Source organism: Brachybacterium sp. AOP25-B2-12 (assembly GCF_052378625.1).
In the GTDB taxonomy this organism is placed as follows: Bacteria; Actinomycetota; Actinomycetes; order Actinomycetales; family Dermabacteraceae; genus Brachybacterium.
Genome location: NZ_JBQSXW010000017.1, coordinates 1 through 57671 on the forward strand (window position 1 = coordinate 1; position 57671 = coordinate 57671).

The 57671-nt window shown below is 72.5% G+C and carries 46 protein-coding genes, 1 tRNA gene and 1 pseudogene (1 of these 48 running past the window's edge); 26 read left to right on the plus strand and 22 right to left on the minus strand.

Annotation, left to right across the window (positions count from 1 at the left end):
- Positions 1 to 38: 38 nt before the first annotated feature.
- Positions 39 to 368, minus strand: a complete 330-nt coding sequence (locus ACT3TZ_RS12025) for a hypothetical protein (protein ID WP_444583665.1) — start codon at positions 366 to 368, stop codon at positions 39 to 41.
- An 89-nt stretch (positions 369 to 457) separates the two neighbouring features.
- Here ACT3TZ_RS12025 and ACT3TZ_RS12030 point away from each other — a divergent pair, with 89 nt between their 5' ends.
- Positions 458 to 1411: a LysR family transcriptional regulator gene (locus ACT3TZ_RS12030; RefSeq protein ID WP_444583666.1), complete on the plus strand. Its 954-nt coding sequence runs from the start codon at positions 458 to 460 to the stop codon at positions 1409 to 1411.
- 136 nt (positions 1412 to 1547) lie between these two features.
- The gene (locus ACT3TZ_RS12035) at positions 1548 to 3032 is read left to right on the plus strand and encodes a gluconokinase (protein WP_444583667.1); all 1485 of its coding nucleotides are present in this window, start codon (positions 1548 to 1550) and stop codon (positions 3030 to 3032) included.
- Positions 3033 to 3377: 345 nt separating this feature from the next.
- Here ACT3TZ_RS12035 and ACT3TZ_RS12040 read toward each other — a convergent pair.
- Positions 3378 to 3945: pseudogene (locus ACT3TZ_RS12040) on the minus strand (MerR family transcriptional regulator).
- A 300-nt stretch (positions 3946 to 4245) separates the two neighbouring features.
- Positions 4246 to 4701: a VOC family protein gene (locus ACT3TZ_RS12045; RefSeq protein WP_444583668.1), complete on the minus strand. Its 456-nt coding sequence runs from the start codon at positions 4699 to 4701 to the stop codon at positions 4246 to 4248.
- A gap of 668 nt (positions 4702 to 5369) precedes the next feature.
- Between ACT3TZ_RS12045 and ACT3TZ_RS12050 the strand changes: the two genes are divergently transcribed.
- On the plus strand, positions 5370 to 6170 hold the full coding sequence (locus ACT3TZ_RS12050; protein ID WP_444583669.1) for a helix-turn-helix domain-containing protein: 801 nt from the start codon (positions 5370 to 5372) through the stop codon (positions 6168 to 6170).
- Here the strand turns inward: ACT3TZ_RS12050 and ACT3TZ_RS12055 are convergent.
- Complete coding sequence (locus ACT3TZ_RS12055) at positions 6142 to 6750, minus strand: ClpP family protease (protein ID WP_444583670.1); 609 nt, start codon at positions 6748 to 6750, stop codon at positions 6142 to 6144. The genes ACT3TZ_RS12050 and ACT3TZ_RS12055 overlap by 29 nt on opposite strands.
- Entirely contained in the window at positions 6747 to 7547 is an 801-nt protein-coding gene (locus tag ACT3TZ_RS12060; RefSeq protein ID WP_444583671.1) for an ATP-dependent Clp protease proteolytic subunit, read from the minus strand. Before ACT3TZ_RS12060 ends, ACT3TZ_RS12055 begins: the two co-directional genes overlap by 4 nt.
- Positions 7548 to 8068: 521 nt before the next feature.
- On the opposite strand from ACT3TZ_RS12060, the gene ACT3TZ_RS12065 reads away from it, so the two are divergent.
- Both ACT3TZ_RS12065 and ACT3TZ_RS12070 read left to right on the plus strand, forming a co-directional pair.
- Positions 8069 to 9997, plus strand: a complete 1929-nt coding sequence (locus tag ACT3TZ_RS12065) for a GDSL-type esterase/lipase family protein (protein ID WP_444583672.1) — start codon at positions 8069 to 8071, stop codon at positions 9995 to 9997.
- A 151-nt stretch (positions 9998 to 10148) separates the two neighbouring features.
- A complete protein-coding gene (locus ACT3TZ_RS12070; protein WP_444583673.1) occupies positions 10149 to 11405 on the plus strand; it encodes a Gfo/Idh/MocA family protein in 1257 nt (418 codons plus the stop codon).
- 33 nt (positions 11406 to 11438) lie between these two features.
- Here ACT3TZ_RS12070 and ACT3TZ_RS12075 read toward each other — a convergent pair whose 3' ends face one another.
- The 3 genes from ACT3TZ_RS12075 to ACT3TZ_RS12085 form a co-directional block, all read right to left on the minus strand.
- Positions 11439 to 12689 (minus strand): mannitol dehydrogenase family protein, encoded by a 1251-nt coding sequence (locus ACT3TZ_RS12075; protein WP_444583674.1) that lies wholly within the window; start codon positions 12687 to 12689, stop codon positions 11439 to 11441.
- Entirely contained in the window at positions 12686 to 14116 is a 1431-nt protein-coding gene (gene uxaC / locus ACT3TZ_RS12080) for a glucuronate isomerase (RefSeq protein ID WP_444583675.1), read from the minus strand. Before uxaC ends, ACT3TZ_RS12075 begins: the two co-directional genes overlap by 4 nt.
- 131 nt (positions 14117 to 14247) lie before the next feature.
- Positions 14248 to 15252: a LacI family DNA-binding transcriptional regulator gene (locus ACT3TZ_RS12085; RefSeq protein WP_444583676.1), complete on the minus strand. Its 1005-nt coding sequence runs from the start codon at positions 15250 to 15252 to the stop codon at positions 14248 to 14250.
- A gap of 196 nt (positions 15253 to 15448) precedes the next feature.
- Between ACT3TZ_RS12085 and manD the strand changes: the two genes are divergently transcribed.
- Positions 15449 to 16759, plus strand: a complete 1311-nt coding sequence (manD, locus tag ACT3TZ_RS12090; RefSeq protein ID WP_444583677.1) for a D-mannonate dehydratase ManD — start codon at positions 15449 to 15451, stop codon at positions 16757 to 16759.
- A gap of 252 nt (positions 16760 to 17011) precedes the next feature.
- Entirely contained in the window at positions 17012 to 17677 is a 666-nt protein-coding gene (locus ACT3TZ_RS12095) for a hypothetical protein (protein ID WP_444583678.1), read from the plus strand.
- Positions 17678 to 17687: 10 nt separating this feature from the next.
- On the opposite strand, the gene ACT3TZ_RS12100 is transcribed toward ACT3TZ_RS12095, so the two are convergent.
- Positions 17688 to 18365: a hypothetical protein gene (locus ACT3TZ_RS12100; RefSeq protein ID WP_444583679.1), complete on the minus strand. Its 678-nt coding sequence runs from the start codon at positions 18363 to 18365 to the stop codon at positions 17688 to 17690.
- A 76-nt stretch (positions 18366 to 18441) separates the two neighbouring features.
- Positions 18442 to 18999, minus strand: coding sequence for a hypothetical protein (locus tag ACT3TZ_RS12105; protein WP_444583680.1), 558 nt, complete (start codon positions 18997 to 18999; stop codon positions 18442 to 18444).
- A 175-nt stretch (positions 19000 to 19174) separates the two neighbouring features.
- On the opposite strand from ACT3TZ_RS12105, the gene ACT3TZ_RS12110 reads away from it, so the two are divergent.
- The 9 genes from ACT3TZ_RS12110 (at position 19175) to ACT3TZ_RS12150 (ending at position 27329) form a co-directional block, all read left to right on the plus strand.
- Positions 19175 to 20305: a Gfo/Idh/MocA family protein gene (locus ACT3TZ_RS12110; protein ID WP_444583681.1), complete on the plus strand. Its 1131-nt coding sequence runs from the start codon at positions 19175 to 19177 to the stop codon at positions 20303 to 20305.
- Entirely contained in the window at positions 20302 to 21033 is a 732-nt protein-coding gene (locus ACT3TZ_RS12115; protein ID WP_444583682.1) for a ThuA domain-containing protein, read from the plus strand. The genes ACT3TZ_RS12110 and ACT3TZ_RS12115 overlap by 4 nt, the downstream gene beginning before the upstream one ends.
- A 92-nt stretch (positions 21034 to 21125) precedes the next feature.
- Positions 21126 to 21968, plus strand: a complete 843-nt coding sequence (locus ACT3TZ_RS12120; protein WP_444583683.1) for a helix-turn-helix domain-containing protein — start codon at positions 21126 to 21128, stop codon at positions 21966 to 21968.
- A gap of 277 nt (positions 21969 to 22245) precedes the next feature.
- Positions 22246 to 23280, plus strand: coding sequence for an ABC transporter substrate-binding protein (locus ACT3TZ_RS12125; protein WP_444583684.1), 1035 nt, complete (start codon positions 22246 to 22248; stop codon positions 23278 to 23280).
- A gap of 57 nt (positions 23281 to 23337) precedes the next feature.
- Positions 23338 to 24294, plus strand: a complete 957-nt coding sequence (locus ACT3TZ_RS12130) for a FecCD family ABC transporter permease (RefSeq protein WP_444583685.1) — start codon at positions 23338 to 23340, stop codon at positions 24292 to 24294.
- Positions 24291 to 25358 (plus strand): FecCD family ABC transporter permease, encoded by a 1068-nt coding sequence (locus tag ACT3TZ_RS12135; RefSeq protein ID WP_444583686.1) that lies wholly within the window; start codon positions 24291 to 24293, stop codon positions 25356 to 25358. The genes ACT3TZ_RS12130 and ACT3TZ_RS12135 overlap by 4 nt, the downstream gene beginning before the upstream one ends.
- Positions 25355 to 26176: an ABC transporter ATP-binding protein gene (locus tag ACT3TZ_RS12140; protein ID WP_444583687.1), complete on the plus strand. Its 822-nt coding sequence runs from the start codon at positions 25355 to 25357 to the stop codon at positions 26174 to 26176. Before ACT3TZ_RS12135 ends, ACT3TZ_RS12140 begins: the two co-directional genes overlap by 4 nt.
- 58 nt (positions 26177 to 26234) lie before the next feature.
- On the plus strand, positions 26235 to 26684 hold the full coding sequence (locus ACT3TZ_RS12145) for an SRPBCC family protein (protein ID WP_444583688.1): 450 nt from the start codon (positions 26235 to 26237) through the stop codon (positions 26682 to 26684).
- Between the two features lie 210 nt (positions 26685 to 26894).
- Entirely contained in the window at positions 26895 to 27329 is a 435-nt protein-coding gene (locus ACT3TZ_RS12150; RefSeq protein WP_444583689.1) for a cupin domain-containing protein, read from the plus strand.
- Positions 27330 to 27349: 20 nt separating this feature from the next.
- On the opposite strand, the gene budA is transcribed toward ACT3TZ_RS12150, so the two are convergent.
- Complete coding sequence (gene budA, locus ACT3TZ_RS12155; RefSeq protein ID WP_444583690.1) at positions 27350 to 28105, minus strand: acetolactate decarboxylase; 756 nt, start codon at positions 28103 to 28105, stop codon at positions 27350 to 27352.
- A 90-nt stretch (positions 28106 to 28195) separates the two neighbouring features.
- On the opposite strand from budA, the gene ACT3TZ_RS12160 reads away from it, so the two are divergent.
- Positions 28196 to 28879, plus strand: a complete 684-nt coding sequence (locus ACT3TZ_RS12160; RefSeq protein WP_444583691.1) for a hypothetical protein — start codon at positions 28196 to 28198, stop codon at positions 28877 to 28879.
- A gap of 266 nt (positions 28880 to 29145) precedes the next feature.
- Here ACT3TZ_RS12160 and ACT3TZ_RS12165 read toward each other — a convergent pair.
- From ACT3TZ_RS12165 to ACT3TZ_RS12175, 3 genes are all read right to left on the minus strand, one after another.
- Positions 29146 to 29229: transfer RNA gene (locus tag ACT3TZ_RS12165), tRNA-Leu, on the minus strand.
- Between the two features lie 135 nt (positions 29230 to 29364).
- Positions 29365 to 30228: a hypothetical protein gene (locus ACT3TZ_RS12170; RefSeq protein WP_444583692.1), complete on the minus strand. Its 864-nt coding sequence runs from the start codon at positions 30226 to 30228 to the stop codon at positions 29365 to 29367.
- Between the two features lie 269 nt (positions 30229 to 30497).
- Complete coding sequence (locus ACT3TZ_RS12175; RefSeq protein WP_444583693.1) at positions 30498 to 31994, minus strand: amino acid permease; 1497 nt, start codon at positions 31992 to 31994, stop codon at positions 30498 to 30500.
- 21 nt (positions 31995 to 32015) lie between these two features.
- On the opposite strand from ACT3TZ_RS12175, the gene ACT3TZ_RS12180 reads away from it, so the two are divergent.
- The 3 genes from ACT3TZ_RS12180 to ACT3TZ_RS12190 all read left to right on the plus strand — a co-directional run bounded on the left by ACT3TZ_RS12180 (position 32016) and on the right by ACT3TZ_RS12190 (position 35095).
- Positions 32016 to 32492, plus strand: coding sequence for a MarR family winged helix-turn-helix transcriptional regulator (locus ACT3TZ_RS12180; RefSeq protein ID WP_444583694.1), 477 nt, complete (start codon positions 32016 to 32018; stop codon positions 32490 to 32492).
- A 99-nt stretch (positions 32493 to 32591) separates the two neighbouring features.
- Positions 32592 to 33902: an MFS transporter gene (locus tag ACT3TZ_RS12185; protein ID WP_444583695.1), complete on the plus strand. Its 1311-nt coding sequence runs from the start codon at positions 32592 to 32594 to the stop codon at positions 33900 to 33902.
- A 680-nt stretch (positions 33903 to 34582) separates the two neighbouring features.
- Positions 34583 to 35095 (plus strand): endonuclease domain-containing protein, encoded by a 513-nt coding sequence (locus ACT3TZ_RS12190; RefSeq protein WP_444583696.1) that lies wholly within the window; start codon positions 34583 to 34585, stop codon positions 35093 to 35095.
- Positions 35096 to 35431: 336 nt separating this feature from the next.
- On the opposite strand, the gene rplI is transcribed toward ACT3TZ_RS12190, so the two are convergent.
- From rplI to ACT3TZ_RS12220, 6 genes are all read right to left on the minus strand, one after another.
- Positions 35432 to 35899: a 50S ribosomal protein L9 gene (rplI, locus tag ACT3TZ_RS12195; protein ID WP_444583697.1), complete on the minus strand. Its 468-nt coding sequence runs from the start codon at positions 35897 to 35899 to the stop codon at positions 35432 to 35434.
- A gap of 24 nt (positions 35900 to 35923) precedes the next feature.
- On the minus strand, positions 35924 to 36160 hold the full coding sequence (gene rpsR / locus ACT3TZ_RS12200; protein ID WP_444583698.1) for a 30S ribosomal protein S18: 237 nt from the start codon (positions 36158 to 36160) through the stop codon (positions 35924 to 35926).
- Between the two features lie 154 nt (positions 36161 to 36314).
- Entirely contained in the window at positions 36315 to 36902 is a 588-nt protein-coding gene (locus tag ACT3TZ_RS12205) for a single-stranded DNA-binding protein (RefSeq protein WP_444583699.1), read from the minus strand.
- Between the two features lie 116 nt (positions 36903 to 37018).
- Positions 37019 to 37309: a 30S ribosomal protein S6 gene (gene rpsF, locus ACT3TZ_RS12210; protein WP_444583700.1), complete on the minus strand. Its 291-nt coding sequence runs from the start codon at positions 37307 to 37309 to the stop codon at positions 37019 to 37021.
- Positions 37310 to 37796: 487 nt separating this feature from the next.
- Positions 37797 to 40481, minus strand: coding sequence for a transglycosylase domain-containing protein (locus ACT3TZ_RS12215; protein WP_444583701.1), 2685 nt, complete (start codon positions 40479 to 40481; stop codon positions 37797 to 37799).
- A 327-nt stretch (positions 40482 to 40808) separates the two neighbouring features.
- Positions 40809 to 42224, minus strand: a complete 1416-nt coding sequence (locus tag ACT3TZ_RS12220; RefSeq protein ID WP_444583725.1) for a CCA tRNA nucleotidyltransferase — start codon at positions 42222 to 42224, stop codon at positions 40809 to 40811.
- Positions 42225 to 42363: 139 nt separating this feature from the next.
- Here ACT3TZ_RS12220 and ACT3TZ_RS12225 point away from each other — a divergent pair, with 139 nt between their 5' ends.
- The 6 genes from ACT3TZ_RS12225 to ACT3TZ_RS12250 all read left to right on the plus strand — a co-directional run bounded on the left by ACT3TZ_RS12225 (position 42364) and on the right by ACT3TZ_RS12250 (position 55323).
- Entirely contained in the window at positions 42364 to 44880 is a 2517-nt protein-coding gene (locus ACT3TZ_RS12225) for a DUF6049 family protein (protein WP_444583702.1), read from the plus strand.
- Positions 44881 to 44887: 7 nt separating this feature from the next.
- A complete protein-coding gene (locus ACT3TZ_RS12230; protein ID WP_444583703.1) occupies positions 44888 to 49240 on the plus strand; it encodes a lipid II flippase MurJ in 4353 nt (1450 codons plus the stop codon).
- On the plus strand, positions 49237 to 49902 hold the full coding sequence (locus ACT3TZ_RS12235; protein ID WP_444583704.1) for a hypothetical protein: 666 nt from the start codon (positions 49237 to 49239) through the stop codon (positions 49900 to 49902). Before ACT3TZ_RS12230 ends, ACT3TZ_RS12235 begins: the two co-directional genes overlap by 4 nt.
- 118 nt (positions 49903 to 50020) lie before the next feature.
- Positions 50021 to 51097 (plus strand): thioredoxin-disulfide reductase, encoded by a 1077-nt coding sequence (gene trxB / locus ACT3TZ_RS12240; protein WP_444583705.1) that lies wholly within the window; start codon positions 50021 to 50023, stop codon positions 51095 to 51097.
- Between the two features lie 34 nt (positions 51098 to 51131).
- A complete protein-coding gene (locus tag ACT3TZ_RS12245) occupies positions 51132 to 51725 on the plus strand; it encodes a hypothetical protein (protein WP_444583706.1) in 594 nt (197 codons plus the stop codon).
- 3064 nt (positions 51726 to 54789) lie between these two features.
- Positions 54790 to 55323 (plus strand): GNAT family N-acetyltransferase, encoded by a 534-nt coding sequence (locus ACT3TZ_RS12250; protein ID WP_444583707.1) that lies wholly within the window; start codon positions 54790 to 54792, stop codon positions 55321 to 55323.
- A gap of 26 nt (positions 55324 to 55349) precedes the next feature.
- On the opposite strand, the gene ACT3TZ_RS12255 is transcribed toward ACT3TZ_RS12250, so the two are convergent.
- Together ACT3TZ_RS12255 and ACT3TZ_RS12260 are read right to left on the minus strand one after the other, a co-directional pair.
- Positions 55350 to 57086, minus strand: coding sequence for a ParB/RepB/Spo0J family partition protein (locus ACT3TZ_RS12255; RefSeq protein WP_444583708.1), 1737 nt, complete (start codon positions 57084 to 57086; stop codon positions 55350 to 55352).
- Between the two features lie 93 nt (positions 57087 to 57179).
- On the minus strand, positions 57180 to 57671 hold the 3' portion of the coding sequence (locus ACT3TZ_RS12260; protein ID WP_444583709.1) for a ParA family protein. It continues 426 nt past the right edge of the window; 492 of the gene's 918 nt are visible here — the last part of the coding sequence; the start codon falls outside the window, past its right edge; its stop codon occupies positions 57180 to 57182.

The window sequence follows — 57671 nt, forward strand, 5'->3', positions numbered from 1 at the left end:
CCCGCCCCCCCCCCCCGCAACGCTGCGATCCGCTCCCGTCACCGGGCCACGGTGAAGGCGGCGTTCGGCGGCAGCTCCGACGGAGCGCGTCGCCGGTCGTCGTCGGCCCCGCGGTGCTCCCACCGCTCGGGCAGGACGCTCTGGGCCAGGGGCACCGAGGGATCCGCCCAGACCTGCTCGGCGGCCCGGCTCGGGTGCGGCGCGCGCCGTGCGAGTTCGCGCCGGCGGCTCTCGGCGGTGGGGATCTCACGCAGACCGGCGCGGCGGAGGTTCGCCTGCGCCACCAGGGTGCCGGTGGCGGAGGCGATGGCCACGGCGAGCGCGGCGATGAGCAGGATGAGGACGATGGCGATGGCGATGGCGTTCATGAGACGAGCCTCGCCCCACACACCCGGAAGGACAAGCGAACGTTTCTGCTCGACTGTTCAGTACCGCTGTCGTGTCGTACGATCCGGTCATGCTCGATCCCGTGAAGCTCCGCGTCCTGCGCTCCGTCGTCGAGACGGGGTCCGTCCGCGCGAGCGCCGAGGCCCTGGGGTACACCCCGTCGGCCGTGAGCCAGCACCTCGGTGCGCTGCGTCGGGAGACGGGGGTCGAGCTCGTGGAGCGCTCGGGCCGCGGCATCGTCGTGACACCCGCCGGGCGCGCCCTCGCCGCGGAGTCCTGCGAGGTGCTCGACGCCCTCGACCGTCTCGACCGTTTCGCCCGTGACCTGCGCCAGGGCCGCACCGGCGTCATCACCTTCTCCTACGCCAGCTCGGTCGCCGCGACCTGGGTGCCCCGCATCGCACAGGAGGTGCGGGAGGCCTTCCCGGAGCTCGGGCTGACCCTGCGGCTGCGCCACTGCAGCCTCGAGGAATCCCCCCACGAACTGGGCGACGTCCTCATCACCGACTCCGTGTCCGAGCACTTCGGCGCCGGGTGGCGGACCCTGGACGTCCTCGAGGAGAAGTACGTCGCCATCGTCGCGACAGATCATCCGCTCGCGGTCGCCGCCCGGGCGGACGCGGGCCCCGACGGCCGCCCGGCGCCGATCCGTCTGCGGGACCTCGCCGGCCTCCCCTGGGCGCACGACGACCCCGTGGGCACCGTGTGGTTCGAGCACATCGCCTCGGCCTGCCGCGCCGCCGGCTTCACGCCGCAGGTCACGATGGATCCGCCGGACTTCCAGGCCATCCTGGGCTTCGTCGCGACCGGCGAGTTCGTGACCGTCCAGCCGTCCCTCATCTCGCAGTCGATGCGCGCCGACGTCACCGCGCTGCGTCTCGTCGACGAGAACCCGCGACGTCGCCTGCAGGTGCGGCTGCGCGAGAACATCGCCGACAACCCCGCGGTGCGCCTTCTGGTCGACAGGGTCCGGGCGCACGCGCGCACCTCCGCGGAGGCACTGACGGACGTGACGGTGTTCTGAGGGGCGCCTCCGGACCAGCTTCCCGGCACGTCCCGGCGGGTGCGCCCGGTCCCATCCGGCCCACCGGGGACCCTTCGGCCCCGCAACCTCCCGAAACCCCTCCCGACCACGGCCGACGCGCCCGTAGGGTGGCGTCATGTCCCCTCGCTTCTGGACCGCCTCCGACCGCGCCCGCGCGCCGTACGTCATCGGCCTCGACGTCGGTTCCGGCGGGTCGCGCGCCGCGCTGTACGACGCCACGGGCCGGGAGGTGGGCAAGCGCCACCACAAGGTCGAGCACGCCTTCACCACCGCGGACGACGGCGCCTCGACGATCGACGCCGATCAGGTGGTCGAGGAGCTGCGCGAGGCGCTGCACGTGATCCTCGACGGCTTCGACGGCGAGGTCTCCGCGATCGGCGTGGACACCTTCGCGTCCTCCCTCGTCGCGGTCGACGCCGCGGGCGACGCGATCACCCCGTGCATCACCTACGCTGACACCCGCTGCCGTGCGCAGTCCGCGGCGCTGCGGGACCTGGTGGACCCCGTCGGCCTCCACGACCGGACGGGGGCGCGCATCCACTCCAGCTACCTCACTCCGCGCCTCCTCTGGCTGCGCGCGGAGCAGCCGGACGTCTTCGCCCGCAGCGCGCACTTCATGGCCCTCGGCGAGTACGTCGCGCACCGCCTGCTCGGCCAGGCCGCGATCGGCACCGCGGGCGCCGCCTGGGGCGGCATGCTCGACCGCCGCGAGGGCACCTACGTGCCGCAGCTCCTCGAGATCGCCCAGATCGACGCCGAGAAGCTCGGCAGGCCCCGCGATCCGTCCGACGGCGTGCCCCTCGCGGGCACCCCGCTCGCCGCGGAGCTGCCTCAGCTCGCCGGCGCCATCTGGGTGCCGGTCGTCGGGGACGGCCTCACCGCGAACCTCGGCATCGGCGCCCAGGGCGCGCGCACCTGGGGCATCTCCACGGCGACCTCGGGCGCGATCCGGGTGCTCGTGGACACCGAGGTCCCTGCGCTGCCCTCGGGCCTCTGGGCCTATCGCGTCGATGCGCACCGCACCCTCGTCGGCTCCGCGATGAGCGACTGCGGCCGTGTGCTGGACTACGTCCGGTCCACCTTCGCGCTCCCGGAGGACCTCGCGGACCTCGACCTCGAGTCGCTGCTGACCGCCGCCCCGGAGGACGCGACCCCGCTGGTGGTGCCGTTCCTGTCCGGGGAGCGGGGAACCGGCTGGCGTGACGGCGCCCGCGCGATCTTCGCCCATGTCAGCGCCTCGACCACCCCCGAGCAGATCCTGCGGGGGGCCGTCGAGGGCATCGCGCTCTCGTTCCTCCGCATCGCCGACGTGCTGCGTGAGGTCAGTGGGACGCCGGAGCGGATCGTGCTCTCCGGCGGGATGACCGGCGCGGTGCCGTCCTGGCTGCAGATCCTGGCCGACGCCTTCCAGGCCCCCATCGACCACATCGCGATCTCACGGTCCACCATGCGCGGCGCGGCGCTGCTCGCGCTCGAACAGCTCGACGGGGCGGACATCGCCGAGGCCCCGCTCGTGCGCCGGGTCGAGCCCGTGCCCGATCGAGGCGCCTACTACCGCGCCCGCCTCGAGGCCTTCGAGAAGCTGGCCGATCTGGCCTGACGGCAGGGGAGGCCGCACCGGTTGACCCGTGCCCGGGCACGGCGCCTGCTCCCGCGCCCGCGCCCGCCTCGAGACCTTCGGGAAGCCGGCAGAGTTGGCCCGACAGCGGGGCCGGCCGCCCGGGTCGGGGTCGATCCACAAGATCCCGGGGCGTCGAGGACCGGCGCGGGCCACGGCGCCGTTCGAGGTCACTGGACATCGCGGACCGGGGCGGGCGACGGCGCCATTCGACGTGCCTGGACGTTGTCGCTGGCGTACGTCGACGGGCTCGGTCGGTGCCGCGAGACGCGCCGCGGCACCGCGACACGGCATCGTGACGCGGCATCGTGACGCGGCACCGTCCCGTCAGATCCCGTCGACGTGCACCCGCAGCGCGTCCCGCACGAAGGCGGCGCCGATCGGCCCGCCGTAGGTCGCGGAGAATCGCTCGTCGGCGACGTACAGCTCCGCCACGCCCCGGACGTAGCGGGCCACGGCGTCCTCTTCGGCCGGGGCGTGGACCGGCGTCCCGGGGATCGACCCCAACCAGGCCACGTGGCGCGCCGCGAGCTCCTGGGCGATTGTCCCGGCAGGGTCCGCCCCGGGTGCCCGTGCCGCCTCGATCCACTCTCTGACCAAAGCGCCGCTGCTGCGCGAGTCGCTCCTGCTCCTGTCGCAGGAGCGCCAGGTGGCCGGAGAGGGCCGACGCCGTGTCGCCCTCGTGCGCGAGCACCTGGGCGATGGGCGTCAGCCCCAGTCCGAGACCGCGCAGCAGCAGCACCCGCTGCAGGCGGACGAGCGCCTGCTCGTCGTAGTAGCGGTAGCCGTTGCCGCCCACCCGGCTCGGCGGCACGAGCCCCACCTCGTCGTAGTGACGGAGGGTGCGGCTGGTGGTGCCGACGAGCCGAGCGACCTGCTGTATCGACCGTTCCATGGGAGCGACGTTAGAGGTTGACGTCGCGTCAGGGTCAAGGGCAGGTCGCCGCGTCACCCGAGGATTGGCTCCCGGTCGGCCATGGCCGGGGGTCGCGTGATCCGGTGAGGCCACGCCGGGCCCGGCCCGGCGTCGCTTGGCCCGACCTGGCCAGGCTTGGCCGGAGGTCGCATGATCCGGTTTGACCTGGCCGGGCTTGGCCAAGTGTCGCGTGGTCCGGTTTGGCCTCGCCGGGCTTGGTTGGGCGTCGCGTGGTCCGGCTTGGCCTGACCGGCCGCAGCGGGGCGTGGCCCGGACCCGTCAATCGATCGCTTCGGGACCGTCGTCCTCGCCCGCCGGGGTGGAGATGTTGACCTGCCACTCGATGCCGAAGCGGTCCCGGACCTGGCCGTAGACGTCTCCCCACACCTGCTTCTGGAGCGGCATCCCGATCTCCCCGCCCTCGGCGAGCTTCTCGAAGGCGCCGCGCAGCAGCTCCTCGTCGTCGCCCATGAGCGCCAGGGACACGTTGGTCCCCACGATGAAGGGTCCCGGGCTCATCCCCTCGAGGATGTCCGCCGAGTACACCTTGATGAGGTCGGTGACCTCGAGGGCGCCGTGCATCACGCGGCCCGCGTCCGGGTGATCGGCGGGCAGGGCGCCGAACTCGCCGTACGTCGAGAAGGAGGGCGTTCCGCCCAGCGCCGCGCCGTAGAACTCGAGCGCCTCCCGGGTCGAGCCGTCGAAGTTGAGGTAGGGGTGCAGACCTGCAGGCATGACGAGCTCCTCGTGGTGCTTCGGGATGGTCGCCCGGCGCGGACGGCCCTGCCGGTGAGCATAGGGGCCTCGCCCGAAGTGCGTGGTCGGTCCGGCGAAGTGCCCGCCCGGGGCTGTCGCGATCGAACGCACGACTCGGCGGGATCGTCTCGGCCGCACGCATGCCGGGGCACGGTCATCGCGACCCGATGCGCGCCGTCCCGGGGACTTCCGTACACTCACCGGCGTCCAGTGACCTCACCCCTGCACCGGTGCAGAGGTGACCTCACAGGGCTCCGCTTCGTGTACACGGTCCCTCGGGAAGGCGTGCTTCGCACCGTGCGGGAGCCCCTACCGCTCCGGACACCCGCGCCCGCCCGGATCCCGCCGCCGCGCCTCGGCTCGCTGAGGCCCGTGCACGAGTGCCGTGGTCGCTCGGGGTGATGCACCGTCACGTCGAGCGGTCACGGGCGACACGCGGCGGAGCGACGCCAGATCATGTGGTCACGGTTCCGCTCACGGTGATGCGCTCGGAGAACAAGTGGTCACGGTTCCGATCGCGGAGATGCGCTGCAGGAGCATGCGGTCCCGGCGCGGCTCACGGCGATGGGCCGCGTGATCGTGCCCTCGCTGTTCCGCTCACGGCAGAGCGCCGTGCCGTCGGAGCACGTCACCCCTAGGCTCGCCGCATGGATGCCGTGCAGCCCCTCCTCCGCGAACTGCTGGGCCACGCGGTGCGGCGCGAGCGGCATGCGCAGGGCCTGACCCTCGCGCAGGTCGCAGCCAGGAGCGGCGTGAGCATCCAGCATCTCTCCGATGTCGAGCGCGGCCGGAAGGACCCGTCCTCGGAGGTCCTGGCCGCGATCACGGGCGCCCTGGGCCTCGAGGTCACCGATCTCGCAGCTCGGATCGCCCGGTCGGCGGCTCATCGGGACGAGGCCGCACGACACGGGGTCGCACAGCCCGAGACCTTCCGACCTGCGGGCATCCGGAAGCAAACCGGCCTGGGCCCGGGTCCCGGCCCCTTCGCCTCATCGCGGGACCTCACCACCACCCACTCCACGTCACGCGATCTCGCCGGCGTCCACGCCACGTCGCGCGAGATCACCGCGGTCCACCTCGAAGCCTCCGAACTCGCCGCGACGGGCCCCGCGACCCTCGTCCCCGCCTCGGTGCACTCCGCGATGGCCGACCCCGCGACGGTGCCCGGGACCTCGGTCGCGCCGGCCGAGCCTGGCGAGCCGGCCCAGCCCGTCGAGTCGGCCGACCCTGACGTGCCCGTCGTGCCCGTCGTGCCGGTCGTGCACCTAGAGCACCTGGAGCACCTGGAGCACCTGGAGCACCTGGAGCACCTGGAAGCCTGCCGGTCCGAGACGGTCCTCGACCTCACCCGGACACGACCGCTGGATCCGACTCCGGCCAACGCCCACGGCATCACCCGCGCCTACACGCCCGACGGCCTCACCGGACCCGTCCTCGTGGCCGCGTGAGCAGGACCTCGTCGGCGATCCCGTAGTCCACGGCCGCCGGCGCGTCGAGCACCCGTTCCCGTTCGAGGTCAACGGCGATCGCCTCGACCTCGCGTCCCGTGGACTCGGCGAGCAGGGTCTCGAACTCCCGGCGCAGCCGGCCGACCTCCTCCGCGGCCAAGATCAGGTCCGGCACCGCCCCGCGCCCGCTCGCCTGCAGGGGGTGCAGCACCACCCGGGAGTGCGGGAGCACGGCGCGTCGGCCCGGGGTGCCTCCCGCGAGCAGCAGCACCGGAGCCCCCACGGCCTGGCCCACGCAGGTCACCGCCACGTCGCACCGCACGTAGGCGAGGGCGTCGTACACGGCGAGGACCGCCTGGAGGTCGCCGCCCTCGGCATTGAGGTACACCTGGATGGGGTTGTCCGGCGAGGCGTTCTCGAGGTGCAGGACCTGGGCGATCACCGTGTTGGCCACCCCGTCGTCGACGGGAGTGCCGAGGTAGATGATCCGGTCGCTGAGCAGACGCGAGAACACGTCGGCGGAGCGCTCGGCGCCCGTGGAGGTGCGTTCGAGCACCGAGGGGATCGTGTACGTGCTCATCGCCCCCACCTGCTCCCCGTTGCGCCACGGTCAGAGCGCGCGTCTGGCCCCAGCCCCAGTTCCGGCTCCAGCCCCAGTTCCGGCTCCGGCTCCGGCTCCAGCCCCAGTTCCGGCCCCAGCTTCAGTTCCGGCCCCGGCCCCGGCCCCGGCCCCGGCCCACCATCCCGCCTCGTGCGGACATCGAAACCCGTCGTCCCCGCGCGCCGACCCGCCTGCCCGAACGGCAGGAGCTCGTCGAGCGAGCCGACCACCCGGTCGCAGAACCCGTAGTCGACCGCGTCCTGCGCCGTCCAGATCCGGTCTCGCTCGGAATCCCGGGCGATGGTCTCCTCGCTCTGCCCGGTGCGCTGCGCCGTCAGGGCGATCAGCAGGTCACGGTTGCGGCGGAGGTCCTGCGCCTGGATCTGGATGTCGGGGGCGCTGCCGCCGAAGCCCGCGGACCCCTGGTGCATGAGCACCTGGCCATGCGGGAGGATCATCCGCTTGCCGGGGGTGCCGTGGGTGAGCAGGAACTGCCCGGCGCTATAGGCCATCCCGAGCGCGACGGTGCGCACGTCGCACGGGACGGCGTCCATGAGGTCGCCGATCGCGAGCATCGCGGGGACCAGGCCGCCGGGCGAGTTGATGAGCAGGGTGATGTCGCGGGAGGGGTCCTCGGCCGCGAGGAGGACGAGGTCGGCGCACAGGCGGGCGCCGTTGACCTGGTCGAGCTCGCGGTCGAGCAGCAGCACCCGGTGGTGGGCGAGGCGGTCGGCCGTCGGGTCGGGGGGCGGGGTGGGCTTCTCGTCACTGGTCATGCCCCGATCCTGGGTCGAGCTCGGCGACGGCGGAGGAGAATCCGCCGGTGGTGGATCCGCGCCCGGCAGAATCCTTCCCCGTGGCATCCGCGAGGCCGGGCGACCCCGGCAGCCTGCTTCCGTTGAGGCCCGTCCCCGAGAAGGCCTGCATTCAGGAAGGACCGCTCCCTGGAACGACCGCGCCCGGCCCACGGTCCGCGGGAGGATCGGCGGTCCCGCACACCGATCACCCCTCCTCAGCTCCGCGACGTGCGTCATGTCCGGGAAGGTTCCGGGCCGTCGGGCTCGCATCGGACCCCGTGGATACGGAAGCATGCGAGCGGTAGCGGTCCGCCCAGCCCACGTCGGACCGTCCGCCGCCACAGGCCGACACCGCGCACCGAGAAGGGGGTCCCGTGTTCCGCCGCTCGACGCCGAAGCCCCCCGACACCGTGACCGACCCCCTGCCCCCCAGCGGATCGCGCCGCGGCCTCTCAGCCGCGCGCGCCGCGACGCTCGGGATTCTCGGGACGGTCGGCGTGATGGCCCTCCCCCCGGTCGCGCCCCTGCCCACGGGGCCGATCGCGGTCGTCGGCGAGATCGGCGCGTACTACCGGGCGCACGCCGCCGTCCGCGAGGAGCTCGGGGGCGCCACGGACCTGGAGGTGTGCGGCCACCCCGATGACGGGTGCGTCCAGACCTTCGAGCGCGGGCGCATGTACTGGTCCCCCGCGAGCGGAGCGGTGAACGTGCGGGCCGGCGGGATCTCCCAGGCATACCTCGATGCCGGCGGCCCGGACAGCACGCTCGGCTATCCGATCGGCCCAGTCGAGCCCGCGGTGCCCGGGGCCGGCACATGGTCGATGCCCACCCGGGACGACCACACCGGCCAGACCTTCCGGCTCCAGTGGTCCGATGCGGCCGGTGCCGTCCCCGTCCACGTCTCCGGTGCGATCGGCGGCACCTGGGACCAGGACCCTGCCCGCTACGGCGCCCCGCAGTCTCCCGAGCGGTGCGGCGCGAGCGGCGCCTGCGAGCAGTCCTTCGAGCACGCCACGCTCCTGTGGTCGGCGGAGACCGGGATCCACCTGGTCGACGGCGTGTTCCGCACCGACCACGCCGAATCCGGTGGCGTCGACGGTCCCTGGGGCGCGGCCTCCGACGAGCAGGCACCGCTCGCCGGCGGTGGCGCGGCCCAGCACTTCTGGAACCCGCGCTCCGACGCGCGGACGGTGCTCGTGCACGCCCCGGGGGCCCCGCACACCGTCCCGATGCTCGAGGGCGGACCTGTGCACGAACGCTGGCTCGCCGACGGCGCCGAGCGCGGTGCCCTGGGCTTCCCGACCGCTTCCGAGGCCACCGACCTGGTCCGCGGAGGCAGTGCGCAGGAGTTCGAGTCGGGGCGGATCGCGTGGTCGCCGGACACGGGTGCCTGGCCGATCCCCGCGGGGCCGATCCTGGCGGCCTGGGATGAGGCGGAAGGTGTCAACGGCGCCTGGGGCTATCCCGCCTCGGCATCCTCGACCGCCGGGAAGGGACGCCAGCAGACCTTCGAGAACGGGCTGGCGACCGCGGGGGCCGACGGCTCGGTGCGGTTCGTGACATTCCGCCTGGCCGAGCTCGACGAGGCCGCGGTGGCGATGTCCCTCGGTGCACCGGAGGGCACACCCTGGCTGCTGTCCGACGGCTCGCAGGCGCGACGCTACGCCCAGGGGATCGTCGTGTTGACCGAGGCACGGGGCGCCGTGGCGATGGCCTCCCAGGTCTACGACCTGTGGAGCACCCAGCGGGCCGCCCACGGCCTCCCCGTCAGCGCCGCACTGCACGGCCAGACCATCAGCACCCGCTTCGAGAAGGACTCCCTGGGGTTCGACCACGGTCAGCAGGAGGTCGTGCAGACGGACATCACCCTGGGCGCGGACTCCGTTCTGACCATCGGTGATTCCCAGGTGTACGACACGTCCTGGGTGGGTCGTGGGCTGTCCATGTCCGGATTGGAGCCGGTGTTCTTCCACATGGGAGGCATCGGCTACGCGAACGCCGCGGGCAATCCGTATGGCTCGTACCACGATGGCGTGGTCGAGGATCGCTGGATCCTCCCCCAGGGCAGCCCCGGGTACATCTTCATCGGCGGTTCGGGCAACGACACGTACCTGAGCGACGACGCCCGGGTGCGCCGCGAGGCCCACGAGGTGATCCGGGAGCTGCACCGCCGGTACCCGGAGGCGCGGATCATCGTGGGCGGAGTGCTCTCGAGTGATGGTCCTGCGGCCGCACGCCGATGGGCGATGGACGACCTCCTGGGGCAGGTGGCCCGCGAGGAGGGCGTCACGTTCATGTCCATGAAGGGGTGGATCAGCCGGTACGGCACCGAGAGCTACCTCGTGGACGGTCTGCACTTCTCCGACGCCGGGCAGGAGCGCATGGCTCCGGCCTTCCGCGACAACTTCCAGCGGGTCACCGGGCGCTGAGCGCCCCCGGCAACCCTCGGGAAGCCCGTCCGATCCACCGCCGACCTGACTAGCCCGAACCGCGCGACATTCCGGCCCCAGGGCCCCTCGCCGATGCATTCCCGGCGCCGGCCCTGCGCGCCGCTGGCACCACGACCCAGGAGGCACCCCTGTGACCGACCGGACGACCGACCCGCGGACCCCCGCCGCACGACCCACGGACCCCGCCACCGGGCCGACCTCCGACGGGCCCCCGACCCCGGTCCGGAAACCGGCCCCGGACCGGAGCCCGGCCGCTGCCCCCCTGGGCGTCGCGGTGGTCGGCGCCGGGGTGATCGGCGAGCTGCACTGCCGTGCGGTCGGCCTGGCCGACGGCCTCGCGCTGCGCGCGGTGGTCGACGTCGCCGAGGACCGCGCGCGCGGCATGGGCGCGGCGTTCGGCGTCCCCTGGGCCACGTCCGTCCCCGCCGCCCTCGCCGAGGTCCCCGGGATCGACGTCGTCGCGATCTGCACGCCCAGCGGGCTGCACGCGGACCTCGCGGTGCAGGCCCTGGAGCTCGGGCGCCACGTCATGATCGAGAAGCCGATCGACGTCACCGACGCCTCTGCGGAGAGGATCGCGGCCGCGCAGGCCGCGAGCGGGACGATCGCCGCCGTCATCAGCCAGCACCGCTTCGACCCGGCGACCGAGGAGGTCCGCGAGGCCGTCGACGCGGGCGCGCTCGGCCGTCTGACCAGCGGCGTCGCCACCGTCCCGTGGTGGCGCGGCCAGGAGTACTACGACTCCGGTGCGTGGCGCGGGACCTGGGCGCTCGACGGCGGCGGCTCTCTCATGAACCAGTCCGTGCACGCCATCGACCTGCTGATCTCCTTCCTCGGCACGCCCACGGAGGTGTTCGGGTACACCGCGACGCTCTCCCATGAGCGGATCGAGGTCGAGGACACCGCCGTGGGCTGCGTGCGCTTCGACTCCGGGGCGCTCGGCGTGATCCACGGGACGACGGCCGCGTGGCCAGGGCTGTCCGTGCGGGTGCAGGTCCACGGCGACCGCGGCAGCGCGATCATCGAGGGCGACGAGCTGGTGACCCTGCGGCGCGACCGGGCACCGCGGGCCGTGGTCACGCCGGCCGACGGGGTCGACGCGCGGCCGGGAGCCTCCGCGGCACAGGACGACGGCCACGGACACCCGGCCGCCTCAGAGACGGGAAGCCCCGGCCCGGACGGCGCGGTGACCACGGCCCCGACCGACGCAGCCGAGCCGGAGCCCACCCACGTGCGCCAGTACGAGGACCTCGCCCGCGCGATCCGCACCGGGTCCTCCGTGCGCGTCGGGATCCCCGAGGCCCGCACCGCGCTCGCGGTCATCACGGGCCTGTACGCCTCGGCGCGCACGCACGCGCCCGTCTCCCTGCCGCGCTTCTCGCGCTGAGGCCGGGCGTGCACCCCTGACGACCCCGCCGCCTCAGTCGGCCGCGAGCACCGCCGCGGCGAGGGCGTCGCGATCCACGAGCGATCCCCCGATCAGCCCCACGAGGGCACGCGTCCGCTCGGCGTCGTCGTCGATCCGTGCGGCCTCGGCGATCTCGGCGGTGCGCGGATCGGCCACCTCCCGGCCCGCTCGCACCTGCTGTGTGACCCATCGCGTCCAGGCCGCGACGGAGGCGACCTCGCCGGGCGCCTGCTCGGGGCCGCCGAGCTCATCGATCACGGGCAGGGTCCGCACGGCGAGCTTCTCGGTGCCGTCGGCCGCGATCCGGCGCAGGCTGTCGGCCAGGCGCACGTTCTCGAAGCGCCGCAGGAGGGCGTCCTGGTAGCGATCCAGCTCCTCGGCGGGCAGCGGCACCGTGCGGGACGCCTCGGCCCACAGGGCGCGCACGGCCCCCAGCACGGCGGGATCCGCGACGGCCTCGGGCACGGTGGTGTGCCCGGCGAGCTGTCCCGCGGTGGCCAGGAGCGTGTGGGCGCCGTTGAGCAGGCGCAGCTTGCGGGCCTCGTGGACGGCGACGTCGGCGGCGAGCACCGCGCCCGTGCCCTCCCAGGCGGGTCGCCGCCCCCGGAAGGCGTCGGCGATCACCCACTCCCAGAACGGCTCGGTGACCACGGTGGCCCGGTCCTCGAAGCCCAGCTCGGCGCTCGCGAGGCGCTGCTCGGCCACGCCCGCCGCCGGGGTGATCCGGTCGACCATGGTGGAGACGACGTCGACGTGGCCCGGGAACCACGCGGCCGTCGCCTCGTCGCCGGCCGCCGCGATCGCGGCGATCACCGCCTCGCCGAGCACGCGGCCGTTGTCGACCAGGTTGTCGCAGCTGACCAGCGCGATCGGCGCCCCGGTCCCGGCCTCACGACGGGCCCTCAGGGCGCGCGCGAGGCGCGCGGGGGCGGCGTCGGGGTCGGCGGGGTCCGCGCCGTAGCCCTTCTCGGTGATGGTCAGCGTCACGACGTGGGTCTCGGGGTCCGCCAGGAGCGCGTCGAGGGCCGTCGCGTCGTCCGCGGGCAGCGCCCGTGAGATGACGTCGACCAGCTCCACGGCGTCGGTCTCGGGGCCGCGCACCACCAGGCCGTAGCGGCCGTCCTGGGCGGTGAGCACCTCGGCGATCCGCGGGGAGCGTCCGGTGAACGCGACGACCTCCCAGCCACCGGCGGCCTGGGTGAGCGGGACCGTGAAGGCCCGGGAGAACGCGCCGATGCCCAGGTGGACCAGGCGCGCGGTCATGCGGAGGCCCCGTCGAGACGGAAGACGTGGGAGGGCTGCTCGGTGGGCAGGGTGCGGGCGATCCGCGCGGCATCGCCGATGCTCATGCGGTGCTCGGCGACCAGGCAGGCGAGGTGGTGGGCATCGAGGCGGCGGGCCATGTCGTGGCGGGCCGGGATGGAGCAGAAGGCGCGGGTGTCGTCGATGAACCCGCTGGTCCGGGAGTACCCGACGGTCTCGGAGACGGCGCGGCGGAACCGCAGGATCGCATCAGGCGCGTCGATGAACCACCAGGGCGCGCCCACGTAGACGCTCGGGTAGAAGCCCGCGAGCGGGGCCAGCTCCCGGGAGAAGGCCGTCTCGTCGATCGTGAACAGGACGATCCGGAACCGCGGGTCGGTGCCGAAGGCCGCCAGCAGCGGCGCGAGGTCGTCGACGTAGCTGATGGGCCGCGGGATGTCGGCGCCGATGTCGTGGCCGAAGCGCTCGCGGGAGGCGGGGTGGTGGTCGCGGTGCACCCCCGGGTGCAGCGTCATCACCAGACCGTCCTCGCTCGACATGCGGGCCATCTCGAAGAGCATGTGGCGGCGCAGCGCGGTCGCATCGGCCTCGCGGACCGCGCCCTCGCGTGCCTCGCGGTAGATGCGGCGGGCCTCGTCCAGAGCCAGCGGCGTGCTGCCGACGTCGGCGTGCGAGTGGTCGGCGGAGACCGCGCCGTGCTCGACGAAGTGACGCCGGCGGGCCTCGAGCGCCCGGATGTACCCGTCGTAGTCGCCGGTGTCCTCCCCGGCGGCCGCGCCGAGGGCGTCGGTGAGCGAGACGAAGTCCGGGCGCAGCGGCTCGAGGTACCTGTCGGGACGGAAGGTGGGCAGCACCCGACCCGGCAGCGTCGAGTCGGCGGCGAGCGCAGCGTGCGCTGAGAGGTCGTCGCAGGGGTCGTCGGTGGTCGCGAGCACCTGGATCCCGAAGCTCTCGAACAGGGCGCGGGGCCGCAGGGCCGGGGTGGGCAGCGCGGTCGCGATCGTGTCGTAGACGGCGTCGGCGGTGCCCGGGGTCAGGGGATGGTCGATCCCGAACACCCGCGAGAACTCGTCCTCGAGCCAGAACCGCACGGGGGTCCCCGCGAAGGCGTGCCAGTTCTCGGCGAGGATCCGCCAGGCCGCCCGGGCATCGCCCTCGTCGAGGGGGCCGCGACCCACGCCGAGGTCGGCGAGGTCGGCGCCGCGCGCGTGCAGCAGGCGCGTCACGTAGTGGTCCGGGGTGAGGAACATCGACGTCGGGTCGCGGAACGGCTCGTCGTCGAGCAGCAGGCGGGGGTCGACGTGACCGTGCGGGGAGACGATCCCCTGCCCGCTCATCTCGCCGTAGAGCTCACGGGCGATGGCGCGGACGGATGGGTCCGCCGGCAGCAGGCGGTCGGGATGCACGGTGACGTCGTCGGCGCTCATCGGCACATCGTCCGACCCCCGTCGGGACGCCCGGGGCCTGTTGCCGATGATTGCCGGTCAGCGCGCCGCCGGTCCCGCCGCCACGGATCGGGGATGGCCCGGCACGGTCATGGGACGAGGTCGACGCGGGGTCAGGCCGAGGTGCGCCGCGGCCCGCTCGAGCCGCGGACGATGAGCTTGACCGGGAGGGTCACCTCGGCCGGCGCCGCCGAGCGTGAGGGCCGCTCGACGAGGCCGATGAGGTGCTCGACGGCCGCTCGTCCCTGATGGCGCTTGGGGGTGGCCACCGTGCTGAGCCCGGGCCCCACGAGGCGCGCGAGCGGGATGTCGTCGTGGGCCACGACGCTGAACTCGCCCGGCACCGAGATCCCGTCGCGCAGCGCCGCCACGAGCAGGCCGGTGCCGATGAGGTCGTTGTAGGCCACGACCGCGTCGGGCAGCGCGCCGCGCAGCTCCGCGTAGGCGGCCTCCCCGCCCGCCGCGGTGGGCGGGAAGGGGCCGATCCGCTGGGCGACGATGCCGCAGACATCGGCCATCGTGCGGGCGCTGCGCCACCGCTCGGAGTCCGACCAGGAGTGCACGGGGCCGGCGACGTAGGTCATCCGTCGCACGCCGCTGTCCCGCAGGTGGTCCATGACCTGCACCATCGCCTGCTCGAAGTCCGGGGTCAGGGAGTCGATGCCCGCGATCCGACGGTTCAGCACGACGACGGGGCGCTGCTTGCGCAGCTGGGTGATCGCGGCGTCGGTGAGGCGGGTCCCGCACAGCAGGATCCCGTCCACCGCCGCGAGAGCGCGCTCCAGGCCGTTGCGCTCACGGTCGTGGGACTCGACGGCGTCGACGATCATGAGCAGGTAGTCGGCGGCGTGGGCCGCCTCCTGCATCCCGCTGATGACCTCGGCGAAGTAGGGGTTGGTGATGTCCGGGAGCTCGACGGCCAGGCGGCGGGCCCGCTCGGTGCGCGACTGCGAGGCCGGCGTCTGGGTGCGGTAGCCGAGGTGGCGGGCGGTGTCCATGACCTTCTCGTAGGTCTCGGCGCTCACGCGGCCAGGGCGCGAGAAGGCGCGGGAGACCGTGCTCGCGGCGACCCCGCACTCCCGTGCCACGTCGTAGATCGTGACCTTCTCGTCGCCCACCGGACCTCGCTCACCGCGCGACCGCCGCGCAGCCCCCAGTTTCCCACGCGCAACCCATGGCAATCGGTGGTCCACGCCGGGAGGGAGACCGCAGGATCGGCCAGGACCTCGGAACCGACCGTGACCTCGCCAGATCCCTGGCCCGGCCGGGACCGCCGGGGCACCAGCAGCCGAGAATTCCTGCGAGGGGACGACGATGACGACCGACCAGCACGCCGACGAGAGCGCACCCGTGGGTGCCCGGGCCCAGGGGGACCTCGTCTCCTCCGCGGCCGGGACCACCATCGAGCGCGTCGAGGTGCTCGTCACCAATCCCACCCGCAACTTCGTGACCCTGCGGATCACGACCTCGGACGGGGTCACCGGCCTCGGGGACGCGACGGTCAACGGCCGTGAGCTCGCCGTCGTCTCCTACCTCCGCGACCACGTCGCCCACCTGCTCGAGGGGCGCGACCCGTGGCGCATCGAGGACACGTGGCAGTACCTGTACCGGGGCGCGTACTGGCGTCGCGGCCCGATCACGATGTCCGCCATCGCCGCCGTCGACATGGCCCTGTGCGACATCAAGGGCAAGGTCACCGGCCAGCCCGTCTACCAGCTGCTGGGCGGTGCGACCCGCGCCGGGCTGCTCGCCTACGGGCACGCCTCCGGAGCGGAGATCCCGCAGATCTTCGAGTCCGTCCACGAGCACCTCGAGGAGGGCTACCGCGCGGTGCGCGTGCAGACCGCCGTGCCGGGCCTGGGCCAGGTCTACGGGGTCGCCGCCGCGGGAGCCTCCGGCGCAGGCCGCTACGACTACGAGCCCGCCCGTCGGGGGCTGCGCCCCACGGAGGAGCAGTGGGACACCCGCGCCTACATGCGCCACCTGCCCACCGTGTTCGAGGCGGTACGCGCCGAGTTCGGTCCCGAGCTGCCGCTGCTGCACGACGGCCACCACCGCATGACCCCCAACCAGGCCGGTCAGCTGGGGCGTTCCCTCGAGCCGTACGACCTGTTCTGGCTCGAGGACTGCACGCCCGCCGAGAACCAGGAGGGTCTGCGCCGCGTGCGCGCCCTGACCAGTCAGCCGCTGGCCATCGGCGAGATCTTCAACTCCATCTGGGACTACCAGACGCTGATCACCGAGCAGCTCATCGACTACGTGCGCTCGGCAGTCACCCACACCGGCGGCATCACGCACCTCAAGAAGATCATGGACTTCGCGTCGCTGTACCAGATCAGGTCCGGATTCCACGGCCCCACCGACATCTCCCCCGTGGGCCAGGCGGCGGCGCTGCACCTGGGCCTGGCGATCCACAACTTCGGCATCCAGGAGTACATGCGCCACTCCGACGAGACCCTGTCGGTGTTCCGCACCTCGTACACCTTCACCGATGGCCTGCTCCACCCGGGGGACACCCCCGGGCTGGGCGTGGAGTACGACGACGAGGCGGGCGCCGCCTTCGAGTACTCCCCCGCATACCTCCCGGTCAACCGTCTCACCGACGGGACCATGCACGACTGGTGAGGCCCGTGGCCCGATCGGTGCGGGGGCGCCGAGCGGGAACACGTGGTGGGGTGCTCGGCGACCGGCGGTCCCTTCGGGTCGACCGCCCTCGCCGGGTATCCGCTGAAGCGTCGGGGCACTCCGGCGCACGGGCATCGACGCCCGATGCCCTGAACCGCGACCATCGGAGGATCCGCCGCTGCGGACGACCGTCCATCCTGGAACCCGTGCCGATCCCGTCCTGACGGTACGACACCGACCAGGAGGCCCCCGATGTTCGACGAGCACCGCCGCCGACGCGCCCGACGCCGCATCGCGCCCGGGACGGGCAGGCCGCTGACGCCGTTCCGGTGGTGGCAGAACCTCAACCGCGCGCTGTTCTACCTGCCGATCCCGGCGGGTGCCGACGGGACACCCGGGAAGCTCTACGCGATCGACGTCCCCTACTCCGAGCGCTGGAGCACCGACGACGGCAAGGGCAGGGCCCACCTCTACCTCGACGGGTACCACCAGGCCGCATCGACGTTCCCGGCGGCGTTCCCCGTCGAGGGCGGGGTGATCGAGGTGGTGCCCTCGACGTTCGGCCTCAAGCGCTGCCATTTCGTCCCGGACCGCGGCCCCGAGCGCCAGCTGCTGCCCGATCGTCGCTCCGCCGAGGGCCGACGGGCGCGCCTGGCCCGCGACCTGCCGCTGCTGAGCCGCACCATCGGCCTGATCTCGTGGCTGGTCGTCGTGGCGTGTGCGCTGCTCGCACTGCCGCAGCTCGCGGAGGTCATCACGCAGATCCCGCCGGTGGCCGAGCGCGTGGGCACCTTCTCCTCCCCGATCCACCTGGGCGTCGGGGAGAACATCGCGCTCGCGGTCGTCGCCGCCGTGGCGAGCACCGAGCGTGCGACGCGCCTGCGCTACAGCTGGCTGGACACGCTCGCGCAGGAGTGAGCGGACCGGGTCATCCGGGCGCGATCCGTTCCGTCTCCTCACGGAGCCACTCGCGTCCTGCCCGGATGCTCTCGGACTCGAAGGAGCGCAGCGCGCGGACGACGCGCGGAGCCAGGGGGTAGCCGACGAGGTCCTCGGCCTCGGTCCAGTCCCCGCAGCCGTGGATGTCGCGGACCCGCTCGTACCGCTGCCCCGCGAGCTCGACGAACAGCGCGTCGAAGGGGCGCACGGTGAACAGGGTGCGCAGGACGTCGTCGGAGAGCTGGTCGATGCAGAACTCGACGTCGGTGAGGTCCAGGGCGGCGGGCTCCGGCTCCGGCTCGAGGTCCGGATCCGACACCTCGGCGAGGAGCTCGTGCAGGGGACGGACGTCGTGCTCGCGCATCCAGGCCAGGACGTCCGCGCCGTCGACCGCGAACGGCCCCTCGGTGATGTCGACGACCTCGGGCTCCTCCCCCTCGAGCACCAGGTTGAAGCGGTCGCTGAGGCGGGCCAGGACCGCCAGGCGCAGGCGGGCGTCCACCGCGCCGTCGCCCCAGGCCGGGACGTCGGGCGGGACCTCCCCGAGCACGGCCAGGGTCTGCCAGGCGTGGCGGAGCCAGCGCGCATCGCCGCGGCCCGTCCACACGCGCGCGTAGTGCGTGCTGAGGGCGTCGAGCACGGGGGTCTGGACGGCGGCGGTGACCATGCTCCGATTCTCCTCCCGGGGGCGGGGTGATCGCTGGGTCCGGTGCGCGGTGCGCGATGCCAGGCAGGCGGTGGCGTCAGCGGTCCGCGGGATCGGCGTTGTCCCCGGCGGGTCCCGCAGCGGCGGATCGTGCCTCGGGGGATCCGGTCGAGGCAGGTCCTGTCGAGACGGGTCCTGTCGAGGCGGGTCCCGTCCCGGCAGGGCTCGTTCCGGTGGTCCTCGTCCCGGGCTCTCGCAGGTCGGGGCTCTCGGGCGCACCGGATCCGCCTCCCTGCCGCCCGCTCAGAAGATCGAGGATCGGCACGCCGAAGAAGGCGCCGTTGATCCCATGGCTGCCCACCGAGAGGATGCAGCCCGAGGAGGCGATCGAGGCGATGGATCCCGCGGAGGCGATGGACGCGATCGAGCCGACGGAGCCGATCGCGGCGAGGGAGCCGGAGCTGCCGATCGAGGCGATGGAGCCGAGGGAGCCCAGCGAGGCGATGGACCCCGCGCTGCCCCGGGAGGAGATGGAGCCGATGCTCCCGACGGAGCGCAGGCTCGCGATCGAGCCCCCATGCCGCGCGGACGGACGCGGCGCCGGGACGAGCTGGAGGAGGCGGTGCAGGGCGGCGGGACGGCGGCGTGCGGTCATGGCGGGCTCTCCTCGGTCGCGGCTGTGGGGCGAGCATAGAGGGCGGGGGCGACGGACGTGCTCCCGCGCCGGTTCGCCCCGTTCGCCCGAAACTCGTCGGCCCTGGGTCGCCCAAATCTATAGACAGTAAATAAACTAGACGCGGACACGACCCCACGCCCGAAGGAGAGCACCCGTGACCACTCCCGCAGCATCCGGCACCACCCCCGCCCCGATCCGTGCCGGCGTCGTCGGCATCGGCTGGGCCGGCCAGCAGCACATGGCGGCCTTCCACGCCGCCCCCGGCGTCGAGCTCGTGGCCATCGCCGGCCAGGAGGACGACGTCCGCACCGAGCTCGCCGAGACCTACGGCCCGATCGACACCTACCGCGACTGGCAGGACCTCGTGGCCCGCGGCGACCTCGACGTCGTCAGCGTCGCCGTGCCGACCTTCCTGCACGCCCCGATCGCGATCGCAGCCCTGGAGGCCGGCGCCCACGTGCTCAGCGAGAAGCCGATCGCCCGCACCGGCGACGAGGGCCAGGCCATGGTCGACGCCGCCCGCGCGTCGGGCCGCGTGCTCGACGTCGTCTTCAACCATCGCCGCCGCGGCGACATGGAGGCGATCCGCGCCGCCGTCGAGGACGGCACCATCGGCCGCCCGTACCACGCACGCGCCCTGTGGCTGCGTCGTGCCGGCATCCCGGCACTGGGCAGCTGGTTCACCAACGCCGCGGCCTCCGGCGGCGGTCCCCTCGTGGACCTGGGCGTGCACGTCCTGGACTGGACCCTGCACATCATGGGCGAGCCCCGCGTCACCGCGGTCTCGGCCGTCACCCACGCGGAGCTCGGGCCCCGGGGCCTGGGCGGCTCGACCGGCACCAAGAGCGGCACCGGCTCGGCCTACGAGGTCGAGGACCTCGCGGCCGTGCTGCTGCGCCTCGAGGGCGGCGGCTCGATCGTCCTGGAGACCAGCTGGGCCACCCACCGGGCGACCCCGGACCAGTTCGGCCTGACCCTGTACGGCACCGAGGGCGGCGCGGACCTGAACGTGGTCGACTACGCGCCCGCCGGCGACCTCACCATCTACACCGGCGACGGCGAGGAGGCGAAGGACACCGTGATCGAGGCCGTCGAGGGCCGCGCCCACGAGGCCGTCGTCGAGAGCTTCCTGGCCACCGTCGCGGATCCCTCCACCTGGGCCGCGCACGACGGCAGCGTGGGGCTCTCCCGCGCCCGGATCGTCGACGCGGCGTACGCCTCGGCGGCCGCCGGCCGCGAGGTCCGCCTGGACGCGGACCAGAGGATCATCGAGGAGCAGGCATGAGCCTCCGCGCGCTCGTCTGGAACGAGAACATCCACGAGACCACCCAGGAGGAGATCCGCGCGATCTACCCCCAGGGCATCCACGGCGCGATCGCCGAGGGACTCGCCGAGCAGCTGGGCGAGGACGTCGAGGTCGCCACCGCGACCCTCGCCGATCCCGAGCACGGCCTGACCGAGGAGGTGCTCGCCGGAACCGACGTGCTCCTGTGGTGGGGCCACATCGGCCACGACCAGGTGCACGACGCCGTGGTCGAGCGCGTGCAGCGTCACGTGCTCGGCGGCATGGGGCTGCTGGTGCTGCACTCGGGGCACTTCTCGAAGATCTTCACCCGGTTGCTGGGCACGACGTGCTCGCTCGCGTGGCGCAACGCCGCCGAGCGGGAGATCGTCTGGACCACCGCGCCCGGGCACCCGATCGCCGACGGCATCGAGCAGCCCTTCGTCATCGACCACCAGGAGACGTACGGGGAGCACTTCGACATCCCCAATCCGGACGACCAGGTGTTCATCAGCTCCTTCGAGGGCGGCGAGGTGTTCCGCTCCGGCGTCACCTTCACCCGCGGGCGGGGCCGGATCTTCTACTTCAGCCCCGGCGACCAGGAGTACCCCGTGTACTTCCACCCGCAGGTGCGCCGGGTGCTCGCCAACGGCGTGCGCTGGGCGGCGCCCGTCGCGCGCGAGCACGTGACGCCCGACGTCACGAACCCGGCGCGGCGCGACTGGAGCTGAGCCCGACGGGGTGAGGGCCGTGGCCACGGACGATCACCCGGGGATCCTCCGGCGGCTCCGCCGGGGAGTGCCCACGGGATAGATTCACCGACATGCCGACGGCCCCCGCCCACGCCGAGCGACGGCGTCTGCCCCGATATGCGGCAGGCGCCGTCGAGGTGCCGTACACGATCCTCGGCGGCCAGGAGCTCATGGCCCGCGACACGTACTGGGCCGAGCACTCCCACCCCACGCACGAGCTGCTGTGGATCGCGCGCGGGGCATCGACCGCCACGATCGGCGTTCGCACCTGGACGATCACCCCGATCGTGGGCCTGTGGATCCCGGCAGGTGTGCCCCACAGCGGACTGACGCCCGCCGGGGTGTGGCACCGCGCCGCCCAGTTCTCCACCACCCGCGTCGCACCGCCGGCGCGCGAACCGGTCGCGGTGGACATCACGCCGCTCCTCCGGCTGCTGCTGGACCGGGCCATCACCGCGCCGCTGACGCCCGCCTCGCGCCGGATCACCGACGCGATGATCCTCGACGTCATCGAGCCCTCGGACCACGTGCTGCCGCTGCCCCACCCCGATGATCCGCTCCTGGCCCCGATCTTCGAGGCGGTGACCTCGGACCCGTCCGACGGCAGCTCGCTGGAGACCTGGGCCGGGAGGCTGGGCGTCAGCCCCCGGACGCTCACCCGAGCGTTCGTGGCCCGCACGGGTCTCACGTTCCGTCTGTGGACCGCGACCGCCCGCGCGCACCGTGCGGTCGCCCTGCTCGCGGCGGGAGAGGCGGTCGAGGACGTGGCGCACGAGGTCGGGTACGCCTCGGCGAGCGCGTTCTCCTCGGCGTTCCGTCGGGTGACCGGCCTCACCCCGGGCAGTTTCCGCCGTGGCGAGCACGCGGCGCAGGACCCGGACCCCGACGCGAGCTGGCCCTCTTCCCACGCCTGACCTGCACAGGGACGGCGCCCGAGCTGGTCCTTCCTCCTCCGCGGGCTCTTCGCCTGCGTGTCCGTTCGGAGCACACAGTGTCCTCATCCCGCTCTTGCGGACACGGTGCCCGCTCCCTAGTTTGGTGAGGCATACCTGAGCACCTGACGGCGTCCTGGTCCGCGAGCCCGCTCCCCCGAGCGCGCACCGGACCTCCACGGGCCGGTCCCGCTCCGCTCGACGCTCCTCGTTCCCCCTGCGCGACGGCATGGTGCCCGCGCGCCCACGAAAGGCCCCCATGTCGCACATCTCCCGCCGTGTGTTCGCCGGTTCCGCCCTCGCCCTGCTCGCCGGGCTGACCGCCTGCTCCTCCGAGGAGTCCACCGGAGGCTCCGGCGCCTCGGACGGCGGGACGGACGGCGGGGAGATCACCATCGACCACGCCTACGGGACCACCACCATCCCGGGAAAGCCCGCGGTCATCACGACCGTCCAGTGGGCCAACCATGAGGTCCCGCTCGCGCTCGGCGTCGTGCCCGCCGGGATGGCCGCCGCCAACTTCGGGGACGACGACGGCGACGGACTCCTCCCCTGGGTCGCCCAGAAGCTCGAGGAGCTGGGCGGGAAGACCCCCGTGCTGTTCGACGAGTCCGACGGCGTCGACTTCGAGGCCGTCGGCGACACCGCGCCCGACGTCATCCTCGCCGCGTACTCCGGGCTCAGCCAGGAGGACTACGACACCCTCTTCGAGATCGCGCCCACCGTCCCCTTCCCCGAGACCGCCTGGGGCACGCCCTGGCGCGAGATGATCTCGACCAACGCGACGGCGATGGGCATGCAGGCCGAGGGTGAGGAGCTCATCGCCTCGCTCGAGGCCGAGATCGAGATGGCCGCTGCGGCGCACCCCGCGATCGCCGGCAAGAACGCGATGTTCCTGACCCACGTGGACACGACCGACCTGTCCGAGGTCAGCTTCTACACCGCCCACGACACCCGCACGCAGTTCTTCACCGACCTCGGCATGACGATCGCGCCCAGCGTCCAGACCGCGTCCGATGCCACCGAGGAGTTCTCCTCGACCGTCAGCGCCGAGCAGGCCGACACCTTCGGCGACGTGGAGATCATCGTGACCTACGGCGACGAGGCGCTGCTCGCGGCCCTCAAGGCCGATCCCCTGCTCTCGCAGATGCCCGCCGTGCGCAACGGCGCGGTCGTGAACCTCCCGAGCGACAGCCCGCTGGGAACGGCCGCGAACCCGACGCCGCTGTCGATCTCGTACATCCTCGAGGACTACCTGAAGGAGCTCGATCGCGCCGCGACGGCCACCGCCTGAGCGACGACCTCGCCGGACCGTGACCACCACCATCGCGCCCTGTGGCTGCTGGCGTGCGTGGCCGTGCTGCTGGGGACGACGGCGCTGTCGGTGACCATCGGCTCCCGGGACGTCGGTCTCGACGACATCCTCGCGGCGGTCGGGGGGTCCACGGACGGCTTCGGGCCCGCCGCCGTCGCCAAGCGGATCCCGCGCACCGTGCTGGCCGTCGTCGCCGGTGCCGCGCTCGGAATGTCCGGGGCCGTCATGCAGGGGGTCACCCGCAATCCCCTCGCCGACCCGGGGATCCTGGGCATCAACATCGGGGCCTCGCTCGCCGTGGTGATCGGCATCGCGCACTTCCAGCTCACTGCGGCGTCCAGCTACATCTGGGTCGCGATCCTCGGGGCCGCGCTCACGGCGGTGCTCGTCTACACCCTGGGATCCCTCGGTCAGGGCGGCGCGACGCCTCTGAAGCTCGCCCTGGCGGGTGCGGCGACCGGCGCGGCCCTGACGTCCTTCATCAGCGCCGTGGTGCTCCCCCGCTCGGACATCGGCGACCGCGTCCGGTCCTGGCAGATCGGCGGGGTGGGCGGCGCGACCCCGGCGGCGCTCGAGCAGGTCGCGCCGTTCCTGGTCGCAGGTCTGATCGGCTCGCTGCTGTGCGCGCGCGGCCTGAACACCCTGGCCCTGGGCGACGACCTCGCCGCCGGCCTCGGCGAGCGCGTGGCCATCACCCGGGGCATCGCGGCCCTGGGTGCCGTGGTGCTGTGCGGTGCGGCGACGGCGGTCACGGGACCGATCGGCTTCGTGGGGCTGGTGGTGCCCCATGCCTGCCGGCTCCTGATCGGCGTGGACCACCGCTGGCTGCTGCCGTTCAGCGCCGTCACGGGTGCCACGCTGCTCACCCTCGGGGACGTGGCCGGCCGCGTGGTCGCCCGGCCGGCCGAGCTCGACGTCGGCATCGTCACCGCCCTGCTCGGCGCGCCGGTCTTCATCGCGATCGTGCGCCGCAAGAAGGTGTCCGCGCTGTGAGCCCTGCCGCCGCCTCGACCATCGGTCGTCCCGACTCGCCGACGCTGCGGCGCGTCGCCGCGGCCCGGCGCCGTCGTGCCCGTCGCGCCCTGGTCACGATCGGGACGCTCGCCGTGCTCATCGTGGCCGTGTTCTGCCTGTCCCTCATGGTGGGCCGCACCATGTACCCGCCCGGGGACGTGCTGCGGGTGGTCCTGGGCCAGGAGGTTCCCGGTGCGAGCTTCACCGTCGGCCGCCTTCGCCTGCCGCGCGCGGTGCTCGCGGTGCTCGCCGGAGCATGCTTCGGCCTCGGCGGCGTCACCTTCCAGACGATGCTGCGCAACCCGCTCGCGAGCCCCGACATCATCGGGATCTCCTCGGGGGCCGGGGCCGCCGCGGCCTTCGGGATCGTGATCCTGGGGCTCTCGGGCACGGCCGTCTCGCTGCTGGCGATCCTGGCGGGCCTGACCGTCGCGGTGGTCATCTACCTTCTGTCCTATCGGCGGGGGGTGCTCGGGACCCGGCTGATCCTGGTGGGGATCGGGATCGCCGCGATGCTCCAGTCCATCACCGACTGGGTGCTCTCGCGGGCCGGTCAGTGGGACCTCCAGGAGGCCCTGCGGTGGCTGACCGGCAGCCTCAACAACACCTCCTGGTCCCAGGTGCTGCCCGTCCTGGGCGCCCTCGTGGTGCTGGCGCCCGTGCTGCTGTCCCGCACCTCCGACCTCCGGGCGTCCCAGCTGGGCGACGACGCCGCCCAGGCGCTCGGGGTGCGGATCGGGCGCTCCCGGCTGATCGTCGTGGTCTCCGCGGTGGGTCTCATCGCCTTCGCGACCGCGGCATGCGGCCCGATCGCCTTCGTGGCCTTCCTGTCCGGCCCGATCGCCGCACGGATCGTCGGTCCGGGGGCGTCGCCGCTGGTCCCGGCCGCCCTGGTCGGATCCCTGCTGGTCCTGGTGGCCGATCTCGTCGGGCAGTACGCGACCGGCACGAGGTATCCCGTCGGCGTCGTGACGGGCGTGCTCGGCGCGCCGTACCTGATCCTCCTCATCATCCGCGTGAACCGCCGAGGGAGCACCCTGTGACGACCGACCACACCCTGGAGGTCCAGGCCCTGAGCCTCGGCTACGGCGAGCGCACCGTCATCGAGGGCCTCGACCTCGCGGTGCCGTCGGGTGCCGTGACCTCGATCGTCGGGGCGAACGCCTCGGGGAAGTCGACCCTCCTGCGGTCCATGTCGCGGCTGCTGGCCCCCCGTTCGGGGCGGGTGCTGCTGGACGGCGAGCAGGTGCATCGGATGCCCGCCAAGCAGCTCGCCCGCACCCTGGGTCTCCTTCCTCAGTCACCGCTCACGCCCGACGGGATCACCGTGGCCGACCTCGTGGGCCGGGGCCGGCACCCCCACCAGAGGGTCCTGTCCCGGTGGAGCCGCCGGGACGACGAGGCGGTCGCCGGGGCACTGGATGCGACCCGCACCGCGGAGCTCGCTGATCGGCCCGTCGACGAGCTGTCGGGTGGCCAGCGGCAACGGGTGTGGATCGCGATGGCGCTGGCCCAGGACACCGACGTCCTGCTCCTGGACGAGCCGACCACCTTCTTGGACGTGAGCCACCAGGTGGAGGTGCTGGACCTGCTCACGGACCTCAACCGCTCCCGCGGGATCACCGTCGTCATGGTGCTGCACGACCTGAACCTCGCGGCGCGCTACAGCGACCATCTGGTGATGATCGAGGGCGGCACGGTCCGCGCGGCCGGGGCGCCGTCCGAGGTGCTCACCGCGTCGCGCGTCGAGGAGGTCTTCGGCCTCCGCAGCCGGATCATCATGGACCCGGTGTCGGGGACGCCGCTCATGCTGCCGATCGGCCGGCACCATGCGGGCCCGGGGGACGCGTCGCGGGAGTGACGGCGCGGGCACCTGCGAGCCCCTGGTGCAGCGGGGCCCGGTGCGTCAGGATCAGGCCATGACCTCGACGTTCGCGCTCACCACCTGGTGCCCCGTGGGTGCGGGGGCCATGTTCCACCTGTCCCTGGACATCGACGCCCACGTCGCGTCGATGGCCGGGTCCGGTGAGCGCGCCGTCGGCGGGGTGAGGTCCGGGAGCATCGGCCTGGGCGAATCCGTGACCTGGCACGCCCGGCACCTGGGGGTCTGGTTCACGATGACCTCGCAGATCGCGGAGCTCGACCGGCCGCGGCGGTTCGTCGACGCCCAGACCCGCGGGCCCTTCGCGTCGTTCCGTCACGAGCACGCGTTCGAGGACGTGGTGGGCGGCTGCCGGATGACAGACACGATCACGCTGGCCTCGCCGGTGCTCGGCGCGGTGGTCGAGCCGCTGGTGCTGGTGCCGTACCTGCGGCGGCTGATCCGCCGGCGGAACCGAGTGCTGGTCGGGGCCGTCAGCGGGCGGTGACAGGGGGAAGCGGCGGCGTGGCGGCCGGTCCGTCGCGACGCGCCCAGCGCGCGTCACGTGAAGGTGGTACCCGCAGGGTCTCCCCCATCCGGCCCGCTCTGCCTACCGTGGGTGCCATGGCCGATATCTCCGCGAGCGAGGCTCCGAGGGCATCGGGCCCGGGCCTGCGGCAACCTGCCGCTCGCCCCCCCGAAACACAGAAGGGCCGTCATGACGGACCACGGATTCGAGCAGATCTTCCCGCTCGGCGCGGAGAACAGCGCCTTCGCCGCGCACTTCACCGGACAGAGCTACCTGGCACCGCTGGTCGCCGGCACCGTCCCCGTCTCCAACGTGTCCTTCGAACCGGGTTGCCGCAACGACTGGCACATCCATCGCGGCAGCGAGGGCGCCGGCGACCAGATCCTGCTGTGCACCGCCGGCCGCGGCTGGTTCCAGGCCGAGGGCGAGCCACCGGTGAGCCTGCGGCCGGGCACGGTGATCCGGGTGCCCAGCGGCACCAAGCACTGGCACGGGGCCACGGCGGGATCGTGGTTCTCCCACCTCGTGCTCCTCACCCCGGGCCCGGACGTCACCACGTACTGGCTCGAGCCGGTCACCGACGAGGAGTACGGCGCCCTGCCGCAGGACGGCACCGCGTCCTGATCCGGCCGACGCGCTGACCCTCAGCTCTTCTCAGCCTTGCGGATCTGCTCGGCCAGGTCCTCGGGCGAGAGGTCGGCGGCCGAGAACTCCGGGGTCAGCGGCAGGTGCAGGCGCAGGTCCGTGCCCGGGCAGATCTCGACATGGGCCTCGCGGAGCTTGAAGTCGATGACGTGGCCCCCGCGGGTGCGGGAGTCGTCCACGAAGTGCGCATGGCAACCGGGCACGGAGATGCCCTGCTCGAACAGCGGCGTGCGGAAGCCGACGATGGTGCCGTGGACGTCGTCGAACTGGACGATCTCCTCATCGGCCGTGGCCTCGACCATCGGCCGGTAGGGGCGCGTCTGCTTCTGCACGGTCCGGGTCCGCACCCACGCGAAGGTGCCCACGATCTTCAGCGCGTACATGTAGTTCTTGGAGATCGTGAGCTCGTCCAGCACCTGGCTCGCCGCGTGGCGCAGCAGGGACGGCGGCAGGTCCCGCACGATGGTCGGCACGAAGTTCGTGATCACCGCGTAGGGGGTGTGGGCCGAGAGGTCGGCCTTCTGCACGCTGCCGTCGCTGCGCATGTGGTAGGCGTTCCCGTCGAGCACCACGAGCTCCCCGTCGAGGCCGTTGAAGGTGCCCACGCCGTGCCCGCCGTGGCTCAGGAGCTCCCCGATCCGCATGTCACCGTCGTAGATCCCGTCGAGCAGCTGGGCCATGAGGCCGGTCTGGAACACCTCGTTGCGGTAGAGGATCTCGGCGGTGGGGGGCGCGGGGGTGGGATCGGGGGTCATGGGTCGATTGTGGTGCACGGGGCGGGTCGCGAGGGGCGCGGGCGCGGTCCGGAGGAGCTCCGGAGGGTCCGAGTCCTCTACCGTCGACGGATGACCATGTGGCAGTCCTCGTTCCTCTCGGACCTCGCACAGGAACTCCCCGCCGCCAGGATCGAGCCGTACGGGTCCCTGGTGGACACCGCGACGGTCGACGGGTGGAGCGACGTCGACGTGCACATCACGACACGTCGTCCGTTCGCCATCGAGCGCGCGTTCCGGGGCGACGTATGGGCCTTCACATCGACCGTCGATGGCGATACCCAGGTCATCCGATCCGTCCTCACCGACGGACGCCGCATCGACGCGACGATCCGAGGAACCACGGCGACGCTTCCCGAGCCCTCCGTCGACAACGGCGTCAGGTTCGACCTGACCCTGGCAGCGGTCACGTTCGGCCGCGGGAGCGATCTCATCGGGATGCATTTGTGCTTGGGCGTGATCCGCCAGTGGCTCGTGGAGACGATGGAGGCCCGCGATCGCGCGACCGGGACGACGCACCACCGCATTGGGACGGAGCACGACCGGCAGGCAGGTCAGGCGCTCGACGGGCTGCTCGGTCCTCTCGGTCCACGCACCGCTCTGGCGGTGTTCTCGACGTACGGCGCCTGGCGCGCGGCGGAGAACTCCTCGTATGCGGCTGATCCTCGCGGGTTGGAGGCCGTGATCCGCCGAGGCGAGGAGGACGGTGCCGCGTGTCGGCCCGACGTGTCGGAGTGCGACCGACGGGAGATATGACATCGGGCCCAGAGACGGTGTCCATCCTGTGCAGGTGGCGGGGCACCAGCGCTCCACGTCCCGACCACGCCCGTCGCCCGGACCTCACCGCGGCAACTCGCGGAGGCTTCCCACCTGACGCCGCGGCGTGACCCCGCCACGCCCTCCGCGAGCACGCACGAGGCCCGCCGCAGCGAGCCCACCGGTGCACGACGAAGCCCCCGCCCGGATCTCTCCGGTCGGGGGCTTCGTGCTGGTCGGACCCGGTTTCCCGGATCGCACTCGCGTGCGCGAGGGGGGAGTTGAACCCCCACGTCCTTTCGGACACACGGACCTGAACCGTGCGCGTCTGCCTATTCCGCCACTCGCGCGAGTCTCCGACACCGGGTGTCCAGCACACCGAGGCCGAAGGTGTCACCTACTGTACCCGGGGGTCACGCGCGGACCCAAACGGACCAGCGTGCGATGGAGCACACGTGGCGCGCGGATGCGCACCGAGGGTGCGCTCAGCCGCCCGGAACCGTCACGACGAGAAGTCCCGGCTCGGCCGCCACGAAGGTGCCCGGCAGGACATAGGCGCGCACGGGGGCGCCGGCCTGGGTGCCGCTGCAGGACACGGGGTCGAAGGTGGCGAAGGACAGCATCCCCTCGCAGCGACCGAGCTCCACCGGCGAGCGTCCCGCGGTGAGCACGGTCTGCGCGTCCTCCTGGACCTCCGCCGCCGGGGCGTCGGAGCTGCCGAAGGTCGAGCCGACCGATCCGGTGACGGCCGCCGTGCCCTCCGTGGCCAGCAGTGCCGCGAACTCCGCGGACAGCGTGTCACCGCTGAGGAACAGCACGGCGGTGGTCCCGTCGGGGTTGCGCGTGGGATAGACGTGCCAGACCTGCTGGCTCGAGCGCGTCGAGTCCTTGAGCGTGGCCGTGCAGTCGGTGGTGCCGCCCGGCTGCAGCGGCAGGGCCTCGGCGCACACGACGGTCTGCACGGTCGTCGAGGCGTTCCCGCTGAGCTTCTCCGAGAGCACCCGCACCAGATCCTCCGTCGACAGCGTGGCGGCGCCGTCCGCCGTCGCGGCGGGCGGCGCCGTGATGAGCTCGACCGTGGGGATCGCGAGCGGGGTCGACGGAGCGGGCTTGACGATGTTCGAGGAGTCACCATCCGAGGTCGCGGCGCTGGGCACCGTGGGCGACTCGGTGGGCGTGCCGCCGGTGATGCCTCCATCGGTGCACGCGGCGAGGGCGCCGACCACGGCCGCCACGGCGATGCCGCGGGCACATGTGCGGCGCAGTCGTCCGCGTCGCGCGCCATCTGCGGCGACGGGCGCGGCCGCGGGAGCCGACGGAGAGGTCGGGGCGTCATCGCGTCGTCGCATCACGCTCCCTCCGTCAGGGCGCGCACCGGTGCGGTGTCGCGCCATCGTTCCCCCGTCACGCCGTCCACCGGTCGGCCTGGAGTCACAGTACCGGGCAGTGCGCCCCATCCCCGCTCCCAGATCCACAACACAGGTCCTGCACAGCAAGCCGACGACGGGTGGGAGCGGCCGATGTCGGCGAGCGCTATCCCATCGGCCCGATGTCGACCGCGGCCTCAGCCCCGCAGCGCTACCTCACGTCTGCGGCGCGTCCCTCCCGCGGCGCATCCTCAACGCCGCGCCGCGTCCTCCGACCCCGCACGCAGATCATCGGCCTCGGCGAGCGCCGCCTCGATCGACGCCGGATCGACCCTGCGGCGCACCACCGTCGCATACAGCACGCACGCCACCGCGAGAGCGGGCACACCCACGAGCGCCGCGAGCTGCATGTCGCGGAACACCGTCACGGTGGAGAACACGCCGACCACGCCGACCAGGCCCACGATCGCCGTGACGCGCCCACCCGGGACCCGGAACGTCGCCAGACCGTCGCGGCGTCGCGCGTACGCGAGGTAGGTGACGAGGATCAGCCCCCACACCAGCAGCACCGCGAAGACGACGAGGCTCATCATGTAGCCGAACACCCCGGCGACCCCCGTGATCGCCAGCACCGCCGCCAGCACGATGCCCGCCGTGCTCATCGCGATCCCCCGCACCGGCACCCGGCGCGCGGAGAGACGGCTGAGCGCCACCGGCGCGAGCCGATCGGCCGCCAGCGACTGCAGCATGCGGCTGCCCGCGTAGAGGTTGGCGTTGGCGGCCGACAGCGCCGCGATGAGCACCAGCAGGTTGGTCACGTGCGCGGCGCCGGGCACGCCCAGACGGTCGAACACCATGACGAAGGGGCTGGTCTCGACGTCGCCCCCCGTGCCGGCGGCATCGCGCCACGGGACCAGGGAGACCACCACGCCGATCGCCAGGACGTAGAAGAACGTCAGGCGCACGATGGTGGTGCGGGCCGCGGTGCGGATCGAGCGGGCGGGGTCCTTGGCCTCGGCGGCCGTGACCGACAGCAGCTCGATGCCGCCGAAGCTGAACATCACGATCGCCATCGACACCCACACCGCCGACCATCCGTTCGGGGCGAAGCCGCCGTCGGCCGTGAGGTTCGACAGCCCCGGCGCGGGCGCGTCCGGCAGCCCGAAGATCACGAGGAACAGGCCCACGAGGATGAACACGAGGATCGCGATGACCTTGATGCTCGACAGCGCGAACTCGATGACCCCGAAGGACCCGACGCTCGCGATGTTGATCGCCACGATGATCCCCGCGAACAGCAGGATCCCGGCCCACAGCGGGACGCCGGGCGCCCAGTAGCGCAGGTAGGCGGCGCACGCGACGATCTCGGCTCCGGTCACGCAGACCGTCACGATCCAGTACATCCAGCGCGACAGGTAGCCCCAGAACGGGGAGAGGTAGTGGGCCGCGAGGGTGCCGAAGCCGCCGCGCACGGGGTGGCGGGAGGCCATCTCGCCCATGCACAGGGCGATGCACGCGGCGATCAGGGAGCCGATCGCGAAGCTGACGATCACGGCGGGGCCGGCGATGCCGATCGCCGCGCCGGAGCCCAGGAAGAGCCCGGTCCCGAGCGCCGAGCCCATGGCGATCATCGCCATCTGTCCGTGGCCCAACGACCGGGCCAGCGTGCCGTGATCCGAGGTGGTGGGGGAAGAACTCACCGTCCGAGGGTACGGGCGTTCGCACCGACCCCTTGCATTAGTTCGCATTCCTAACTACATTGGTGCGACGTGCCCACCCCTCCCGATCCGTTCCCCCTCGACCTCACGCTCGCGTGCAGCCGCTTCTCGCGCCTCGCCGCCCGCCGGGCCGACGTGGGCGTGTCCTCGGTGACCTGGCGGGTCGTCGCGGCCCTCGGGCAGCGCGGCGAGCTGCGGGTCGGCGAGATCGCGGCGCTCGAGCAGGTCACCCGGCCCACCGCGACCACCGTCGTCCAACGCCTCGAGCACGAAGGTGTCGTGGTCCGAAGGCTCGATCCGGCCGACTCCCGCTCCTCCCTGGTGCGCCTGACCGACCACGGTCGGGAGCGCCTGGCCACCTGGCGCACCAAGCTCGGCACGGAGGTCGGGACGCTCCTGGCGGACACCTCCGAGGAGGACCGGGCCGTCCTGCACCGCGCGGTCGAGCTGCTCGGCGCGATCGTCGCCGCAGAGGACCTTCCGATGAGGGGCCGCGACGATCCGGACCAGCGCCCCTCCCGCCCGTGACCGGGCCGACCGATCGACCCCGGACGCCACGACCATCCACCCCGCGGCCCTCGTGACCGCACCAGTCCCCACCACGAGATCCGAAGGACCCCAGCACCCATGAGCACCACCTCGTCCGACGCCCGCGGGGCGACCACTCAGCGCCCCGCCGACGCACCGCCCCGCACCGGCATGGCGGCCGCCTTCCACCAGCCCCGCTCCGTGTGGGCGATCGCCTTCGCGGCGACCGTGTCCTTCATGGGCATCGGCCTCGTGGACCCGATCCTCCCGGCCATCAGCCACGAGCTCGGCGCCTCCCCCACCCAGGCGATGCTGCTGTTCACCAGCTACCTGTTCATCACCGCGATCGCCATGTTCTTCACCAGCTGGATCGCCTCCCGGCTGGGCACCCGCACCACGCTGCTCATCGGCCTCGCGCTGATCATCGTGTTCGCGGCGCTCGCGGCCGCCGGCACCTCGGTCACCGAGATCATCGGCCTCCGCGGCGGCTGGGGCCTGGGCAACGCCCTGTTCATCTCGACGGCGCTGTCGGCGATCGTCGGCGCGACCGCGGGGCCCAGCGCCGGCGCGATCATGCTCTACGAGACGGCGCTCGGGATCGGCATGGCCATCGGCCCGCTGCTGGGCGGCCTGCTCGGCAGCTGGACGTGGCGGGCGCCGTTCGGCGGCACCGCGATCCTCATGGGGCTGGGCTTCATCGCGATCGTGACGATGCTCGGCAAGCCTGCCGAGAAGCCCGCCCGGATCGCCCCCACCGCCGCCTTCCGCGGCCTCGCGGATCCCGCGTTGCGCACCCTGTCGCTCGCCGCCGTGTTCTACAACTTCGCCTTCTTCGCGATGCTCGCCTACTCGCCCTTCCCGCTCGAGGCGGCCGCTGCGGCGTCCGGCCACGAGCTCGGGGCACTCGGGATCGGCGGTGTGTTCTTCGGCTGGGGCATCGGGCTGGCCGTCACCTCGGTCATCGGCGCACCGCTGCTGACCCGGGCGTTCGGTCTCATGCCCACCCTGATCGGGGCGCTCGCTGCGCTGACCATCGTGATGGTGGCCCTCGCCGTGGCGCACACGTCGCTGCCCGGGATGGTCACGCTCATCGTGATCGGCGGCCTGCTGCAGGGCGTCATGAACACCGCGCTGACGGAGACCGTCATGGAGGCCACCGAGCTGCCGCGGTCCGTCGCGAGCTCGGCCTACTCCGGGGTCCGCTTCTTCGGCGGCGCCGTGTCCTCCGCGGTGGCCGGCCCGATCGCCGCCACCTTCGGTGCGGAGATCCCCTACGTCGTCGCCGCGGCTGCGCTCGTCGTGTCCGCCGTGGTGCTCACGACCGGCCGCCATCACCTGGTCCGCGCCACCCGACCGCACCTGACCAGCGTCGAGGAGGCCACAGCCATCACGGCGGCGGACGAGGTCTGAGGGCCGGGGTCGCGCGCCGCGGCGAGGAGTGCTTCCTCGTCGCATACCGCGGCGAGAAGTGCTTCCTCGTTGCGCGACAACAACCTGACTCCCAGCGCCCGTGCCCTCCGATTTCCGGGGTCGCCGACGCTGGGAGTCAGGTTGGTGCACGTACCCGACCGCCACGCCCGCGCCGGGTCCGCCCGCGCCGGCTGGTCGACGCCCCCGCCGATCACCGCACCCCCGCATCGCGCACGCACCGCACCATCCCTCCCCACACCCAGCCCGTCCCCACTCCCGCCCCTGACCCGCCACCGCCTCCGTCCACCCCGGCACCCTCCGTCCATGCCACGGACCCCGCCCGACCTCCACGTCGCCCGCCGCAAGGACCTCCTGCGAGCAGGTCGCACACGCGGCGCCATCAACGCCGCCATCCGTCGAGGTGACCTCGTGCGGCTCGGCACGTACTGGCTCGGGACGTCTCGCACCCCGCCGACCGTCGCGGCGGCGCTCTCCCAGGATGCGCGGCTCACCTGTGTCGACGCCCTCCGACTCCACGGCGTCTGGGCCCCCCGACGTCCGGCCGCCACCAGACCGCTCCCTTCGGGGCACGGGCTGCCCCCGCGGTCGGCCACCCAGGTGTCATCGCGCATCCCCGCCTGCGGACCTGGCCGGACGACCAGCCCATCCTCCCCGTCGCCATGGCCGCCTCCCATGCCGCGAGATGCCTGGCGCCCCTCGACGCCGCGGCGGTCCTGGACTCGATCGCCCACCAGGGTCTGCTGGACCGCCCGGAGCTGGACGCGGTGCTGCACGGCCTTCCCGACAGGACGCGCAGGCTCATCGGCCCGATCTCCTCGCGGTCCATGTCGGGCACGGAGACGCGGGTGCGCAGGCTGTTCGAGAAGCGTGGCGTCGAGGTGGTCGCGCAGTGGTGGGTCGACGGCGTCGGGTACGTGGATCTCCGCGTGGGCGAGCGCCTCATCATCGAATGCGACAGCCGTGCGCACCATGCCCACCCGGCAGGGTATGCGACCGACCGGCTGCGGGACCGTCGCCTCGTCGCGCTCGGCTACCAGGTCGTCCGCCTGACCTGGGAGGACGTCATGCTGCGGTGGGACGAGACGTCGCAGTTCCTGCTGGACTTGGTGCGGCGGCGGGTGCACCGGGCCACGCCCGCGGGCCGATCGAGCGCCCGGGCCGCACCAACCTGACTCCCAGCGACCGAGGCCCCCGATTTCGGAGGGCTCGAGCCCTCGGAGTCAGGTTGCTGCACGACCACCCCCGGATCCCGAGCCAGTGGCTCCACGGCCACAGCGCACGACCGACCGAGCACGACTGCCCCGCCCGGCTCCGCACGACTGGCCGAGCACGACCGCACGACCACACGGGGACGACCGCACCGCACGACCGCACGACCACGCCCGCACGACCACCCCCCCCCGCACGCACGAAGGGCCGGTGCAGACTTCTCTGCACCGGCCCTTCGGGGCTGGGTCGCCGTCCTGGAGGACGGCCACGGGCACCGCCGTCAGGCGGTGGACCCGTGATCAGGCGACGGCGCCCTTGGCGGCGACGACCTGGACCAGCAGGTTGGCGACGACGTCCTCGTGCAGACGCACGGTCGCCTTGTGCTCGCCGATCGAGCGCACGGGGGCGAGGAACTCGACCGCACGACGGTCGATGTCGCGATCGAAGACGGCCTTGACGCCCTCGGCCACGTCCTTGGAGGAGATGGCGCCGAACAGGCGGCCGTTCTCGCCGGCGCGGCCCGGGACCACGACCGGCTTGGACTGCAGCACGTCGCGGAGCGCCTGGGCGTCCTCGAGGGACGCGACGGCGCGCTTGGAGCGTGCCGAGCGGATCTGGTCGAGCTGACGCTGACCGCCCTTGGTCCACGGGGTGGCGAGGCCGCGCGGCAGCAGGTAGTTGCGCGCGAAGCCGTCCTTGACGTCGACGACGTCTCCCGCGGTGCCGAGACCGGTGACCTCATGGGTGAGGATGAGCTTGATGGACATGGTGACTCCTTCCCGGGCCTCGGGTCAGCGACCGGAGGTCGAGTAGGGCAGCAGGGCGATCTCGCGGGCGTTCTTCACGGCCTTGGCGATCTTGCGCTGCTCCTGCACGGACACGCCGGTGACGCGACGCGCACGGATCTTGCCGCGGTCGGAGATGAACTTGCGCAGCAGGGCTGCGTCCTTGTAGTCGACGGACTCGACGCCCGCGACCTTCAGCGGGTTCTGCTTCTTCTTCGGCTTGCGAAGAACAGGCTTGGCCATCGTGGTGCTCCTTCTGTGAGGGGAGCCCGGGTTCTACCCCGGGATGGGTGAATGGTTGAGGTGCGCGACGCCGCCTGGAGGGGAGGTGTCACACGGGAGGGCGGACGTCGATCGACGCGCCGGACCTCACGGTGCGGGCCGGGGCCCGGGCCGATCAGAACGGCGGGTCGTCGTACCCGCCCTGGTTGCCGCCGCCGGCCCACGGGTCGGCGTCGCCGCCGGAGTTGCCCCCGCCGGAGTTGCCGCCGCCACCGTTGTAGCCGCCGCCCTGGCCGCCACCGCCGCGGTTGCTGCCGCCGCCGTAGCCGCCCTGGTTGCCGCCGCCGGAGTTGCCCCCGCCGCCGTTGCCGGCGAAGTTGCCGCCACCGCCGCCGCCACGCTGGGTGCGCTGCGGCTTGGCCGTGGCGTACCGCAGGGACGGGCCCACCTCGTCGACGTCGAGGTCGATCGAGGTGCGGTTGTTGCCGTCGCGGTCCGTATAGGAACGCTGCTTGAGGCGGCCCTGGACGACGACGCGAGCACCCTTCTCGAGGGACTCGGCGACGTTCTCGGCGGCATCGCGCCACACGGAGCAGCGCAGAAACATCGCCTCGCCGTCCTTCCACTCGTTCGCCTGACGGTCGAACGTGCGGGGGGTGGACGCGACGGTGAACGACGCCACCGCGGCGCCGGACTGCGTGAAGCGCAGCTCGGGGTCGGCGGTGAGGTTGCCGACCACGGTGATGATGGTTTCTCCGGCCATGGAGTGCTCCTCGTGCTGCTCGTGCGGGGCGGGGGACGACGTCGCGCGGCGCCCGTCAGGGCTGTGCGGCGTCGGTGGTCACCGAGTGCCCGGAGGCTCTGCGGTGACCGCGTGGATCACTTGGCGTCGCGCCGCATCAGCTTGGTGCGCAGGACGGACTCGTTGAGTCCGAGCTGACGGTCCAGCTCCTGGGCGGTCTCGGACTTGGCGGTGAAGCCCAGGACGACGTAGACGCCCTCGGTCTTCTTGTCGATCTCGTAGGCGAACTTCCGCTTGCCCCAGACGTCGACGTTGTCGATGCTCCCGCCTTCGGCGGGGATGACGGCGACGAGCTTCTCGAACGTCCCGCTGACGGTCCGCTCATCGATCGAGGGGTCGAGGATGACGACCATTTCGTACGTGCGCATGTTCGGTTACCCACCTCCTGTGGTCTCGGCGGCCACGGTCTCTCCGTGGCAGGAGGGTTCATGCCATCCGGTCGTGCGGACGGGCTGTCCTGGCACGACACGAACCGCACCAGCCTACCCGGTGGCCCGGGGGCCCACCAGGCGCCGGCCGCGCCTGCGCCCGGGATCACACGGGCACGTGGTGGCAGGCGAAGAACGGCGAGCACGATGGGCCGTCCCCACGAGCGCGCACGACCACGCATCTCCTCACGGCTGCAAGGGTGTTCCGCCTGTGGTGTGGGCGCGAGCGTCCGGCACCCCGGGCGGACGAGACCGGGATGCGGAGAAGCCGATGACCACGGGCGACCGAGGTCGAGACGGCCTCCGGGATCTCTGCCCGACCGCAGGATCGAGACCGAGACGCCGTCCGGGAGAGCCGCCCGGCCGCAGGATCATGGGCTCAGGCGCGCTCCGGGGGATCCGGTGGCCCCTTCACCCCCCGCGGGGATCAGCGCCCGGCGCCGGCCGACGCCGTGGGTCGGTTCGGGGTCGTCGCGCCCTCGGTCGGTCGTGTGCCGGCGCCCGGCGGATTCTGGCCGGCGCCGGGCCGGGTGACCGGCTCCTGCGTCTGGCTCTGCTGTTCCTCGCCGCCGTCGTTCTCCGGCGGCGCCTCCGTGGTCTGCTCCTCGCTCGGAGGAGCCTGCTCGGTGGTCGGCTCCTGCGTCGGCTCCTGCGTCGGCTCCTGGGTGGGCTCCTGCGTGGGCTCCTGGGTCGCGGGCGGCGCCTGCGTGGTCGTGGGCGCGGTGGTCCTGGCGCGCCGCGAGGAGCTCGAGCTCGACTGGTCGCCCTGGGAGCCCTTCTTGTTCTTGGTCGACACCGCGTCGGGGAAGTCGAGCTTCTCCTGGCCGTCGAGGGAGGGCTTCATGATGTCGACCCAGACCTCGGTCGGGAAGGTGCCGCCGGTGATGGACTTCTCCCCGCCGAACGGCGTCAGCTGGTTCTCGGACTTCCCGTCCTCCGAGGGCTGGAACATGCCCACGGCGGTGACCAGCTGCGGGGTGAAGCCGACGAACCATGCGGACTTGAAGTCCTCCGAGGTGCCCGTCTTGCCGGCCACCTCGCGTCCGTCCATGTTCCTGCCGACGTACTTGGCCGAGCCCTCGCTCGGGGGACCCTGGAGCGCGACCGTCGCGTTGATCGCGATGTCCTTGTCCAGGACCTGCTCCGCGTCGTCCTTGGCCTCGTACCGGTTCGAGCCGTCCGGGTTGCTGACCTTCTGGACGATGTGCGGGGTGCGGTGGACGCCCTGCGCCGCGATCGTCGAGTACGCCTGCGCCATGTCCATCACCGTCGGGGAGGCGGTGCCCAGCACGTTGGTCTGGTTGTCGTCCAGGCCCGGCGTGTCCTCGGACAGACCCAGCTGGATGGCGGCGGCCTTGGTCTTCTCCGGGCCCATCTCGATGTTCAGCTGCCCGTAGGCGGTGTTGATCGAGTCGGTGGTCGCGCGCAGCAGGGAGACGGTCCCGTAGTTCACGTTGCCGAAGTTCTTGACGGGCCAGTTGCCGTAGGTCTGCGGGGAGTTGCCCTGCCACGTCGAGTTCAGCGAGTAGCCGTCCTCGAGGGCGGCGACCAGCGTGAAGGTCTTGAAGATCGATCCCGCCTGCATGCGGGACTGCGTGGCGTCGCTGCGGCCCTGGGTGATGTAGTCGGCGCCGCCGTACATGGCGCGGATCGCCCCCGAGGTCGGATCGATGGTCACGGTGCCGACGTGGTTGTCCGCGGGACGGTCGTCCGGGAGGTTCTCGATGGCCTTGACGGTGTTGTCCTGCATGTTCTTGTCGATCGTGGTGACGATCGAGAAGCCGCCGGTGTTGATCTCGTCCTCGGTGAAGCCCTGGCGCTTGAGCTCGCTCTGGGCCATGCGCATGAGATACCCGTTGGGTCCGCCGAGGCTGTTCTGGGCCGACGGCGCGATGGTCTCCGGGATCGCCATCTGGGAGGCCTGCTCGGCGGTCAGCGCCTTGGTCACGTTGACCTCGCGGTCCACGACGCGGTTCCACCTCTTGGCGGCGGTGTCAGGATTGACGGCGGGGTCGTACGCCGACGGTGCCGGGATGAGTCCCACCAGCAGCGCGGCCTCGGAATCGGTGAGGTCCTTGGCGTCCTTGTTGAAGTAGGCCTTGCTCGCGGCCTGGATGCCGTAGGCGCCGCGCCCGAAGTAGATGGTGTTGAGGTAGCGCTCGAGGATCTCGTCCTTGGACAGGCTCTGATCGGCCTTGATGGCCATCATGATCTCGCGCGCCTTGCCCAGGTACGAGGTGTCGGTGCCGGTGTAGTAGCGCTCGACATACTGCTGGGTGATGGTCGATCCGCCCTGCCGGGCACCACCGGACACGTTGTTGACGAAGGCCCGGATGATCCCGCGGGGGGAGACGCCGCGGTTCTCGTAGAAGGTGGAGTCCTCGCTCGCGACGACCGCCTTCTTGATGTTGTCCGGGATCTGGTCCGCGGGCAGGATCGTGCGGTTGACCTCGCTGAACGTCCCCATCTCGGTGGTGCCGTCGGAGTAGTACACGCGGGAGGTCTGCGCGAGCGCGACGTCCTGGGGCTCGGGCACGTCGGTGGTCGCGTAGAGGATCGCGGCGCCGCCGACCCCGGCGAGGAACACCAGCGCGATGGCACCGAAGATCATGCGGAAGGACGGGAACCAGCGCCACGGGTTCTTCTTCCCCGCACGCGGGTAGTTCAGCAGTCCGGCGAGGCGGCCGAAGAATCCCGGACGACGACCGGACTTCGCGGAGACCTTCTTGGACCGCGAGGCCGTGCGGCTCGCCGCCGCTGCACCCGTGGTGGCGGCGCCCTTGGCCTTCGCACCGGCAGACTTCGAGGACCCGGCAGTCCGCGACTGCCCGGGCCCGGACTGCCGGGGACCCGACGCCTTCGCGCCGGACTCCTTGGCACCGGATGCCTTCGCGCCGGACGCCATCTGACCAGAGGCCTTCTGGCCCCCGGTCCTCGAGCTCGAGGCACCCGTCGATCCCTGGGCATTCCCGGTCCCGCCGCCGATCCAGGTCGAGGCCTGTCGTCGCCGAGCGCCGTCCGCCGCGGAGGCGGAGCCGGGCTCGGTGCTGCCTGCCCCTCCCTGACGGGAGGTGCGCGAGGAGTGCTTGGACGGACGGGACGGATCGCTCACGGGGGCTCCTTGCTTCTCCGGCTGTCCCCGACGATGTCAGGGCGTCCGGCGGGCACGGACGGGTGGATCGACGGCCCGGATCCGCGCACGGGGCGGTGGCGGCAAGGGACGCACTGTCCTTCAGTATGCGCGGGGACCCCAGGGCGGGGCCACTCCCAGGCGGCGACTCTCACACGGTCGCCACATGCGGTGCGACGTGCGCCACGGCCCGCCCGGACGCCGCGCGGGCACCGACGGGGCCCGACCGGTCCGGTGCCGGCCGACCCGGGAGGACACCCGGATGCGTCCTCGATCCGGCGCGACGCCGGCCACCGGACCCTGCCGCGATCAGGCCTCCTGGCGCGCGGTCCACCAGGCGCGCAGCTCCGCCTCGGCGCGCTCGGGCCCCAGCGGTCCGTGCTCCATCCGCAGGTCCAGCAGGTGCCGGTAGGCCTCGCCGACCAGCGGCCCGGGCGGGATGTCCAGCAGGTGCATGATCTCGGTGCCGTCGAGGTCGGGGCGGATCCGGTCGATCTCCTCGCGGGCGGCGAGCTCGTCGATCCGCCCCTCCAGCTCGTCGTAGGCGCGGGACAGCTGGCCGGCCTTGCGGCGGTTGCGGGTGGTGACGTCGGCCCGGGTGAGCCGGTGCAGGCGCTGCAGCAGGGGCCCGGCGTCGGTGACGTACCGGCGCACCGCGGCGTCGGTCCACTCGCCGTCGGCGTACCCGTGGAAGCGCAGGTGCAGCTCCACCAGCCGCGCGACCTGCGTGGTCGTCTCCTTGTCGAAGGCCAGCGCCTTCATGCGCCGCCGCGTCATCTTCGCGCCCACCGTCTCGTGGAAGCGGAAGGTGACCACGCCGCCGTCCTCGTAGCGTCGCGTGGGGGGCTTGCCGATGTCGTGCAGCAGCGCGGCGAGGCGCAGCACGAGGTCGGGACGCTCGCAGGGTCCGCCCGATCCGGCCGGGCTCTCGAGGTCGATGGCCTGCTGGAGCACCGTCAGGGAATGCTCGTAGACGTCCTTGTGCCGATGGTGCTCGTCGATCTCCAGGCGCAGGGCGGGCAGCTCGGGGAGGACGTGCTGGGCCAGGCCCAGGTCCACGAGCCGTCGCAGACCTTCGACCGGATGCTCCCCGAGCAGGAGCTTGACCAGCTCGTCTCGCTTCCGCTCGGCGGAGACGATGGTGATCCGATCGGCCAGCTCGCGGGCGGCGGAGGCGGTGTCGGCCTCGATCGTGAAGCCGAGCTGGGAGACGAAGCGCGCGGCGCGCATCATCCGCAGCGGGTCGTCGTCGAAGGACTGCCGGGGGTCCACGGGCGTGCGCAGCACGCCCTCGGCGAGGTCGAACAGCCCGCCGAAGAGATCCACCAGCTCGAGGGAGGGCAGGCGCACGGCGAGCGCGTTGACGGTGAAGTCCCGGCGGGACAGGTCGCCGGGCAGGGTGTCCCCGAACGCCACCTGGGGCTTGCGGCTGGTCGGGTCGTAGGACTCCGTGCGGTACGTGGTGATCTCGACCTTGAGCGCGCCGCGGGCGGCACCGAGGGTGCCGAACTCCCGCCCCATGTCCCAGATCGCCCCGCCGTGGGTCCAGCGCCGCAGGATCGCCTCGGTGGCGTCGGGTCGTGCAGATGTCGTGAAGTCCAGGTCGGCCGAGGAGCGCCCCAGGACCGCGTCGCGCACCGGCCCGCCGACGAGCGCGAGCTCGTGACCGGCCTCCTCGAAGAGGCGTCCCAGGGCGTGGATCTCCTCGGGGAGAGCGGCGAACATCGAGGCCGCACGCGTGCGCGCTCGGGCCAGACGCTCCTCGGCGAGGTCGAGCGGATCGGCGGGGGCTGGGCTCACGGGGGTGTTCCTGTCATGCCTGGCGTTCGTCGGCTGCACCAGGTGGGGGACATACAGTGTCCCCATGCCGTCCACGCCCTCGATCGCGCGCGCCCTGCGGTCGCGTGCGGCGGCAGGGATCGCGGCCCTGGTGATCGCGCTGGTCACCGTGCTCGGTGTCGCGCCCGGGCAGTCTATCGCCGCGCCGGGCGGACCCGCGGTCCCCGCGGACCCGCCGCCGGCCTCCGCGAGCGGGGTCACGATGGACCTCGCGTCGATGGGTCCGGCGTCCCTGGCACCCGGCGGCACGCTCACGGCCACGGTCTCCGTCACCAACGGCACCGCCCTGCCCGTCCCGGAGCCCCGGCTGGAGCTGCGGACCCTCGTGCCGCGCGTGACCGATCGCTCGGTCCTCCAGACGTGGGAGGCCGACACGGCACCCGAGGCGCCCGGCACCGTCCGGGGAGACAGCGGTGCCGGTGCCGCGGCGCTCGCGCCCGGGGAGACCCGCTCCTTCACGGTGGCCGTGGCGGCCGATTCCCTCGGCTTCTCCTCGGACCCCACGCTCTGGGGTGCGCGCCGGATCGCCCTGACCCTGGCCTCACCGACGGCGCCGATCTCGACGCTGCGCACCTTCACGGTGTGGCGACCCGAGGGGACGACCGCCCAGATCACCCAGTCGGTGCTGCTGCCCGTGGCCGCACAGGACCCGGGACTGGCCGCGACGGACCCGCACGCCTATGCCGCCTCGATCGCCGACGGCCCCCTGCACGACGCCCTGACGATCGCCGAACGGCCCGACGTCGACTGGCTCCTGGACCCGGCGCTGCTGGACCCGCCCGCCCTGGAGGAGCCCTCGGACACCGACCAGGACCGGGGCGACGACCAGACCCCCCAGCCCAGCACCGACGGCACGACATCCTCCGCCGCCGCCGAGGAGACCGGCGGCGAGTCCCCCGCCCCGACGGACGGCACCGCGACCGGCACCGCCGAACCGGACGAGGCGGCCACCGGGACGGGCCGCTTCACCGTCGACCCGACCGCGCAGACCTTCGCCGACACGCTCCGCGGCGCCGCCGGCGGCAGGACCATCCTCACCACCCCCTACGCCCAGGCAGATCTCGTGTCGCTCGACGCCGCCGGGGCTCCCACCGCGCGCCGCACCGCGGACGAGCGCGGGCGCGAGGCCCTGTCGACCGCGGGCGTCGCCGGCGCGGGAACCGTCCAGGAGCTCGCGGCCGACGAGGCGGATCCCTCGACCGCCCAGGCGCTCCAGGACACCGGCGCCGACGTGCTCATGATCCCCTCGGTCTCGCTGCGGGAGGACCTGGGCTCGACCGTCACCCCGTCCTCGGTGGGCAACCTCGCCTCGCCCTCGGCGACGACCCCGGTGCTGGCGCCGGACGCGGTGCTCTCGGACGAGCTGTCCTCGATCACGACGTCGTCCGACGGCGAGCAGACCACCCAGCGGATGCTCGCGGAGACCGCCGTCCTGGCATCCGAGCCGTCCGCCGCGCCGCGCCAGGTGCTGATCAGCCCGACCTTGGCCGAGGACGTCGACACCGACGCCACCGGCCGCACGCTCGACGCGCTCGACAGCGCACCGTGGATCCGGCAGGGCCGCACGGGGGACCTCCTGGACGCCGCGGAGCAGGGGGCATGGGCCTCCGGGACGCAGGACGGGTCCGGCGCGCTCTTCGCTATGGGCACCGTCACCACCGATCACGTCCGTCCCGCCGTCGAGGACGGCGAGGGCGGATGGAGCGTCCCGGGCAGCGCCGTCCGGCCCTCCCTGCTGGCACCGGCTCCGCTGACCTCGCTCGAGGCGCCGCTGGGCCGGCTCGAGGCCGTGCGCTCGGCGATGACCGACCCGTCCGCCGCGGACGTCGCGGAGCTGACCGCTCTGTCGGCGACCTCGCGCACCTTCCGCGGGGACGACGGGGCCCGCACCGCCCAGGACCGCGCCGCCCGGGGCGCCGAGCTGGCCGACGCGGTCTCCTCGGCGGTCCAGGTCCAGCCGGCCTCGAGCTACAGCCTCATCGCCTCCAGCTCCGGCGTGCCGATCACGGTCTCCAACACCCTGGGCACCCCCGTCCGGGTCGCCATCTCCGTCTCCTCCGACAAGCCGGTCGTGCGCCTGGCCGAGGAGCCGCAGGTGGTCGAGGTCCCGGCCCGGGACCAGGTCGAGGTCAAGGTGCCCGTCGAGGCGGTCGCCAACGGCTCCGTGCAGCTCACCGTCTCCCTGCGCACCGTCGACGGGGACCAGCTCAGCGAGCCCCGCGAGGTGCCGCTGACCGTGAACCCCTCCTGGGAGAACTGGACCACCGTGGCCCTGGTCATCGCGATGGGGCTGCTGGTGATCGTCGGCGTGCTGCGCGCCCGTCGCACCGGGTCCGATCGCCGGGCACCGGCGGTGCGGGGCCCGGAGGACGCGGCGACGCTGGCGCGCACGGGCCTCTCGGAGCCACCGGGGCAGCAGGAGCACCAGGAGCAGCAGGAGCAGCAGGTCGACGGGACGCCCGAGGGGCCATCACCCCCGAGAGGCAGGCACGCCCCGCGCCACGACGCCCCCGGTGAGCACCCCGCCCCGGAGAACGGATGACCTCCCGATGACCGACCCGACGCAGCCCGGAGCCACCGGGCAGGAAGCTCCCGTCCCGACGGCGGGCGGCGACCGGGGCACCGGTGCGCGCAGCCGCCAGCTGCGCGCGAGCCTCGTCATGGCCTCCGGCTCGACGGTCTCGCGGGTGCTGGGCTTCGGCCGCAACTTCATCATGGGCGTGATCGTCGCCGGCACCGGCTCGGCCGTCGGCACCGCCGTCAGCGCCGCCAACCTGCTGCCCAACTCCGTGTGGATCTTCATCGGCGGCGGCGTGCTCAACGCGATCCTCGTCCCGGCGATCGTCCGGGCCATCCAACGCCCGGACCGCGGCTCCGACTACGTGTCCCGCCTCATGACGCTCGTGGTCACGGCCGCGGCGGTGCTCACCCTGGTCTCGATCGCGCTGGTGCCGGTGCTGGTGACCGTCACGAGCGGCCGATTGCAGGCGCCGACCCTCGCGCTCGCGATCCAGCTCGGCTTCTGGATGATGCCGCAGATCATGTTCTCGGCGCTCTACGTCATGTGCGGGCAGCTGCTCAACGCCCACGAGTCCTTCGGCCCCTTCGAATGGGCGTCGGTGTGCAACAACATCGTCGGGATCCTGGGCGGCCTCGCGTTCCTCGGGATCTGGGGCGTGGTGCCCGACCCCACGGCGTGGACGATGCCGATGATCATCGCCTTCGCCGCCTTCAACGTCGGCGGCTCGGCGGCGCAGGTCGTCTTCCTGCTGTTCTTCGTGCGACGCCTGGGGCTGCGTCTGCGTCCGCGATGGGGCTTCCGGGGCCTGGGCCTGGGGAAGCTGTCGCGGATCGGGCTGTGGACGCTGGCGATGCTGGGCGTGGCCCAGGTGGGGATCTGGGCCACCCGCTGGTCGACGGGCACGGCCCAGGAGGCGGCCGCGCACTTCTCCGCGCTGGGCGATGCCACACAGGCGGATCGCTACCCCTCCCTGTACGCGCTGGACAGCTCCTACATGGCGTTCATGATCCCGCAGGGGATCATCGCCGTCGCGCTGGTCTCGGCGGCCTTCCCGACCATCGCGCGCCACGCCTCGACCGACGACCATGCCGGGGTGCTGCTGCAGTACGTGCGCACCTCGCGGGTGCTGCTCGTGCCGATGATGCTGGCCACCGTCCTGTTCATCGGCCTCTCGGCCCCGATCATGTACGTGATCGTCGGCGGCACCGGCAAGGTGGGCGCCCACGCCAACGCCCTCGTCCTGACCGGATACATGCTGGGCCTCGTGCCGTTCGCGGCCACCTACCTGGTCAAGCGCGTGTTCTACGCCTACGAGGACGCCCGCGGGCCGTTCTGGATGCAGCTGCCCAACGCGCTGGCCTCCATCGTGATGATCTGGCCGATCCTGCACCTCGTGAACCCCTTGTGGGCCACGGCCGCGGCGACGGCCGCGAGCTCCGTGGGCAACCTGCTGGGCTGGCTGCTCGGACTGTGGCTCCTGGACCGCAAGATGAGCGCCCACGGGATCCGCCTGCGGACGGCCCGGGGCAGCGGCATCGTCCTGGCCAAGCTGACCCTGGCCGGCGTCGTGGCCCTCGTCGCGGGGCTGGGCCTCTATCTCGTGCTGGGCGACGTGTTCTGGATCAACCGGATCCTGACCGTGGTCCTCGGGGCGGTCGTGGGCGGGGTGATGTCCGCGCTGTTCCTCGGGATGGCCTGGCTGCTGCGCGTGCAGGAGCTGCGATCGGTCGTGGATCTCGTGCTGGGCCGGCTGCGTCGACGCCGGGGGACCCCGCCCTCGGCCCCGGCCCCGACCGTCGCGGCGAACCCCTCCCGGCCCGGTCCGGGCACCGCTGGGGCCCCGTTCCGTAGCATGGTCGCCACACCTGCGACAGCATCGACCCCGATCGAAGGACCCGGAGTGAATCCACGACCCCATGATGAGGAGCTCGCCGCCCGCTGGCGGCTCGAGAGCGAGATCCCGCTCGGGGGTCTCGCCGCGGGCGCCTCGTGGCATCGTGCGCGCTCGGTCGCGACGGGGGATGCGCTCGCTCTGCTCATCGTGCGCGGGAGCGCGGCGTCCGAGGCCGCGGACGCGGCCCGGCGGACCTTCCTCGTCGAGGACCCGCATCTGCTCCCGATCGAGGACGTCACGGAGTTCGGCGAGGATGGGGAGGACGCCGTCGCCGTCGTCTCGTACCCGATGCCCACGGCGCCCCCGCTCGCGGCGCTCCTGGGCGAGGGCACCATCCGTCCGGAGACCGCCCGCTCGGTCATCGGCGAGGCGGCGACGGGTCTCGAGGCCGCCCGGCGACGCGGCGTCCGCCACGAGCACCTGGACTCCAACCGCATCTTCGTGGACACGCGCAGCGGCGCCGTCTCCGTGCTCGGGGTCGGCGTCGAGGCGGCGACGTTCGGGGAGGAGTCCACCCCCGGGTCGATCGCCGCCTACACGGATGTCACGGCGCTCGTGGCCCTCCTCTACCGTGCGGTCACCGGGCACAGCGCGCGCCGCGGCACCGACGGGATCGTGCCGCTGCCCTCGCGCGTCACCGACCGCACCGTCCCCGCCGAGCTCGACGCCCTCTGCGACGCCGTGCTCAACGGATCCACCCAGGATGCTCCGGCCAACGCCCGACAGCTCATCGACTGGATCCAGCCCTGGCAGTCGATCCCCGTGACCCTCGAGGCCTACGACCCCGAGGACCTGTCCGAGGCCCCGCCGGCCGGGGATGCCGCCGGCGGCGACGCGACGCCCCCGGACGCATCGGCGAGCTCCTCGGCGTCCCACACCGCGCCGCAGGACACCTCCCCGAGCACCCCGGACACGAGCCCCGCCGCCGGATCCGATGCGATCGGCATCGCGGCGGCGCCTGGCGCCCCGGGAACCGCCGGAGCCGCCCCCGGCGCCGCGGGGTCCACAGCGGCGGCCCCCGGCACCGTGGGTGCCGCCGAGGCGGTCGGGGCGACGGCAGGGGCCGCCGGCGTCATCGCCAGCGCCTCCATCGCCCGCGGTCTCGATCAGCCGGGTGCCCCGGCGGACCTCGCCGACCACGCTGCCGACGATGCATCCCAGACGCCCGGGAGCGCAGGGCAGGAGCCCGCAGCGCATCCGCAGAGCGGCGACGAGGACCCCGGAGTCGAGGCCGAGGAGCTCGTACGCGACCTCCACCTCGCCGACAAGCGCTCCGCGACGGCCTTCCCGGCCGTCCTGCCCTGGGGACCGGACACCCCGGAGAAGCCCTTCGACGAGACCGCCCGCGAGGCATCGCGGAGGACCGACGTCCCGGCGGGCTCCGCCGATCGACCCCACTCGTCCTCCGACCAGGCATCCGTGGCTCCGGGACAGGGACCGGCGGAGCACGGCCCGGACCCCGCAGGACAGGGAGCGGTGCCGCCCGGCCCCGGACTCACGCCCGCAGGCCGGGAAGCCATGCCGCCCGCTCCCGCCCAGGTGCCTCCCGCAGGCCAGAGCGCTGCCACCGGTCCGGGCACCACGCCCGGGCCCTCCGACGAGGCGCCGCGCGGCGGGGACCTCGGCGATCTCGAGGACACCACCCCCGTCGCCGTGCGCACGGCCGGAACCGACCGCGCAGGAGGAGGCTCCGGCCCCATCGTCGTGCCGGGCCGTGCGGCCTCCGTCGGCGGACCGGCCTCCGCGGCCGACGCCGAGACCCGCGCCTCCCTCTTCCGCGACGTCGTCTCCGTGGCGATGGACGACGAGCGTCCCGCGACCTTCGACCTCGGCCCCGAGACGGGACCTGCCCGCTCGCGCCAGACGCAGTGGATCCTCATCGGGTCGATCCTCATCGTGATCGTCGCGCTCGTGTTCGCGATCACCTCGATCACCTCGGGGCTGCGGGAGACGTTCTCCAATCCCCTGGGAACGACGCCACCGGTCTCCGAGAGCGCCGCGCCGACGAGCGAGCCGGCGCCCGCGGAGGCGGCGCCGTCCGAAGCCGCCCCGGCCCCGCCCGCGGCCGCTCCGCCGGCGATCTCAGGCATCGACATCTCCGGCACCGACCACCCCGACAACGCCCCGCGACTGACCGACGGCGACCCGGGGACGGTCTGGAAGTCCCGCCAGTACCGCTCACCGAACTTCGGCAACCTCAAGGACGGGATCGGCCTCACGGTCCACCTGGCCCAGCCCGCGGCCGTCACCGATGTGGTGCTCACCGCGGGGAACGTGACCGGTGGCAAGGTCCAGCTGCGCACCCTCAACGGGGACGGCAGCCCCGGGGACGTCGTCGCCGAGGGCACCTTCAACGGCCCCGGGGAGATCCATCTGACGCCCGGGCAGCCGTTGCAGGACGTCGGCGGCGTCGTCGTCTGGATACCCGAGCTCCCCCAGGACGGCGGCACCAACATCGCCGAGATCTCCGAGATCCGCGTCGCATGACCTCCGACGGGGGCCGCGGCCCGGACCGTCGCAGCCAGGGCCGGCGTTCGACCGCGTCCCTCCTGCAGGGCCTCGACGCCCTGCGCCGACGCAGCACCGCCCGTCGTCGCGCGCGCCGCGCCTTCGGCACCGTCGGCACCGACTCCGGACCCGCCTTCCTGCTCGGCATCCCCGTCTCCGCGCTGCTGGTGGGGCTGGTGGCCATCGTGCTGGTCGGAGTGCTCGTGGCGACCTCGCTCACCCTCACCACCCAGTCCGGCCAGGACGACGCCGCAGGTGGGCTGCGCGACGGCTCCATCGGGAAGATTCCGGGCGCCGCGACCGTTGTCACGGAGAGCACGCTCGGTGCGGAGATCCAGGAGCTCTTGGACACCTCATCGACCGGGACGACGGCGGACTTCGACGTCTCCCGGTGCCTGCGCGAGCAGGGCATCGACCAACCCGTGATCGCGATCGAGGAGGTGTCATGGGGAGCGCAGCAGATCGATTCGTGGCTCGTCGTATACAGCTCGATCGCGACCGACACGATCCGGTCCGAGGGCGGCGCGGTCAGCGCGATCGTCGTGCTGCCCTCGTGCGGCACCGCGTCGAGCGACGCCGCGGAGATCGCCGCCAATCGCCTGTGGACCGGCTCCGCGCTCGTCGGACCGTCGTCGTCATGACCACGGCGTCCAGCGCCCCGCTGCCTCCGCCGGCCCCCCGTCCGTCCATCGCCCCGTCCTCGCGAGTCCGATCCATCGGCCCCGCCCGCACCACCCCTCATCCGGAAGGAACCCGCTCGTGACCCAGCCCATCCAGCCCATCAGCATTCTCGGAGGCCTCGTGGGCCCCGGTCTCGGTGCGCCCGCCGCCGGCACCGATGACGCCGTGGCCGTGGCCGTCTCCGAGCAGGACGCGCTCCACGAGGTCGTCATCGTCGGCTCCGGGCCCGCCGGGTACACCGCCGCGATCTACGCGGCACGCGCCGAGCTGAAGCCGATCGTCGTCGCCGGCTCCCTCGACGCCGGTGGAGCGCTCATGACCACCACGGACGTCGAGAACTTCCCCGGGTTCGCCGAGGGCATCATGGGCCCGGAGCTCATGGCCACGATGCAGGAGCAGGCCGAGCGGTTCGGCGCGGAGATCCTCTTCGAGGACGCCACCGAGCTCTCGCTCGAGGGACCGGTGAAGACCGTGACCCTCGAGGACGGCACCGTGTACCGCGCCCGGACGATCATCATCGCCACCGGCTCCGCCTACCGCGAGCTGGGGATCGACGGGGAGAAGCGGCTGTCCGGCAAGGGCGTGAGCTGGTGCGCGACCTGCGACGGGTTCTTCTTCAAGGACCGCGACATCGTCGTGATCGGCGGTGGCGACAGCGCCGTCGAGGAGGCCACCTTCCTCACGCGCTACGGCACGAGCGTGACGCTCGTCCACCGCCGGGACGAGCTGCGGGCCTCGCGCATCATGGCGCGCCGCGCCGAGCTGGATCCCAAGCTCGCGATGGCGTGGAACTCCGTGCCGGTGCGCATCAACGGCGACGAGTCCGTCGAGTCCCTGACCGTCCGCGACGCCGTGACGGGCATCGAGCGGGAGATCCGTGCCGACGCGGTCTTCGAGGCGATCGGCCATGTCCCGCGCTCAGGTCTCCTCGTGGGTCAGCTCGAGCTCGATGCCCAGGGCTACGTCGTCTGCCAGGGACGCACCACGCGCACCTCGCTCGAAGGCGTGTTCGCCTGCGGTGACGTCGTGGACCACACCTACCGGCAGGCGATCACCGCCGCGGGCTCGGGATGCCAGGCCGCGCTGGACGCCGAGCGCTACCTCTCCGACCTCGACGCGGAGGTCGCCGAGGCACAGCTCTCCGCGGCACGGTGATCGGCGTCCCCGCCGCAGGATCCCGGGTGCGCGCGTGAGCGTGCTGACCCTGTCCCCGGGCACGACCCAGAGGCTCCCACGGGCTGCACCGCTGCCGGAGGTCCTGCTCGTCCTCGTGACCGCCGATTGGGCCGCTCCGGCCCGTCCGGCCGAGACGGTCCTGCGGGAGCTCGTGGCGCGGTCGCGGGGGGAGCTGATGGCGGCGAGCATCGACGTGTCCGGGGAGTCTCCGGTCGTCGAGCTGCGATGCACCAGTGTGGGCTCCCACGGCATCGTCGTCCTCGAGGATGCCGTTCTCGAGGTCGCGCCCGTTCCTCTCGAGGGGAGCAGCGAGGGTTCGCCCGGAGGCACATCGGTGCCGCCGGCCCCTGGGGAGGAGCCCGCAGCGGCTCCTGTCCGGATCGGTGGGAGCGAGGAGGGCGTCGCGGTCGCGTCCAGCGCGGCCCTCGACGTGCTGCGCATCGAGGTGCTCCCCACCTGGTTGCGGTGCGATCGCGAGGAGGATGACGTGGCCGAGCCTGCGCTGGGTGCCGTCCCTCGCTGGCGCATCATCGAGGCGATCACCGGCGCTCACCCGAAGCATGAGCTCATGGCACGGTTGCTGCGCTCGGAGGGCTTCACCGACTGACGTTCCGCACCGAGCGGACCGTGGTGGTCGCCGTGTCCGCATGCCGGGGAGTCCGGTGGAGCACGTGCACGCAGGCGTGCGGTCCGGCACGGAGCCGAGCAGGAGCGGCCCGTCCGGAGACTGGTCGGACGAGCCCCCGACAGGACGTCCGCGGCCACGCGGACCTCGATCTCGATTCATCACGCGACGTCAGTTATCCACATTTCCTTCCACCTAGTTATCCACATAGCGGTCCACAGTGCAGTCCACAGCGATGTGGACGGGGGCACGGCGCCGGGTCTCACGGTCACGCGTGGCCAAGCCCCTCCCGCTTCGCTCCACCTCACCGTTCCACGCCCCTGAACAGGCCGAACGCTGTTACCTGTGCACCTCCTGGATTGCCCATGGGTGGTGTTGCGGACGCGATCCCGGCTTCCGACGCCAAGGGATTCACGTGGATGCACAGTGCTGTCCACATTCGGGGACGACCATGATGCTCGGTGCGGTGCTCGCGAGCCGGCATGGGCCGCCACCGCGCCGCCCGGCCGCCCCGTTCGCTTCCGCGCTTTCACGCATCGCTGCGTCGCAGGTGTCGGATACTCGGTACGCGCTGAGCACGGCATTCCCCTGTCCCACGTGAAACACCGGAGTCCGTCTCGCGCCCGACAGGGGGGTGGTTGGTTGGAACACGGGGTATCCGCTCGTCAGCCTCGAGGCTCGCCTGCGGTCGCCGCGACCTGAAGGATCCACGTGAAACGAGACCGAGCCCGCTCGGCAATCCCGCCCTCCCAGTGTCTCCGCACGTCGATCGGGCGCGCCCGAGTTGGCACAGCTCCCCCCGTCGATCTCCCGCGCTTCACGTGGAACGTCGATATTCCGCTCCGTTCCTCAGGGCTGCTACCGTCCCGGTCGATCCTGACCGTCCGGCTGAACGCCCCGACCGAAGACGCCATGCCTCGTGCCTCTCCTCCGTCGCCCTCGCAGCCATCGCGTGCCTTGCGGGAGGACGTTCTGCCGAGCCTTGTATTGGTTCGACGCGGCGGCTCGTAGTCCGTTTCACGTGAAGCTCCGGGTCTGAGCTCGGTTCGCAAGGGCGCTTCGTGACGGAAGGTCATCGTTCTTGTTGAGCGAACGGGAGGCGACGACTCCGCCCATGCTGACGGCACTCACACCGCGGCGCGCGGTTGCTCCCGTGGTCATCGGCTCGACGGGCGCCGGTGACGTGTGATGGTCCACGTGAAACGGAGCTCCGCTGAGGACGCATGACTTGGGCCACCCGGCGAGTGGACGCATCCGCACAAGGCGACGCGCACGAGCAGCGCCCCCCAACTCAAGGCCTCTCTGGCGGCGCGAAGCTCGGACGTAGGGACGCCTGGTATAGCGCCGCAGGACCCGTACCTTCCATGCACGACCGCGGCCGAGGAGCGATGGACTTGCCGTCCGTCATCCGCGCCCACCGGTGACGCCTTGTCGTCCACGCGAGATCTCAACGTTTCACATGGAACCCATCGGTGGCTCCTGTATCCGACGCTGCTGGATCTCGAGGCCGGGTACGCACCCAGACAACGACCCCCTACCGGCCGACGAAGCCCGAATGCTGAGTGCCGAATGCCGGGTGGCGAGTGCCGAGTACCGAGTGCCGCCACTTTGTCGCCGAACGTTTCACGTGGATCATGGCTCCCACCCACCGATTGAATGGACACGCACGTTGAGTGGTAGGGGAATGACATGCGGCAGGGTGAGCTACTGAGCAGCGCGCGACCCAAGCTCGACGCACCGCCCGGAGCACGCCACCCCTTCTCGATCGACGGAGCTCACCTCCGGGATCGCCCCCACAGGCTTCCTCACCCTGCAACGTCGTACGAGCTCGCGATCCCGTGGATGGTCGGACGGTTCTCCGCCGGTCCGTGGGAACGAGTTGGCGGGCGATTCCAGGCACGAGTGCAGTTCCGAATGAGCGACGATCCACGTGGAACGGGACCACCAAGCCTCTGAAGGCGCTCCATCGAGCACCCAGCCCACGGACATTGCACGGCGGCTATGGGACGGTCCGAGGCGAAGAAGGCCCCGCGAAAGCCCTCACCACGCAGCTCCGGCGGCAGAGTTCCCCTCCTCTTCCATCTCCTTGAACTGCATTGGGCTCCCGTAAGCCGGTGGGCAAAAGCCTCAGAAGCCTGCCGTCGCAAGCGAATCGCGACGCCGGGACGTTTCACGTGGATCCCATTCCCGCGTTCGCTACATTCGTGGTCTGGGAAGTTTGGCTCGCGTGCTGCACCCGATGACTGTGAAGGGGAAGGACCGAAACGGTCCTCCATCCACCGACAGCGCCCTAGCGCCCCGCCGACCGGCCCCGGAAGCCGCACCGAGCGTTGACACCCAGCGATCACAGCACTGAGTAGGAGGTGTTCCGGGTAGCACCCGAAGCGTTCACTGTGAAGCCTCGCCACGTGGTTCCCCGTGAAACCATGGCGAGATGGACGCTGAGCCGATGAAGCCGCGGGAGATCAGCCGACATTGGACACGGCAGACGCCGTCGAACGGTCCCGGGTCCCACCAATCCGTGCAGCCCTTCCGCACCACGATCCACGTGGAACATCGCATCCAGCACCCGCGAGCCGACGGCCTCTAGAATCCAATGCCGCGCGCGACCACCACGGAGCTGTGCGCGCCGACGCGCATGACGTTCATAGCGTGCGCCCACGTGAAGCACAGGCCACCACACGCTGGGTTTTCCCCAATGTGCACGCGATAGTGGAAAGCCACGCGCCAGCGCCACGGGGAGTCTCCAGACAACCTCGGATCCCTCATGACAGTGTCGGACAGTGCGACGATCACCCCGGGGCGACAGTTCGCGGCCCCGACGATCAACAGGGGACCGCAGGCGCATCCCGCAACAGATCGATCGTCCACTCAACGCATCTCGGCCAAGCTGGTCACCCCAGGTCACGCCCTCGCACACCTACCCTGTGAACCTGAGCCCACCACCGACCCGGAGCGCCTCAGGGAACCCGGGTCCACAGACGCAACCCAGCCCACCGGCCGGACATGCCCGGTCCTCGTGTTCACCGGTCGGTAGTCTCGCCCGGTGACCATCACGATCCGCACCGCCGAATCCCGCGACGTCGCGGACATCCTCCGGCTCATCCGCGACCTCGCCACCTACGAGCGCGAGCCCGACGCCGTCGAGACGACCCCGCGAGATCCCCGGGCAGCGCTGTTCCCCGAGACGGGGAGTCCGACCGTGTGGTGCGAGCTGGCTGTCGACGAGCACGGTCAGGTGAGCGGCATGGCCCTGTGGTTCACCACGTTCTCCACCTGGACGGGCAAGAGCGGGATCTGGCTCGAGGACCTGTACGTGGATTCCGGGCATCGCGGCCACGGGGCGGGCAAGGCCCTCCTGGAACGCTTGGCATCCATCTGCGTGGAGCGGGGCTGGACGCGGCTGGAGTGGACGGTGCTCACCTGGAACACGCCGTCGATCGACTTCTACCGCGCCCTGGGCGCGGTGCCGCAGGAGGCGTGGATGACGCATCGGCTGGACGGTGCCGCTCTGCAGGACCTCGCAGGAGCACCCGCGGGCCCGACGTCCCAGGACCAGGAGCCCACTGCCCGCGGATGAGGGCAGGTCGATGCAGATCCTGAGGGTCAGTCCTCGGGAGAGGCGTCCTCGAGGTGCTCTGCGCCCTCGAGCCCGATGCGTTCCATCAGCCGCTCGAGATCCTCGAGGTTGGTGAACTCCAGGGTGATGCGACCCTTGCGCTTGCCGACGTCGATCCGGACGGGCGCTTCGAGGCGGTTGGACAGACGGCTCGTCAGGTCGACCACGTGGGGGTCGTAGGAGCTGCGCCGGGGAGTGGCCCGCGCGCGCTCGGGTTCGATGCCCCGGGCCACGAGACGCTCGACCGCACGGACCGAGAGACCCTCGGCGACGATGCGCTGGGCCAGCTCCTCCATGAGCGCAGGGCTGTCCAGGCCCAGCAGAGCCCGCGAGTGCCCCGCCGACAGCGCACCGGACGCGAGGCGCCGCTGCACCAGCGGGGGGAGCTTCATGAGGCGCAGGGTGTTGGTGATCTGGGGGCGTGAGCGGCCGATGCGGTCGGCCAGCTCCTCCTGGGTGCACCCGAAGTCCTCGAGGAGCTGCTGGTAGGCCGCGGCCTCCTCCAACGGGTTCAGCTGCGAGCGGTGCAGGTTCTCGAGCAGGGCGTCGCGGAGGAGGTCGTCGTCGCTGGTCTCGCGGATGATCGCGGGGATCGAGGCGAGGCCGGCACGTCGGGCCGCCCTCCACCGGCGCTCACCCATGACCAGCTCGAAGGACTCACCCTCGTCGGTCGCCGGGATCGGCCGGACGACGACGGGCTGCAGCACGCCCACCTCGCGGAGGGAGTACGCCAGCTCATCGAGGGCGTCGTCGTCGAAGACGGTCCGGGGGTTGCGCGGGTTCTCCCGGATCTCGTGGATGGGGATCTCGGCGAACTCGGCACCCGGCACCGGCAGGAGCGCGCCGTCCGAGGAGCTGTCCGTCGGCTTCTCCTCAGCACGCACATCGGCCTCCGCGGCGTCTCGGGTCGCCTCGGTCGTGGTCGTCCGTCGTGCGGGCTCGGGCACGACGGCCTCGACCTCCACGGCATCGCCGCCCTCGACCACGGAGGACGGATCGGTGCCCGGCCCGGTCCCCACGGCCTTCTCGTCGGCCTCGGACACCGCCGAACGCGTGCTCTTCGCGGCGGACCCCGCAGCCCTGGAGGTCGACCGCTTCGGGGTCGGAGACGTCCGCTTCGCGACCGTGCCGGTCGTGGACCGGGAGGTCGACGGGCGGGACGAGGCGGTCGAGGGGTCCCCGACCGGGGCGGCCGGAGACGCCGGGGCGCCCGCGGCCTCGGCGGTCACCGCGGCGTCGGCCACGGGATCAGCGGCATGGCCTGCCACGGGTTCCACGGCGGCGGCGGCCTTGGACGCCGCCGTCCCGCCCTTGGTCCCGCGGGTCGCGGTGCGGCGACGGGAGCCCGCCTGGGCGGCACGACGCTCGGCGACGTCCCGGGCCATCGAGTCCGCGAGATCCCGCCCGTTGCGGTTGCGGGTCGCGGTGCCGGCGATCACCCCGGCCGGATCGCCGCTGAAGAACATGTCGACCGGTCGCGTGCCCGCCGCGTGCTCCTCGGTGGGCTCGGCGTCGGCCTGGGGCTCGCGGGCGCCCGATGCCTCGGAGCCGTCGGGGCCGGCAACGTCCGTGGTCCGAGATCCGCGATCCCGACGGGGGGTCGGCTCCGTCCTCGGGTCCTCCTCCGCAGGCGTGACGGTCCGGGGCCGGGTCGTCGTCGAGGTGGTGCCGGCGCCCGGGATGAGGGCTCCGAGTCCGCGGCCGAGGCCTCGCTTCTGCGTCATGTCCGTCCTTCGGATGAGGAGCGCCACCGGCGGTGACAAGGGTGGTGCGCGGGCCGGGGCCCGAGGGTTCAGAGGGGTCGAGTACTGCGTCCGTCAGGGTGCCGGGCGCTCGCTGAGCTCGAAGGCGGCCGCACGATACGCCAGCGCCCCGGAGCTCGTCGGGTCGTACGAGAGTACCGTCTGGCCGTAGCTGGGAGCCTCGGAGATGCGCACCGACCGCGGGATGGTGGTGGCCAGGGTCTGCTCGGGGAAGTGCTCACGCACATCGTCCGCGACCTGCGACGCCAGGCGGGTGCGGCCGTCGTACATGGTCAGCAGGATCGTCGAGACCACCAGCTCGGGGTTCAGGTGCGCCCGCAGCAGGTCGATGTTCTTCAGCAGCAGCGACAGGCCCTCGAGCGCGTAGTACTCGCACTGGATGGGGATGAGCACCTCGCGCGCCGCGACGAGCGCGTTGACGGTCAGCAGTCCGAGCGAGGGCGGGCAGTCGACGAGCACGTAGTCCAGGCGGTCCAGGCCTTCGGCCTCCCGGGCCTCGAGGTACTCGCGGATCGCGTTGCGGAGGCGGTTCTCGCGGGCGACCAT

What these genes read in the sequence shown, in the direction of transcription:
- ACT3TZ_RS12125 (WP_444583684.1), top strand. Translation starts at nt 22,246, where the DNA reads ATGTCGCACATCTCCCGCCGTGTGTTCGCCGGTTCCGCCCTCGCCCTG.
- ACT3TZ_RS12230 (WP_444583703.1), top strand. Translation starts at nt 44,888, where the DNA reads ATGACCGACCCGACGCAGCCCGGAGCCACCGGGCAGGAAGCTCCCGTC.
- ACT3TZ_RS12255 (WP_444583708.1), bottom strand. Translation starts at nt 57,086, where the DNA reads ATGACGCAGAAGCGAGGCCTCGGCCGCGGACTCGGAGCCCTCATCCCG.
- ACT3TZ_RS12050 (WP_444583669.1), top strand. Translation starts at nt 5,370, where the DNA reads ATGGATGCCGTGCAGCCCCTCCTCCGCGAACTGCTGGGCCACGCGGTG.
- ACT3TZ_RS12065 (WP_444583672.1), top strand. Translation starts at nt 8,069, where the DNA reads ATGGCCCTCCCCCCGGTCGCGCCCCTGCCCACGGGGCCGATCGCGGTC.
- ACT3TZ_RS12035 (WP_444583667.1), top strand. Translation starts at nt 1,548, where the DNA reads ATGTCCCCTCGCTTCTGGACCGCCTCCGACCGCGCCCGCGCGCCGTAC.
- ACT3TZ_RS12175 (WP_444583693.1), bottom strand. Translation starts at nt 31,994, where the DNA reads ATGCGAACTAATGCAAGGGGTCGGTGCGAACGCCCGTACCCTCGGACG.
- ACT3TZ_RS12095 (WP_444583678.1), top strand. Translation starts at nt 17,012, where the DNA reads ATGTTCGACGAGCACCGCCGCCGACGCGCCCGACGCCGCATCGCGCCC.
- ACT3TZ_RS12060 (WP_444583671.1), bottom strand. Translation starts at nt 7,547, where the DNA reads ATGACCAGTGACGAGAAGCCCACCCCGCCCCCCGACCCGACGGCCGAC.
- ACT3TZ_RS12205 (WP_444583699.1), bottom strand. Translation starts at nt 36,902, where the DNA reads ATGGCCGGAGAAACCATCATCACCGTGGTCGGCAACCTCACCGCCGAC.
- uxaC (WP_444583675.1), bottom strand. Translation starts at nt 14,116, where the DNA reads ATGAGCGCCGACGACGTCACCGTGCATCCCGACCGCCTGCTGCCGGCG.
- ACT3TZ_RS12045 (WP_444583668.1), bottom strand. Translation starts at nt 4,701, where the DNA reads ATGCCTGCAGGTCTGCACCCCTACCTCAACTTCGACGGCTCGACCCGG.
- ACT3TZ_RS12170 (WP_444583692.1), bottom strand. Translation starts at nt 30,228, where the DNA reads ATGCGACGACGCGATGACGCCCCGACCTCTCCGTCGGCTCCCGCGGCC.
- ACT3TZ_RS12185 (WP_444583695.1), top strand. Translation starts at nt 32,592, where the DNA reads ATGAGCACCACCTCGTCCGACGCCCGCGGGGCGACCACTCAGCGCCCC.
- ACT3TZ_RS12160 (WP_444583691.1), top strand. Translation starts at nt 28,196, where the DNA reads ATGACCATGTGGCAGTCCTCGTTCCTCTCGGACCTCGCACAGGAACTC.
- ACT3TZ_RS12190 (WP_444583696.1), top strand. Translation starts at nt 34,583, where the DNA reads ATGGCCGCCTCCCATGCCGCGAGATGCCTGGCGCCCCTCGACGCCGCG.
- ACT3TZ_RS12115 (WP_444583682.1), top strand. Translation starts at nt 20,302, where the DNA reads ATGAGCCTCCGCGCGCTCGTCTGGAACGAGAACATCCACGAGACCACC.
- rplI (WP_444583697.1), bottom strand. Translation starts at nt 35,899, where the DNA reads ATGTCCATCAAGCTCATCCTCACCCATGAGGTCACCGGTCTCGGCACC.
- ACT3TZ_RS12150 (WP_444583689.1), top strand. Translation starts at nt 26,895, where the DNA reads ATGACGGACCACGGATTCGAGCAGATCTTCCCGCTCGGCGCGGAGAAC.
- ACT3TZ_RS12120 (WP_444583683.1), top strand. Translation starts at nt 21,126, where the DNA reads ATGCCGACGGCCCCCGCCCACGCCGAGCGACGGCGTCTGCCCCGATAT.
- ACT3TZ_RS12025 (WP_444583665.1), bottom strand. Translation starts at nt 368, where the DNA reads ATGAACGCCATCGCCATCGCCATCGTCCTCATCCTGCTCATCGCCGCG.
- ACT3TZ_RS12225 (WP_444583702.1), top strand. Translation starts at nt 42,364, where the DNA reads ATGCCGTCCACGCCCTCGATCGCGCGCGCCCTGCGGTCGCGTGCGGCG.
- ACT3TZ_RS12105 (WP_444583680.1), bottom strand. Translation starts at nt 18,999, where the DNA reads ATGACCGCACGCCGCCGTCCCGCCGCCCTGCACCGCCTCCTCCAGCTC.
- budA (WP_444583690.1), bottom strand. Translation starts at nt 28,105, where the DNA reads ATGACCCCCGATCCCACCCCCGCGCCCCCCACCGCCGAGATCCTCTAC.
- ACT3TZ_RS12075 (WP_444583674.1), bottom strand. Translation starts at nt 12,689, where the DNA reads ATGACCGCGCGCCTGGTCCACCTGGGCATCGGCGCGTTCTCCCGGGCC.
- rpsF (WP_444583700.1), bottom strand. Translation starts at nt 37,309, where the DNA reads ATGCGCACGTACGAAATGGTCGTCATCCTCGACCCCTCGATCGATGAG.
- manD (WP_444583677.1), top strand. Translation starts at nt 15,449, where the DNA reads ATGACGACCGACCAGCACGCCGACGAGAGCGCACCCGTGGGTGCCCGG.
- ACT3TZ_RS12145 (WP_444583688.1), top strand. Translation starts at nt 26,235, where the DNA reads ATGACCTCGACGTTCGCGCTCACCACCTGGTGCCCCGTGGGTGCGGGG.
- ACT3TZ_RS12220 (WP_444583725.1), bottom strand. Translation starts at nt 42,224, where the DNA reads ATGTTCGCCGCTCTCCCCGAGGAGATCCACGCCCTGGGACGCCTCTTC.
- ACT3TZ_RS12030 (WP_444583666.1), top strand. Translation starts at nt 458, where the DNA reads ATGCTCGATCCCGTGAAGCTCCGCGTCCTGCGCTCCGTCGTCGAGACG.
- ACT3TZ_RS12100 (WP_444583679.1), bottom strand. Translation starts at nt 18,365, where the DNA reads ATGGTCACCGCCGCCGTCCAGACCCCCGTGCTCGACGCCCTCAGCACG.
- ACT3TZ_RS12055 (WP_444583670.1), bottom strand. Translation starts at nt 6,750, where the DNA reads ATGAGCACGTACACGATCCCCTCGGTGCTCGAACGCACCTCCACGGGC.
- rpsR (WP_444583698.1), bottom strand. Translation starts at nt 36,160, where the DNA reads ATGGCCAAGCCTGTTCTTCGCAAGCCGAAGAAGAAGCAGAACCCGCTG.
- ACT3TZ_RS12235 (WP_444583704.1), top strand. Translation starts at nt 49,237, where the DNA reads ATGACCTCCGACGGGGGCCGCGGCCCGGACCGTCGCAGCCAGGGCCGG.